Genomic DNA, 56,002 nt, shown 5'->3' with positions numbered 1-56,002 from the left:
ACGAGGGCGAGCCGCCGCAGCGTGTGCCGCGGGTAGCGGCGCTGGTTGCCCGCGGTCCGGGTCGCGTGGACGAGCCCCTTGGTCTCGTAGAAGCGCAGCGTCGGGACGCTCACCCCGGCCCGGGCAGCCACCTCTCCGATGGTGAGCAGATCCCGCGTGTCCATGCCCTGACCCTACCGACTTGACCTCATGTCAACTTGAGGTTGGAGGGTGGCCGCATGACGACGACCACGCCGTGCCAGACCATGTCTCCCGAGCTGTGGTTCGCCGAGACGCCCGAGGGTCTGGAGTACGCGAAGTCGCTGTGCGCCGACTGCCCGCTGCGCCGCATGTGCCTCGAGGGCGCGCTCGAGCGCGGCGAGCCGTGGGGCGTCTGGGGCGGCGAGATCCTCCACCAGGGCGCGGTCATCCCCCGCAAGGTCAAGCGCGGGCGCCCCCGCAAGGACGTCGCCGCCTGATCAGGCGCGGATCTCCCCGCGGGAGGCGCGCAGCGCGATGTCGGTGCGGTGGTGGCCGCCGTCGAGGCCCACCTCGGCCACCGCGGCGTAGGCCCGCTCGCGTGCCTGCGCGAGGTCGTCGCCGAGGGCGACGACCGACAGCACCCGCCCGCCCGAGGAGACCAGTCGGCCGTCCTGCGTCGCGGTGCCCGCGTGGAGCACGTGGACGTGCTCGGCGAGGTCGCCGTCGGCGATGGCGTCGAGACCGTCGATCGGGACCCCGGTGATCGGCTTCGCCGGGTAGCCCTCGGCCGCGACGACGACGGTCACCGCCGACTCGGGACGCCAGCGCAGCGGGTCGTGCTCGGCCAGGCGACCCTCGGACGCCGCGGTGAGCAGCACCGCCAGCGGCGACTCGAGCCGGGCGAGCACGGACTGGGTCTCGGGGTCGCCGAAGCGCACGTTGAACTCGATGACCCGCGGACCGCGCGAGGTGAGCGCCAGACCGACGTAGAGCACCCCGACGAAGGGAGTGCCTCGCCGCGCCATCTCGTCGACGACCGGCTGCGCGACCCGGGCGACGACGTCGTCGACGAGGCCCTCCGGCGCCCAGTCCAGCGGGCTGTAGGCGCCCATGCCGCCGGTGTTGGGGCCCTCGTCGCCGTCGAAGACCCGCTTGAAGTCCTGGGCGAGGTCGAGGGGCACGACGGTCGAGCCGTCGCAGATGCAGAAGAGGCTCGCCTCGGGGCCGTCGAGGAACTCCTCGATGACGACGCGACCGTCGTCCCCCTTCGCCAGGCAGGCCAGGCCGTGCGCCATCGCGACCTCGCGGTCCTCGGTCACCACGACCCCCTTGCCGGCGGCCAGTCCGTCGTCCTTGACGACGAAGGGAGCACCGAAGGCATCGAGGGCCTCGGCCAGCTGCTCCTCGGTCGTGCAGACGTGCGCGAGGGCGGTGGGCACCTCCGCCGCGGCCATGACCTCCTTGGCGTAGGCCTTGCTGCCCTCGAGGCGCGCGGCCTCGGCGCCGGGGCCGAAGCAGCGGATGCCGGCCTCGCGCACCGCGTCGGCGACGCCCGCGACGAGCGGGGCCTCCGGGCCGACGACGACGAGGTCGATCTCGTGGCCACGGGCCAGGTCGACGACCGCCTGCGGGTCCTCCGCGGCGACCGGCAGGTTGCGGGCCAGCGTGTCGGTGCCGGGGTTGCCGGGGGCAGCGATGACGGCCGAGACCGTGGGGTCGAGGGTGAGGGCGCGGACGAGGGCGTGCTCGCGGGCGCCGGAGCCGATGACGAGAACCTTCACGGGGGCGAGCCTACGAGACGGTGAGGCGGTGGGGCCGGGCGGTTTCGAGGCTCGGCCGCGAACGGCCTCGCACCTCAACCAGCGTGAGGTCGGGCAGGGCTCAGAACGCAAAAAGGGGGGCGCAGCTCTCGGCAGGCAGGGGGTTTCTGCCGTGAGCTGCGCCCCAAGGTCGCGGGTCCAGACATCAGGGGGGACACCGACCGCGCGACCGTCGACCGAAGCCGACGCTCCGATACTGGCACTTCGTTGAGGGTGAAATCAAGATGGAACGGACCAGTTCCTCCACAAGTCCTCTCGACAGGCCCGGCAACCCGTGTCGTCGGGTGCGTGCACGGAGCAACTAGACTCAGTCCTTCCGCCCAGCCGAAGGGGAGCACGAGGCCCTGTGACCGACACCCACGTCGACGCCGTCGCTGCCGAGATCGCCATCGAGCAGCAGCATCTGGACCGTGTCCACGCCGAGCTCGCCAAGGCCGGCAGGCGCGCCGATCTCGTGGCCGTGGACGGCATGTCGCGCGGCCGCACCGACCGCACCGGCGATGTGCGCGACGAGGAGATGTCCGGGCTCTTCGAGCGCGACGCGCTCGTCTTCAACGCCGCCCGACGCATGGCCACGCTCGAGCACCAGTACGAGGGTCTCGTCTTCGGTCGCCTCGACCTCGACCACGCGCCGGAGGGAGCAGACCAGTCGGACCGGGAGGTCCGCTACATCGGCCGCCTCGGAGTGCGTGACGACGACTACGAGCCGCTCGTCATCGACTGGCGGGCGCCGGCCGCCTCCCCCTTCTACCGCGCGACGCCGGGCGACAATCAGGGCGTCATCCGCCGCCGCGTGCTGCGCAGCCGCGGTGAGCGGGTCATCGGCGTCGAGGACGACCTCATGGTCCCCGAGGCGCCCGACGACATGGTCGTCGTCGGCGACGGCGCCCTTCTGGCCGCGCTGACCCGCAGCCGCGGGCAGCAGATGCGCGACATCGTCGCGACGATCCAGGCCCACCAGGACGAGGCGATCCGGGCCACCGACCGCGGCATCACCGAGATCAGCGGCGGGCCGGGCACCGGCAAGACGGTCGTGGCCCTGCACCGCGCGGCCTACCTGCTCTACGCCAACCGGCGCCGCTACGAGTCCGGCGGCATCCTCGTCATCGGGCCCTCCGCGGCCTACACCGCCTACATCGAGCGGGTCCTCCCTTCGCTCGGCGAGGAGTCGGTGACCCTGCGCTCCCTCGGCGACGTCGTCGACGTCATCACCGCCGTACGCCACGAGTCCCCCGAGGTCGCCGCGATCAAGGGGTCGCTGCAGATGCGCACCGTGCTCAAGCGACTCGCCGCGCGGGCCGTGCCGGGCGCACCCACGAGCATGCGGGTCATGGTCGGCGGCCTGCCCGTCCACCTCGACGAGGGCCAGCTGGCCGACATCCGACGCCGCGCGCTGCGCGACCGCACGCGCAACCAGGCGACCAAGCACGTGCGCGAGCTGCTCGCCGAGGCCGCGTGGCGGCAGGTGCGCGAGGGCGACCGCGACGAGTTCCTCGACGCCTTCGACGAGTCCCTGGCCGTCGACGACTTCGTCGCCGCGTGGTGGCCGCAGGTCGATCCGCGCGAGGCCCTGCTGTGGCTCGCGGACACCGAGCTCGCCTACGAGGTGTGCCGCTCGGTCCTCAGCCAAGGCGATGCCGCCGCCCTGGCCCACGCCGCCCGCGAGACCCTCGAGCTCGGCTCGTGGACCGTCTCCGACGTCGCGCTCGTCGACGAGCTGTCGGTGCGGGTCGGGCAGGTCGAGGCGCCCGAGGTCGAGGAGCGCTCCTTCTACGAGATCGAGGAGCTCGACGGCGTCGAGGAGCTGCAGGCCATGGGCTCGGCGATCCGCGCCCCCGAGGTCGACCACTCGCTCACGCCGACGTCCGCCCGCGAGCGCCTGCTGCACGGCACCGTCGGCCGCTCCACCGACTACGCCCACGTCCTCGTCGACGAGGCCCAGGACCTCTCCCCCATGCAGTGGCGGATGATCGGCCGCCGTGGCCGCCGCGCCTCGTGGACGGTCGTCGGCGACGTCGCCCAGGCCTCCTGGCCCGACATCGCCGAGGCCGAGCAGGCTCGCGACGAGGCCTACGGCACGCAGCCGCGACAGGCCTTCCACATGACCACCAACTACCGCAACGCGCAGGAGATCTTCGACTACGCGCGCGAGGTGATCCTGCCCGTCGTCCCCGACGCCGACATCCCCGACGCGGTGCGGCAGACCGGGGTGCGGCCCGAGGACGTCACCTTCGGCGACCCGCTCGACGACTCCCGCCCCGACGTCAGCACCGTTGCGGCACAGGCGCTCACGCGCCTCGCCGACGAGGTCGACGGGTCCATCGCGGTCATCACCCCGCAGCGTCACGCCGAGGCGATGCTCGCCCTCGACGGCAGCCACGACGGGCGCGTCGTCGTCATCGACCCGCTGTCGACCAAGGGTCTGGAGTGGGACGCGACGCTCGTCGTCGACCCCGACGCGATCGTGCGCGAGGCCCCCGGTGGCGCCCGCGTCCTCTACGTCGTGCTCACCCGTGCGGCGCACCGGATGACGGTGCTGCGGCCCCTGGACTGAGGCACCTCCCGTCCGGACGGATCGGACGGCGGGACATGCGGAACGGCCCCGGGGCAGGTGCCCCGAGGCCGTCCGTGTGGAGCGAGCGGTCAGCCGCTCTTGCGGCGGAACATCTGCTGGGTCGCACTGGTCTCGGCGCGGTGCGCGTCCTCGACCTTGCCGTGCGAGCCATCGGGCGAGACATTGGCCCCGCCGTGCGACTGCTTCTTCTCCAGCGCTTCCCGGAACTTCGCCTTCACGTCCTCAGGAGCGCTCTCGTGCTTGCTCATGGGACCTCCCTTCGTCGGCGGCCGGGACCGCGGCTGCGACCCCGTGTCACTCCACCCTCCAGCACGAAGGGGGTGAAGGCAACGGCTTTTCGCCGGCGACGGGGCCGCTCAGGCGTCGAGGAGCGGGTGCCGCTGGATGATCTCGTCGCGGCCGGGGCCGACGCCGATCGCCGAGACCCGGGCACCGATGAGCTCCTCGGCCCGCAGGACGTAGGCCTGGGCATTGGCCGGCAGCTCCTCGAAGGTGCGGCAGTGGGTGATGTCCTCCCACCAGCCGTCGAGGTACTCGTAGATCGGCGTCGCGTGGTGCACGTCCGACTGGTTGACCGGCATCTCCTCCACCCGCTCGCCGTCGATCTCGTAGGCGACGCAGATCGGGACCCGCTCCAGGCCGGTGAGGACGTCGAGCTTGGTGATGACGAAGTCGGTGACGCCGTTGATCCGGGTCGCGTAGCGGCCGACGACGGCGTCGAGCCAACCGGTGCGGCGCGGGCGACCGGTCGTCGTGCCGTACTCGTGGCCGGTCTTGCGCAGGAACTCTCCGTCGTCGTCGAAGAGCTCGGTCGGGAAGGGGCCCTCGCCGACACGCGTGGAGTAGGCCTTGAGGATCGCGATGACCCGGCTGACCCGGGTCGGCGGGATGCCCGAGCCGGTGCAGGCGCCACCAGCAGTCGCCGAGGACGAGGTGACGAAGGGGTAGGTGCCGTGGTCGACGTCGAGCAGGGTGGCCTGGCCGGCCTCGAGCAGGACGTTCTTGCCGGCGTCGAGCGCCCGCTCCAGCTCGAGACTGGTGTCGACGACCATCGGGCGCAGCCGGTCGGCGTAGGAGAGCAGCTCGGCGACGACGGCGTCGGCGTCGGCCGCCCGGGTGTTGTAGATCTTGGCCATGACCTGGTTCTTGAAGTCCAGGGCCGCCTCGACCTTCTGGCGCAGGATCCCCTCGTCGAAGATGTCCTGCACGCGGATGCCGATGCGGTTCATCTTGTCGGCGTAGGTCGGTCCGATGCCACGGCCGGTCGTGCCGATCTTGCGCTTGCCGAGGAAGCGCTCGGTGACCTTGTCGAGTGTGCGGTTGTAGGGCGCGATGAGGTGCGCGTTGGCGCTGATGAGCAGCTTGGAGGTGTCGACGCCACGCGCCTCGAGCCCGTCGAGCTCCTGGAAGAGGACCTCGAGGTCGATGACGACGCCGTTGCCGATGACGGGGACGACGCTCGGGGTGAGGATGCCCGACGGCAGCAGGTGGAGTGCGTACTTCTCCCCCTCGATGACGACGGTGTGACCGGCGTTGTTGCCCCCGTTGAACTTCACGACGTAGTCGACGTCGTTGCCCATCAGGTCGGTCGCCTTGCCCTTGCCCTCGTCGCCCCACTGGGCCCCGATCAGCACGATCGCCGGCATCGGTCCTCCTCGCCCACCCCGGTGACGGCAGCGGGTCTCGACAACACATCAGCCGCGGGCGGCCCCGCGGCTGCTGACCCCCACACCCTACCGGCGCGCCACCCCGAGCCGACCGTCGCGCTCGAGGGCGACCCCGAGCTGGAAGCGGGTGCCGACGCCGTACTGGTCCATCAGGGCGGCGACGCGCCGGCGCACGGTACGCAGCCCGACGTGCAGGGTGCGCGCGATCATCTCGTCCTTGGCCCCGAGGGCGAGCATGCGGATCAGCGCGTCGTCGGCACCGGTCTCGGGCACCTCGACCTCCGGGGAGACCGACCACATGAGCTCGAACCACGCGGCGAAGCACTGCACCAGCGCGGGGTTGCGGATGAAGACGTAGGGCGAGTGCGGGTCGCCCCACTCGGCGAGGGTCACGACCGCCTCGTCGCCGAGCACGAGGAATTCGGTGGCCACGAGGTCGGACAGCCGCTGCTGCTGCCCGGAGCGCCGCTTGGCCGCGAGCTCCGCTCGCGACAGGTCGCCCTGCAGGACCTCCGGGTGGATCAGGGCCCGCTGGAGCTGGCCCTCGACGGCCCGGTCCCGCTCGTGCCGCGAGTTGGCCTCCTGCTGCCCCGCACCGGTGTCGGTGGTGAGGATGACGTTGTCCGTGCGATCGACGTGGCCGGCGACCCGGTCGATCATCGGCGCCGCCATCTCCTGGGTGAGGACCTGCACACCGGGGTCGTCACCGAGGTCGATGTTGTGCATGCGGGCCCGCAGCGTCATCAGGGCATCGCCGATGTCGACGAGCTTGTCGCGGGCCTCCTCGACCCGGATCGTGTCGGCGGCCAGGTACTGCTCGAGTCGACGAAGCGGGTCGTCGTCGCTGTCATCGCTTCGTGCCATGATTGGCATGTTAGTGCCACTGGCCGTCCGATGCCGTTCTTTGGGGTGTTCATGGGGCACACTGGGCCCTGCGGGGGCGCCGCGCTTGGGAATCAGGGGACTTCTAAGCGGCGCCCCCCGCCTTGCTTTCCGGGCACGGGACACCGGACCGACGACGAAGGGCGTCACGACCAGTGGTCGTGACGCCCTTCAGGTGTTCCCTTCGAGACGGTCGCTGCGCGACCTCCTCAGGGACCGAAGCTCAGCCCAGCAGTGCGCGGGCCGCCTCGAGCGAGGAGTCGGCGAGGAAGGTGCGGCAGCGCTGCTCCTCCTCGGTCTCGCCGATCTCGCCGGCGGCCTGGGAGAGCGCGGCGAGCGCCCGCAGGAAACCGCGGTTGGGCACGTGCGCCCACGGCACCGGACCCTGACCCTTCCACCCGGAGCGCCGCAGCGCGTCGAGACCGCGGTGGTAGCCGGTGCGGGCGTAGGCATAGCCCTCGATGGAGCGGCCACCGTCGAGGGCGGTCTCGGCGAGCACCGCCCACGGCAGGGAGGACGAAGGGAGGTCCGCCGCCACCGCGGCCGCGTCCTCACCGGCCTCGATGCGCGCGGTCGCCGGGTCCTCGGGCAGCTTCGTCTCGGGGATGCCGAGCAGGTTGTCCACCATCAGGCCTTCACCGACGTCCCGGCCGAGCGGAGGTTCTCGCAGGCCTCGACGATGCGGGCGGCCATCGACGCCTCCGCCTCCTTGCCCCACGCGCGGGGGTCGTACTTCTTCTTGTTGCCGACCTCGCCGTCGATCTTCAGCACGCCCGAGTAGTTCTCGAACATGAAGCCGGCGACCGGGCGGGTGAAGGCGTACTGGGTGTCGGTGTCGACGTTCATCTTCACGACGCCGAAGTCGACGGCGTCGCTGATCTCCTGGGCGGTCGAGCCCGAGCCGCCGTGGAAGACGAGGTCGAGGGGGCGCTCGCCGGCGTCGGTGCCGTACTTCGCGACGATCGCGTCCTGGCACTGCTTGAGGATCTCGGGGCGCAGCTTGACGTTGCCCGGCTTGTAGACGCCGTGGACGTTGCCGAAGGTCAGGGCCGTCATGTAGCGGCCCTTCTCACCGAGGCCGAGCGCCTCGACGGTCGCGAGCGCGTCCTCGGGGGTCGTGTAGAGCTGGTCGTTGATCTCGTTGGCGACGCCGTCCTCCTCGCCGCCGACGACACCGATCTCGACCTCGAGGATGATGTCGGCCGCGGCGGAGAGCTCGAGCAGCTCCTGCGCGATCTGCAGGTTCTCCTCCAGCGGCACGGCCGAGCCGTCCCACATGTGCGACTGGAAGATCGGCAGGCCAGTGGCGTCCCGACGCTCCTTGCTCGCGGCGAGCAGCGGGCGGACGAAGCCGTCGAGCTTGTCCTTGGGGCAGTGGTCGGTGTGCAGGGCGATGTTGACGTCGTAGTTCTTCGCCACCTCCTGCGCGTAGGCGGCGAGCGCGAGCGAGCCGGTCACCATGTCCTTGATCGTCGGGCCGGAGAGGTACTCGGCGCCGCCGGTGGAGACCTGGACGATGCCGTCGCTGCCGGCCTCGGCGAACCCGCGGATCGCGGCATTGAGCGTCTGGCTGGAGGTGACGTTGATCGCGGGGTAGGCGAAGGACCCTGCCTTCGCACGGTCAAGCATGTCGCGATAGACGTCGGGAGTGGCGATGGGCATGGCGTGGAGCCTCCTGGCGCGGTGATCGGTGGTCTTGCCGCCGATCCTCGCAGATCACCCCTCACCCGACCATGCGCCCTTTGCTAGGTTCGGTCGCGCGACCGGGGGGACGCGCCCCTCGCCACGTCACGACGAAGGGGAACCACGTGCACTTCCGTAGCCGACGCCACCTCGCGGCCGCTGCCGCCACCGCCGCCGTCCTCCTGACCGCCGCCTGCGGCTCCGACTCGTCCGGGCAGGAGTCGCCCTCGAGCAGCGAGGCTGCGCCCTCGAGCAGCGGGGCTGCGTCCTCGTCCTCGTCCTCGTCCTCGAGCAGCGCGACCGGCTCCAACACGATCGTCGTGGACGGCACGACGATCGAGGCCCCCTGGAAGCCCGCCTGCCAGCGCAGCGAGGACGGCACCAAGGGCGCGATCGACCTGCTCGACCTGCCGAGCCTGGACGAGATCGAGGAGTCGGGCGAGATCGACGGCACCATCGTGGGCGCCGACTTCGACCTCGACGGCGACGAGGCGACACTCACCGGCTTCCGGGTGAACAACGGCTCCCAGGAGGACCTCATCGGCGACCGCTTCGGGGACCTCGTCGGCAACCAGGACGACATGACGATCACCTACTCGCAGGAGGCCGTCCGCGTCGAGGGCACCGCCCAGGGCGAGGTCGACGGCACGGAGCGCAAGGACATCCCCTTCGTCATGGACGTCGGGTGCACCACCTGGATGGGGCTGACCAATGAGGGCGACGTCGCCCCGCCGAGCTGATCGCGGACGGGTCCTCAGGGCGCGAGCAGGCTCATCCGCGGGCGCCCGTGGAGCGTCGGGAGTCCTGCCAGGCGATGATCCGCTCGAGCGCCTCGGCGATGGCCTCGGGACCAGCCGCGAGCGACAGGCGCACGCAGTGCGACCCCTCGACTGGGTCGAAGTCCCCGCCGGGCGTCACCGCGACCCCGGTCGCCTCGAGCAGCGCCGACGCGTACTCGCGCGCATCGGCGAAGCCGGCCAGCTGCTCCCCCAGGTCGGCCCAGTAGTAGAAGGCACCGTCGGCGGGCGCCGCTGCGCCCCAACCGAGCTCAGGTACCCGCTCGAGCAGCACCTCGCGTGCCCGGCCGAAGTCGATGAGCGCCGCCTCGCACTGCCGGTAGGACTCCTCGGAGAAGGCCCCCACGGCCGCCTCCTGCGCCGCCGCCGGCGGGCAGAGCGCGATGTTGCCCGCGAGCGCGTCGACCGCGGCCCGCAGGTCCTGCGGCACGAGGAGCCAGCCAAGACGCCACCCGGTCATGCCCCAGTACTTGCTGAAGGAGGAGACGACGATCGCGTGCTCGTCGACCTCCCGGGCGCAGACCCCCCTTCGCATCGGGGCCGGTGCCGTAGGTGACGCCGTGGTAGATCTCGTCGCTCACGAGCCGCACGCCGTGCGCGCTGCACCAGGCGGCGATCGCGGTGAGCTCACCACGGTCGACCATCGTGCCCGTGGGGTTGGCCGGCGAGGCGAGGACGAGCCCGGCCAGCGGGGCGTGCGCGTGCGCCGCCTCGAGCTGGGTGACGGTCGGCTGGTAGCGCTCCGCCGGACCGGTCTCGATGTCGACGACCTCGCAGCCCAGCCCGGCAAGGATGTTGCGGTAGGCCGGGTAGCCGGGCCGCGCCAGCGCGACCCGGTCACCGTGGTCGAAGGCCGCGAGGAAAGCCAGGACGAAGCCGCCGGAGCTGCCCGTCGTCACCGCCACCTCGGTCGGGTCGACGTCGAAGCCGTACCACCGCCGGTAGTGGCCGGCGATGGCCGCGCGCAGTGCCGCAGTGCCGAGCGCGGGCGTGTAGCCCAGGGCCCTCCCTTCGGCATGGATCGCCGCCGCGGCCTCGTGGACCCGACCGGGCGCACCCTGGCTGGGCTCGCCGGCACAGAGCGAGATGACCTCACGGCCCTCCGCACGCATCCGGGCGACGGTGGCCAGGACGTCCATGACCTCGAAGGGGGCGACCGCGGACCGGGAGGAGGGGGCGAAGGAAGACGTCATGTGGTCATGGTCGCACTGTGATACAGGCCACGTGCGGGTGTACTGTCGCCCGGCCACACCTTCCAGAGAGGACTCCCGTGTCGGAGACGACCTACCAGCTCATCGCCATCGGCGTGTACTTCGCGGCGATGCTCGCGATCGGCTACTACGCCTACACGCGCACCCGCAACATCGACGGTTACATGCTCGCCGAGCGCGGGCTGCACCCGGCCGTCGCGGCCCTGTCCGCCAATGCCGCCGACATGTCCGGCTGGCTGCTCATGGGCCTGCCCGGCGCCATCTACGCCTCCGGACTCATCGAGTCCTGGATCGCCATCGGCCTGACGGTCGGCGCCTGGCTCAACTGGAAGTTCGTCGCCCCGCGGCTGCGGGCCTACACCGAGATCGCAGGTGACTCGATCACCATCCCGAGCTTCTTCGGGCGCCGGCTGCGTGACCGGACCAACCTGCTGCGCATCGTCGCCGCGCTGGTGATCCTCGCCTTCTTCACCTTCTACGTCTCCTCCGGCATGGTCGCCGCCGGCAAGTTCTTCGAGAGCTCCTTCGGCTGGGAGTACCTGCACGGCGTGCTGCTCGTCGCGGCGATCACCCTCGTCTACACGCTCTTCGGCGGCTTCCTCGGGGCGACGCTCACCGACGTCGCCCAGGGCCTGCTGATGTTCGCCGCGCTCGTCGCGGTGCCGATCGTCGCCGTCTTCACGATGGGCTCCCCCGGCGAGATCGTCGACGGCGCACAGGCGGTCAACCCCGACGTCTTCAACCTCTTCGCCGGCAGCGACGGAGCCGCCCTGCTCGCCCTGAGCATCTTCTCCACGGCCGCGTGGGGTCTGGGCTACTTCGGCCAGCCGCACATCATCGTGCGCTTCATGGCGCTGCGCTCCTCCGCCGACGCGCACTACGGCCGCATCGTCAGCACGACGTGGATGATCATCACCGCGCTCGGCGCGATCACGACCGCCCTCATCGGCATCGCGTACTTCAACGGCCCCGACCCGGCCAAGCAGATCGACGACCCCGAGACGGTCTTCCTGCTCCTGTCGCAGATCTTCTTCCACCCGCTCGTCGCGGGCTTCGTCCTCGCGGCCGTGCTCGCGGCGATCATGTCGACGATGTCGAGCCAGCTCGTCGTGTGCTCCTCCGCGCTCGTCGAGGACCTCGTCAACCTCACCGGCCGCAAGGCCTCGGACAAGGCGCTGCTCGTCTACGGCCGCGTCGGCGTCCTCGTCGTCGCGCTCGTCGGGCTCGTCCTCGCGCTCGACCCCGACTCGGCGATCCTCGAGCTCGTCGCCTTCGCCTGGGCCGGCTTCGGTGCCGCCTTCGGCCCGATCGTCCTGCTGTCGCTCTACTGGCGTCGCCTCACCGCGAGCGGCGCGATCGCCGGCATGGTCGTCGGCGCCGTCACCGTCTTCGTCTGGGGCAACATCGACAGCCTGAGCGACCGGATGTACGAGATCGTCCCGGGCTTCGCGCTCAACCTGCTCGTGGCCGTCGTCGTCTCTCTCCTCCGGCCGACCACCGACCCGGAGATCGCGGCCGAGTTCGACCGGATGGAGCAGGAGCTCGCCGACGGGCGCGGCGACATCGACCTCGCCCGTCAGGGCTGAGCCGACAGCGGTTCCACCCGGATCCCACCTTCGTGCGTCATGAGATGCACGGAGGTGGGATCTTTGCTGTTCGGGACGAAGGGGGTGGGTGGTGGCCGTGGACGGGGACTTCGAGGACTTCGTGCGCGAGCGCGGCACCGCGCTGCTGCGCATCGCATGGCTGCTCACGGGTCACCACGCCGACGCCGAGGACCTGCTGCAGGAGGCTCTCGCCGGCCTCGCCCGGCACTGGGATCGGGTGTCCGGCGAGGGCAGCCCGGAGGCCTACGTGCGCCGAGCACTCCACCACGGGGCGATCGACGGGTGGCGCCGACGAGCCGTGCGACCGCGGGTCGTCGGTGAGCCCACGGGCCACGAGGCCGCGGTCGGGGACGCCTTCGAGGACACCGATCGTCGCGTCGTGCTCCGCGACGCGCTGATGCGCCTCACCCCCCGCCAACGCGCGGTGCTCGTGCTGCGCTTCTACGAGCAGCACACCGAGGTGGAGACGGCCGCGGTCCTCGGCTGCTCCCCCAACACGGTGAAGTCGCAGACCCGCCATGCGCTGAAGCGCCTGCGCGAGCTCGCCCCCGAGCTGGCGGCGACCTTCGAGCGAGAGGAGGCCACGTCATGAGCTCCCTGCACGACGCCCTGCGCGAGCTGGCCGAGGAGGTCGACGGTGTCCCGGAGGGGCTCGCGGAGCGCACCTGGGCCGCCGGTCGTGCTGATGTCACCCGCCAGCGTCGCACCCGACTCCTCGCGTCCCTCACCGCGGTTGCGGCCGCCGCCGCTCTCGTGTGGATCGCCGTCGTCAGCGGGCTGGGGAGGACCGACTCCGCCCCCGCCGAGCCCTCCCCCGACGAGCTGCCCGTCGCGGTCACCGGTTATCCGCAGCGCGTGGTCGACCCCGGTCACGTCGACCCCCTTCCGACGAAGGGAGTACCCCTCACCGCGGTCATGCACTCGCGGACCCGAGGCGACGGGGGCGGCTGGCTCGCCCTTCGCCCCGACGGGTCGCTGTGGTCGCTGCCCGACCTGTTGCCGGCGAAGCCTCCGGCGACGATCGACGCACCCGTCGAGCAAAGCGGCTACGCGGACGACCAGCGCGTGCCTCTCCCTTCGCTGGACCCGACGGGACGGTGGATCGCCGCCTTCGAACGACCCGCGGACCAGACGCAACCGCGGCTGGTCATCATCGACGTCACCACCGGAGAGCGCGCACACCAGCGCAATGTCCTCGGTGGCGCCGAGCCCAGTGCGCGGGACCTCGTCGGCGGGACCTGCTTCGCCGGGCCGGGTGCGCAGCTGCACTGGCGGCCGGGCGGCGGCTCGCCACGCGTGGCGCTCGCGTGCGACAGTGACACGGGACGACAGGTCACGGTCGTCGACACCCGTGGCCGGGTGGTGACGACGGTGGTCGTCGAGAGCACACCCGGCGCTCTCCTTCGGACGCAGTCCTGCACCCGCGGGCTCGCCGGCTGGCTCGACGAGCGCCGGTTGCTCGACCTCTGCCTCGTCCAGCCGCACGGTGGCGAGCGGCTCATCACCGTCGAGGTCGATGTCGACGAGGGCCGGGCCACGGAGCTCGGTGCGCAGCGCCGCTCGGCGGGTGTCCCGATGCTGGGCGGGGTCATCTGGGACGAGCGCAACCTGCACCTCCGCCAGACCGGGACCACGACCGGGCTGGACATCGCCTGGGGCGGAGGCCTCGACGGGGTCATGGCCGCGCGGGCAGCGGACGTCGCCGGCTCGTCGTCCTTGGTGAGGGCCCCGACCCAGCTCGCCTCGGCCCCGACCGGAGCGGACGTCGTCGGCTCTCGGGTCCGCGTGGCGGACCACGTGATCTTCTATGCCAATGCCGAGGTCGGGGTCATGACGCTCAACACGCCTGTCGACCCTGCGGTGTCCTTGATGGTCGTCGACCCCGGGCTGCAGGTCGACGCGGTGAGCGTCGCGCAGACTGCGCTCCACGGCGAGGTGACCCGGCACCACCTCGGGGTGCGCACGTCGTGGTGGTCGTGGCACCCCTGGCTCACCGCCCTGGCGCTGGCCGGAGTGCTGACCCTGCTCTCCGGCATGGTCGTCTCCTTCGTCAGGTCCAACGTGCGCCCTGGGGCCGTGACGTCGACGTCGATCGCCGTGGTCGTCGGCATCCTGCTGGCGGTGCTCGTCGTGACGATCGCGATCAGGACCACGGAGGAGCCGGCCCCGCTCCCTTCGCCCGGGGTGACGGTGCAATAGGTCTACGGCACCTGACCGAAGGTGTGCCGCCGCACCCAGGCGTGCATCGCGATCGCCGCAGCCGCGCCGGCGTTGATCGAGCGGGTCGAGCCGAACTGGCTGATCTCGAGCACGACCTCGCACGCCGCGAGCATCTCCGGCGAGATCCCCGGGCCCTCCTGGCCGAGGACGAGGACGCAGTCGCGGGGCAGGTCGTGGGTCTCGATCGGGACCGAGCCCGGCACGTTGTCGATGCCGATGATGCGAAGGGGGGTCCCCCCTTCGCCCGCCGTCGCCGCCCACTGCGTGAAGTCCTCGACGGACGGATGGTGGTGCTCCACCTGGTAGCGGTCGGTGACCATCGCGCCACGCCGGTTCCACCGCCGCCGGCCGACGATGTGGAAGGCGGCGGCCCCCATGGCGTTGGCCGTGCGCACGACGGAGCCGATGTTGAAGTCGTGCTCCCAGTTCTCGATGGCGACGTGGAAGGCGTGCCGCCGGGTCGCCAGGTCCGCGGTGATCGCCTCGTGGGACCAGTAGCGGTAGCGGTCCTCGACATTGCGCCGGTCGCCGTCGCGGAGCAGCTCGGGATCGAGACGCGAGTCGTCGGGCCACTCGCCCACCCACGGGCCGACGCCGTGGCTCACAGGCGACGCGGAGGGTCCGCCCATAGCCTTGGCATGATCATCCGGGGTGCTCACGGGCCCCCACCGTAGACGTCACCGCCGCGGAAGGGCCGCATGAACACCATCGTCGAGTGGGTCCTCGACCTCATGGACCGGATCGGGGGGCCCGGCATCGCGCTGGGCATCTTCCTCGAGAACGTCTTCCCACCGATCCCTAGCGAGGTGATCCTGCCGCTCGCCGGCTTCACCGCCGCACAGGGCCGCTACTCGATCGTCGAGGCGGTGCTCTGGGCGACGTTCGGATCGGTCGCCGGTGCGCTGCTGCTCTACGGCATCGGCGCGGCGCTCGGGATCGACCGGCTCAAGGTCATCGCGCACCGGATGCCGCTCGTCGACGTCGCCGACATCGACAAGGCCGACGCGTGGTTCACCAGGCACGGGCCCAAGGCCGTCTTCCTCGGTCGCTTCGTCCCCGGGATCCGCAGCATCATCTCGATCCCCGCCGGCATCGACCGCATGCCGCTGGCGAAGTTCCTCGGCTACACGACCGCCGGCTCGCTCATCTGGAACTCCCTCTTCGTCTGGATCGGCTTCCAGCTCGGCGACCGCTACCACCTCGTCGAGCAGTACATGGACCCGATCAGCAAGGTCGTCTACGTCCTCATCGTCCTCGCCGCCCTCGGGGTCGTCGCGTGGATGTGGCGGCGCTCGGTGCGCCGCAGCCACGACCCCGACGACCACATCGACGTCGAGACCCTGGAGTAGCCACCCCCGGTCCCTGAGGTGCGAGGCCGTCCGCGGCCGAGCCTCGAAGGGAAATCCGGTGCGCGTTGTCGGTGCCGCCCCCTAGCGTGGACCGACATGACCGCACCCGTGATCGAGGCCTCCGGCCTGGTGAAGACCTTCGGTGACTTCGTGGCCGTCGACGACGTGAGCTTCGAGGTCCCCCAGGGCACCGTCTTCGGCCTCCTGGGGCCCAACGGCGCCGGCAAGACGACGACCGTGCGCATGATGACCACGCTCGCCACCCCGACGCGGGGCACCGCGCGGGTCGCCGGGCACGACGTCGTCGCCGAGCCCGAGGCGGTGCGCGCGAGCATGGGCTTGACGGCGCAGTCCGCCACCGTCGACGACCTGCTGACGGGGAAAGAAAATCTGCGCCTCATCGGCGACCTCTACGGCCTGCCGCGTCGCGAGGTGCGGCGTCGGGCCGACGACCTGCTCGAGCGGTTCTCGCTCGCCGAGGCGGGCAACAAGGTGGTCAAGGACTACTCCGGCGGCATGCGCCGACGGATCGACCTGGCCGTGAGCCTCATCGCCCACCCCTCCGTGCTCTTCCTCGACGAACCGACGACCGGCCTCGACCCGCGCAGCCGCGTCGAGCTGTGGGAGGTGCTGCGTGACCTCGTGCGTGACGGCACCACGCTGCTGCTCACGACCCAGTACCTCGACGAGGCCGACCAGCTCGCTGACCGCATCTGCGTCATCGACCACGGGCGGATCATCGCCCAGGGCACCCCGCTCGAGCTCAAGGACCAGTCCGGTGCCACGAGCCTCGTCGTCACCGTCTCCCGCCACGACGAGGTGGCCCGCGCCGCCGAGCTCGTCCGTGAGGCCGTCGGCGAGGTCCACGTCGACGCCGACGCCCGTCGGCTGACCGCCCCCGGTGCCGGGGTCGCCGACCTCACCCGCATCGCCGGCGCCCTCGACGGCGCCGACATCGACGTCGACGACCTGGGCATGCAGCGCCCGAGCCTCGACGACGTCTTCCTCTCCCTCACCGGCCATGCCGCCGAGGAGTCCACCAACCAGGAGGCACTGGCATGACCGCCCAGGGCGACACCGGCTCCATCGCCGTCCCGCACGCGAGCCCGACACCGGTCGGCGCCGGTCGGGTCCGGCAGATCACCACCCTCGTGCGCCGCAACCTCACCCACATCAAGCGCCAGCCCGAGATGCTCACCGACGTGACGATCCAGCCGGTGATGTTCGTGCTGCTCTTCGCCTATGTCTTCGGTGGCTCGATCCAGATCCCCGGGGTCGACTACAAGCCGTGGCTGCTGCCCGGGATCATGGCGCAGACCATCGCCTTCAGCGCCTTCATCGTCGCCATCGGGCTCAACACCGACATCGGCAAGGGCATGGTCGACCGGCTGCGGTCGCTGCCCATCCGTCGTTCGTCGATCCTCATCTCGCGCAGCATCGCCGCGCTCATCCACTCGAGCATCGGCGTCGCCGTCATGTCGGTCACCGGGCTCTTCATCGGGTGGCGCCTGCACGACGGCGTGGTCAACGCCCTCGTCGGCTACGGGCTGCTGCTGCTCTTCGGCTTCGCGATGATCTGGATCGGGATCCTCGTCGGGTCGGCGATGCGCTCGGTCGAGGCGGTCAACGGCCTGATGTTCACGACGATCTTCCCGATCACCTTCCTGTCCAATGCCTTCGCGCGGACCGACGTCATGCCGAGCTGGCTGCGCACCGTCGCCGAGTGGAACCCCATCTCAGCCCTCAGTCAGGCGATGCGTGACAACTGGGGCGTCGCGGGACAGCCGCTGCGCGCCGACGCCCCGTGGCCGCTGCAGCATCCCGAGCTGGCGACAATCATCTGGTCGGTGGGCATCACGCTCGTCATCGCGCCACTGGCCCTGCGGGCCTTCAACGCCCGCACGACCGACTGAGGGAGCCGAGCGACCAGATAGACGGTCGCGGATACCTCGACCCGCTCGCCCGGACGTGTGGGGGGTCAGCGAGGGCCGTGGCCGAGGACGAGCGCGGCGAGCTGGGTGCGCGAGCGCAGGCCCGACTTGCGGTAGACCCGCGTCAGGGTGCCCTCGACCGTCTTGACGCTCAGGTGCAGCCGCTGGGCGATCTCGCGGTTGCTCGCGCCGTCGGCGACGAGCCCGGCCACCTGCTGCTCGGTGAGGGTGAGCGAGGCCAGGAGGGCCTGGGGGTCGCCGGCATCGGGCTCCTCGGGCTCGAGCGTGTGCAGCGCGGCTCCCTCGGGGAAGCGCGCCAGCACCCACGCGGTCCACGGCTCGGCGTGCAGCGGGCGCAGCACCTCGCGCGCCCGGCCGGCGGCCTCGCGGCTGCGCCCGCTCCGGCGGGCGCGGCGCTCGACGTGGGCGAGTGTCACCAGCGAGCGCGCCTGCTCGATCGGCAGCCGACGCTCCCCCGCGACCGTCGCCGAGCGGGTGACGAGCTCACGCGCTCGGTCGAGGTCACCCCGAGCGGCGGCAATCTCCGCCTCGGCCCGGTCGGCAGCGACGACGACTCCCGGCGCCCCGCGGCCGGCGGCGATCTCGGCGCGCACGCCGGCGAGCAGGTCCGCTGCCTCGTCGACCTCGCCGACGAGGGCCAGGGCGGTGACGGCATCGGTGTGCCAGCGCAGGGAGGTCACGTCCCTGATCCCGCTCGCCGCGTCGATGGCCCGCAGCTCGCGGAAGGCCTCGACCGCCTCGTCGAGCTCGTCGAGGTGCAGTCGGGCCAGACCGAGATGGGCCAGGTGCCGACGCAGGTAGCGCTCGTCCTCCTGCTCGCGCGCGAGCGCCACCCCGCGGGAGCTGACGACGGCGGCCCGCTCGAAGGATCCCCCGGCGCACTCCGCGATCGCCTCGATGTACCAGGTCGTCGCGACGGGGGTGTCGAAGTGCGTGGCCGCCCGGGTAGCCCGCCCGGCGAGCTCGAGCGCCTCCCGCCCACGCCCCTGCCTGGAGACGATCTCGACGAGGCTGCGCAGGACGTGGACGGTGTCATAGCCGGCGTCCTGCCCGACGGAGGCGAGCATGTCGACGAACTCCGCCCGAGCCCGACGCAGGTCGTCGTCGTGCAGCGCGAAGCGCCCGGCGATGTAGCGGGCGGACGTGTGGACGTGACCCGGTCGCGGCGTCCCGGCCAGCGCGGCGGCCGAGTCGATGAGCTCACGCGACCCGCCCTCGCCGAGGGTGCGAGTCACCGACGCGGCGACGGTGAGGGCGTCGACCTCGATGTCGGGCCGCCCGGCCCGCTCGGCGAGCTCGACGGACCGGCGGGCCAGCTCGAGCGCCGTGCGCAGCTCGTGCGTCCCCAGGAGCAGGCGGGCGCGCTGCAGCAGGACCCGCGCCTGGAGGTCGGGGTGCTCCCGGGCCGCCTGCAGCGCGGTGACGAGCACCTCGTCGGGCGAGACGTCGCCGAGCTCGACGAGCGCGAGATCGGCCCGGACCCGGTGCCCCGGGTCGGTGAGCCGCGCCGCGCCCTGGACGGCTCGGTGCAGCACCCGGCTCTCCTTGCCGATGACGGCATTCTCGAGGCAGCAGGTGATCCACTCGGCCCATTCGTCGGTGCGCGCGTCGGCCGCGAGGAGGTAGAGCTGGGCAGCGAGGTCGTGCTCGCCCCGTGCCGCGGTCTCCGCGGCCGAGGCGGCCAGGTCGGCCGGCGTGGTCGACGGGTCTCCGGCGAGGGCGCGGTGGTAGCGGGCCAGGGCCTCGGTGTCGGCTGCGGCAGCGAGCTCGGTGTGCAGCTGCACGAGCTCGTCGCTGTCGATCGACTCGAGCAGCACGTCGCCGAGCGCTGTCGGGGTGAGCCGGACGTAGTCGTCCTCGCTCACCAGGAGCGCGAGGGCCCGTGCCGTGCGGATGCTGTCGACGGCGTCGGCGCCGCCGAGACGGGTGAGGACCGCGGTCGTCGGCTGGTGCATCGCCGCGACCCGGCGCAGCGTGGCGCGCACGGGCGGCGAGAGCGCCAGGGCGCGTTGCCGCACGAGCGAGCGGACCGCCCGGGTCGCGTCGGCGGGCGACATGGCATCGACGGCCGCGGCGACGTCATGGGCCAGGCCGGGGTTGCCGCCGGACTCGCGGTGCGCCCACAGCGCGGTGTCGGTCGGCACGCCAGCCGTGGTGAGCATCTCGACGGTGTCGGCCCCCGCCAGCGGCTGGAGGTCGAGGTGGAGCAGCTGCAGCTCGCGCGCGGCGACCAGCCCCGGGACGAAGCCGGTCTCCGAGGAGACCTCCGGCGGCCCGACCCCCAAGAGGATGCCCAGCGCGCCGGGGCCGAGCGAGCGCGACGCCGCAGTGCGCAGGGCGGCGAGCGTCAGCGGGTCGAGGTGCTGGGCGTCATCGACCACAAGGACGAAGGGGGCCCGCCCCGCCTCGGTCGTCAGCAGCTCCGTCAGGGCGTCCCCGAGGAAGACCGCCGGGTCACCGACGGTCACGGACTGCGGGTCGAGCAGTCCGGCGCGCATCCGCTCGGGCAGCTCGTCGAGCGTCTCGGCCGGGAAGGCGGACGCGATGAGCGCGGCCCCGTGCCCGGGGGTGCCCAGACGCTGCACCCGGACGCTGATCGCGTGCGGGAGCCCTGCGGCGACGAGGTCGAGGACGGTGGTGCGGCCCATGCCGCGCGGGCCGTGGAGCGCGACAGCCTGACCGTCGAGCACCCGGGCGGTGATCGACGCGGCGAGCCGGGCGCGGCCCACCGGGGCCGCAGCGCCCGCGGCCTCGTGCCGAGCAGGCTGGATCACTCGTGCTCCTCCGTCGTCGGGGGGACGAGTCCAACGTAGCCCGCCGACCTGAACGCCGTGGGTCGGGCCCCCTTCGTCGGGGAGAACGCGGTGGTCACGGTCAGCGCGGTCGGATGACCTCTACACCGAGGAAGGGCTGCAGCGCCGCGGGGACGCGGACCGAGCCGTCGGCCTGCTGGTGGTTCTCGAGGATGGCCACGATGGGGCGGGTGCTCGTGATGGCGGTGCCGTTGAGCGTGGCGACCGTGCGGGTGCCGCCGCCCTCGGCGTTGCGCTCACGGATGTTCAGGCGCCGCGCCTGGAAGGTCGTGCAGTTGCTCGTCGACGTCAGCTCGCGGTACTTGCCCTGCGTGGGCACCCACGCCTCGCAGTCGTACTTGCGGCTCGCCGGCCCGCCGAGGTCACCGGCGGCGACGTCGATGACCCGGTAGGGCAGCTCGAGGGCCTCGAGGATCCGCCGCTCGATCCGCAGCAGCTCCTCGTGCTGGGCCTGGGCGTCCTCGGGGCGGCAGAAGACGAACATCTCGGTCTTCTGGAACTGGTGGACGCGGAAGATGCCTCGGGTGTCCTTGCCGTAGCTGCCCGCCTCGCGCCGGTAGCAGGTCGACGTCGACACGTAGCGGATCGGACCCTGCGAGAGGTCGAGGATCTCGTCGGCGTGGTAGCCGGCGAGCGCGACCTCGGACGTGCCCGTGAGGTACAGCTCGTCGGCGGGCAGGTGGTAGACGTCGTCGTGGGCGTCGAGGTAGCCGGTGCCGGCCATCGTCTCAGGGCGCACGAGCGTCGGGACGACGAGCGGGGTGAAGCCCTCCTCGGCGGCGACCTGCTGGGCGAGGGCCATGAGGGCGATCTCGAGCCGGGCGCCGGCGCCGCGCAGGTAGTAGAAGCGGCTGCCGCTCACCTTGGCCCCGCGCTCCATGTCGATGGCGCCGAGCAGCTCGCCGAGCTCGAGGTGGTCCTTGGGCTCGAAGCCCTCGGCGGCGAAGTCGCGCGGGGTCCCGACCTCCTCGATCAGGTCGAAGTCGTCCTCGCCGCCGGCCGGGACACCCTCCTGGATGACATTGCCGATCCGACGGATCGAGGCGTCGAGCTCTCCCTTCGCCTCGTCGGCGGCGGCCTCGAGCTCCTTGACGCGGGCCGACATCGCGGCACCCTTGTCGCGCAGCGCGGCGGCCTCGACCTCGAGCTCGGCCACGAGCGCGGCGTCCTCACCTTGCTTCTTCGCCTTGTTGAGCCGACCCATGACCGGACCGAGCTCCTTGCTCGCCGCCTTCTGCTCGGCCCGGGCGGACTCGAAGGCGCCGATGGTCTCGCGACGGCGCGCGTCGGCCGCGAGGACCGCGTCGACGAGGGACTCGTCCTCACCCCGGGCACGCTGGCTGGCTCGGACGGCTTCGGGCTGGTCGCGCAGGAACTTGAGGTCGATCACGACACGCAGGATATCCGCGATGACCGGTCACCCCTGCCGCCCGGGCCCGGGGAAGGGGGCCGGCGGGCCACCGCTGGGGTAGCGTCACGGCCGTGCCTGACTGGACCATGCTGGCGATCGCGATCGCCCTCTGCCTCGTGCTCGTCGCCGTCGTCGTCGCCCTCGTCCTGCGTGGACCGGCTGCCGCGGGGGCTCGGCACGCCGCGTCCCGGCCGGAGCGTCACCGCTTCCGCAAGGACGAAGGGAGCAAGCCCGCACCTCGTCGTGCGGCCATCATCATCAACCCGACGAAGTTCGACAGCGTCCCGGCGACCCGCGCCGAGCTGACCGCGGCCAGCCGCGAGCTGGGCTGGGACGAGCCGCTCTTCATCGAGACGACGATCGACGACCCCGGCACCGGTCAGGCCCGTGAGGCGGTCGAGGCGGGCGTCGACGTCGTCTGCCCGCTCGGCGGCGACGGCACCATCCGCGCGGTCGCGGTCGCCCTCGCCGGCACCCGCACGCCGATGGGCCTGCTCCCCCGCGGCACCGGCAACCTGCTCGCGCGCAACCTGGACATCCCCTTCGGCGCCGACCTCACCGAGGCGCTGCGAGTGGCCTACAGCGGCCGCAACAAGGCGATCGACGTCGCCTGGCTCGAGCTCGACCCGGCCGAGGAGGTCGCGACCGACGACTCCGGCCAGGCCGAGGACCCCGTCGAGGGCCCGCCCGTCGAGCGCCACCCCTTCCTCGTCATGGCGGGCATGGGCTTCGACGCGGCGATCATGGGCAACACGAGCGAGGAGCTCAAGGCACGCGTCGGCTGGACGGCCTACTTCGTCACCGGCTTCCGCAGCATCTTCATCAAGCGCTTCCGCGTGCGGTGGACCATCGACGGGCAGGCGCAGGAGCCGGTCCGGGCGCGCACGATCCTCTTCGGCAACTGCGGCACCCTCACCGGCGGGATCCTGCTGATCCCGAGCGCCCGCATCGACGACGGGCGACTCGACGGCGTCGTCGTCGCCCCCAAGACGATCATCGGCTGGGGCTCGGTCGCCGTGCGCGTGCTCGGCCGCTCCGAGAAGGACGGCACCGAGCTGATCCGCACCTCCGGCTCGACCTACACCGCCAGCGTCGACGAGCCGCACCCCGTGCAGGTCGACGGTGACGTCATCGGCGAGGCCTCCCGCCTGCGGGTGACCGTCGACCAGCAGGCGCTCATCGTGCGGGTCGCGAGCACCTGAGCGGGGACTCGACCGGGGCCCGCCCCACCCGTACCTCGATTTCCGGGTGACCCGAGAAACACCCCCTTCGCAAGGGTTTGAAACCCTTGCGAAGGGGGTGTTTCTCTTGTCGAGCGGCGACGAAGGGGGGTCAGCGCCCCGGCGCCACGCTCGCCATGACCTGGTCGACGAGCACCTCGGGTGCTGCGGTGAGGTCGAGCACGACCCCGTCCTCGTCGGGCTCGAGGTCCTCGAGGGTGTCGATCTGGGACTGCAGGAGCGAGGCGGGCATGAAGTGGCCCTGCCGCCCTTCGAGCCGCTCAGCGATGACCTCGGCCGACCCGTCGAGATGGGCGAAGACCACCCGGTGCCCCGCCCCGAGGGCAGCGACGTCGGCGCGCAGCACGTCGCGGTAGGTCCGCTTGAGCGCCGAGCAGGTGATGACCGTGTCCTCGCCGCGTGCGGCGTGCTCGGCCATCCACGCCGCGAGGTCGTGCAGCCAGGGCCACCGGTCCTCGTCGGTCAGCGGGATGCCCTGCGACATCTTGTCGATGTTGGCCTGCGGGTGGAAGGCGTCGGCCTCGGCGAAGACCCATCCGGTGCGATCGACGACGCCCTCCGCGACGGTGCTCTTGCCGCTGCCGGAGACGCCCATCGCGACGACGTGGACACTCATGTCACAGCACCAGGCTCAGCGCGAAGGCGAAGAGGAAGCCGATGCCTCCGATGAGCGTCTCCATGACCGTCCACGTCTTGAGCGTGGTCTTCTCGTCCATGCCGAGGAAGCGCCCGACGAGCCAGAAGCCGGAGTCGTTGACGTGCGACAGGACGGTGGCGCCACCGGCGATGGCGATGACGACGAGCACGAGGTCGATCGAGCTCAGGCCCGACGACGCCTCGATCGTCGGCGCCATGAGGCCGGCGGCCGTGGTCAGGGCGACGGTGGCGCTGCCCTGGGCGACGCGCAGCGCCGCAGAGACGACGAAGGCGGCCACGATGACCGGCAGCCCGGTCGACTCGAGGGTGTTGGCGAGCGCCTGACCGATGCCGCTGGCGCGCAGCACCCCACCGAACATGCCACCGGCACCGGTGATGAGGATGATCGCGCAGACCGGGGCGAGCGCGTCGTTCATGAGCGTCTCGACGTCGGCCTTGGTCCGGCGGCGCCAGCCGAGCGCGACCATGGCGAAGAGCGTGGTGATGAGCAGCGCGATCGGGGTCTTGCCGATGATCCGCAGGGCGTTGACCCACACCGCGTCACCGTCGACGGTGCCCTGCGTGGCCAGCGTGTTGAGGCCGGTGTCGACGAAGATCAGCACCATCGGCAGGAGGAGCACCGCGAGGACCAGGCCGAAGGACGGCAGGCGATGCTCGTCCCCCTTCGTCTCCGGGACGGGGCCACCGGACAGCAGGTCGGGCACGTCGACCATGTAGCGGCTGCCGGCCCACAGGCCGTAGAGGTAGGACGCGAGGTACCAGGTCGGCAGCCCGATGAGCAGGCCGAAGATCAGCAGCAGGCCGATGTCGGCGCTCACGAGGTCGGCCGCGGCGACCGGGCCGGGGTGCGGCGGGACGAAGGCGTGCATGACGGCGAAGGCACCGGCCGCCGGGAAGGCGTAGCGCAGGACCGAGCCGCCGAAGCGGCGGGCGACGCTGAAGATGATCGGCAGCATGACGACCAGGCCGGCGTCGAAGAAGATCGGGAAGCCGAAGAGCAACGAGGCGATGCCGAGGGCGAAGGGAGCCCGGTCCTCGCCGAAGCGCGCGATGAGGGTGTCCGCGAGGACCTGGGCGCCACCGGTCACCTCGAGCAGACGGCCGATCATGGCTCCGAGACCGACGAGCAGCGCCACCGAGGCGAGCGTCGCGCCGAAGCCGTCGGTCATGACCGTGACGACGTCGGCGGGGGCGATCTTCGTCGCGAGGGCGGTGAGGAAGCTGACGAGCACGAGGGCCACGAAGGCGTGGACCTTGAAGCGGATGATCAGCAGGAGCAGCAGCGCGACGGCGGCCGCGGCGATGGCGAGCAGGGGCCCGGAGCCGAAGGCGGGCTCGGGCACGGCGTCCTCGACGAGAAACATCATTGTCCTCCGGTGGGTGGTGTCGGGCGGTTGCCCGCCGGATACGGTCCCAAAAGTATGCTTATTGTGCAAGCAATCGTCATCCTTTTCTTTGGAGGTGCGCCATGGGGTCTGAGACAATCCGGCGCATGACGAGTGCGCAGGGCGGGGGCCTGCACCACAGCGTCCTCACGCGCATCGGGGCCGACCTGACGACCGGGCGCCTGGCCGCGGGTGACGTGTTCTCCATGGAGCAGATCGAGGCGCGATACGGCGTCTCGCGGACCGTGGTCCGCGAAGTGGTCAAGGTCCTCGAGTCGATCGGCGTCGCCAGCTCACGCCGCCGCGTGGGCGTGACGATCCAGCCGGAGTCCTCGTGGGAGGCGCTCAGCCCGGTGATCATCCACTGGCGCCTCGAGGGCCCCCAGCGCCTGGCCCAGCTGCGCGAGGTGAGCGAGCTGCGCCGCGGCGTCGAGCCGCAGGCCGCACGGCTCGCGGCCGAGCGCGCCACGCCCGAGCAGTCGCGTCGGCTCCAGGAGGCGGCGGTCGGCATGGCCGAGTCCGGGCCGAAGGGCGCCCTGCTCACCTACCTGCAGCACGACATCGACTTCCACCGCGCTCTCCTCGAGGCCTCGGGCAATGCGCTGCTGGCGGGCTTCGCCCCCTTCGTCGCCGAGGCCCTCACCGGCCGCACCGAGCACGACCTCATGCCGGAGATCCCCGAGCAGGGGGCCATCGACTGGCACGTCGAGGTGGCCGCCGCCATCGCCGAGGGCTACCCCGACCGCGCCGAGGAGGCGATGCGCCGCATCGTCACCGAGGCGCAGGCGGCGATGGACGAGATCGGGGCGGCCGGCGGCTGAGCCGGCGTCAGACCTGCTCGTCCCCGTCGACCGCGAACCAGCGGTCCTCCGCCGGCACGACGCCGTCGGGATAGGTCAGGGCCAGCTCGGCGAGGGTCGGCCGGGCCGGCTCACGGACCTCGTCGGGCAGCATCTCGGTGATCGCGTCGAAGATCCGCTCCATGTCGCGCGGCACCGACCGGTACTTCAGGTCCACCGGCTCGCCGAAGGTCACCGTGACCTCGGGCCGGCCCAGGAGGTTGGTCACCCGCGGGATCTTCGCGCTGCGGGGCCAGACCTTCTCCGTCCCGGTGATGGCGAAGGGGATGACCGGCACCTTGGTGAGGTGGGCCAGGCGGGCGGCCCCCGGGAAGCCGCGCATGCCCGGCTCGAAGAAGTGGATGCCGCGCGGGATCGTGCCCTCCGGCATCATCGCGACGAGCTCGCCGCCGTGGATGGCCCGCACCGCCGCCGCGAAGGCGTCCGGGCTGTCGGGGTCCTCGGCCCGACGGTCGACGCTGATGCCGCCACCGGCGCGGAAGATCGACCCCAGGCCCGGCACGTCGAAGAGCTCCTTCTTGCCGAGGAAACGCGCCGAGCGCGGGGTGCGGCGGAAGGCGACGGCCATGGCGACGAGGTCGAAGTAGGACCGGTGGTTGCCGACGAGGATCGCCGGCCCGTCGGTCGGGATGTTGTCGACGCCCCCCACGGTGAACTTCGCGTAGGGGAAGACCTCGGGCCGGGCGAGCAGGGCGATCGCCCGCTGCAGCTCCATGCCGATGACCGGCAGCTTCAGCACACCGGGCGAGGTGTCGAAGTGGAGCACCGGCCAGCGGGCCGCGACGGCGAGCGCCTGCAGCCGCGGGTCGGGGTTGACCGCACCGGGGTTGCCGACGGCCCGCAGGAGCGGGGCGTCGTAGATCGAGTCCGAGTAGGCGAAGGACGCGTCGAGGTCGACGCCCTCGGCCTCGGCCCACTCGCGCACGGCCGCGACCTTGCCCATCGACCACACGAAGTGCCCGTCGTTGCGCCCGGTGAAGCACCCGTCGTCGCCGACCTCGTAGCGGGTGGCGATGACGTGGTCGATGCCCAGCCGCGCGGCGAGGGGCCGCACGAGGTGCTCGGGCGTCGTCGTCGCGAGCACGACCGGGCGGCCGGCGGCGTGGTGCTCGTCGATGAGCATCCGGGCGAAGGGGCCGACCATCGGCTCGAGGACGTCGGCGGCGAGCTCGGCGGCCGCGTCGAAGGCGTCGCGGGTCTTGCCCCGCGCCACGAGCACCGCCTGGCGGGCCAGCGCGATCGAGCCGAGCGACTCGCCGAGGAGGTTGAAGTAGCCGAAGAGCAGGGCCTCCCCCGGCACGCGCGCCGAGACCACCCCCGTCTCGCGCATGGCAGCGGACAGCGCCGGACCCGAGGCCTTGGGCAGCAGGGTGCGGTCGAGATCGAAGAAGGCGGCGCCGGTCATGCTCGCGAGGCTATCGACGCGCGGGCCCGCGGTGAACACCTCGAAGGCCTAACGTGGGTCACATGAGCGACGACGCCCAGCAGACCCTGACCAGCGAGCAGGTCGCCGACCAGATCCCCCAGGGGTGGCGAGAGGTCGACGGCATGCTGCGCACCCGCCTGCGCACGCAGGGCTTCGAGGAGTCGCTCGCGCTGGTCAATGCGATCGCCAAGGCGGCCGAGGAGGCCGACCACCACCCCGACATCGACCTGCGGTGGGGCTGGGTCGGGCTGCGTCTGGTCAGCCATGACGTGGGCGGCCTCTCGCCCCGTGACATCGCGCTGGCCGGCGAGATCAGCCGGATCGCCGACGACCTGGGCGCGAGCGCCCAGCCCGAGGTGGGCGCCTCGATGACCATCGGGATCGACACCGCCGACGCCGACCGGATCCGCCCCTTCTGGATGGCCCTCACCGGTCACGAGCCGGCGAAGGGGGACCCCGACAGCCTCCCTTCGCCCGACGGTCAGCTGCCCGAGATCTGGTTCCAGGACAGCGAGGAGCGGTCGGGCCGCGGCCGGGTGCACCTCGACGTCTACGTCCCGCACGACGAAGCGCAGGCGCGGGTCGACGCCTGCGTCGCCGCCGGCGGCGAGCTGGTCACCGACGAGTTCGCCCCCGCGTGGTGGGTGCTGTCGGACGCCGACGGCAACCTCGCCTGCGTGTGCACCTGGCAGGCGCGCGCCTGACCCTCGGGGTCAGTGCTTGCCCTTGCCCTCGTAGGCCTTCGCGGCGGTCAGCGCACCCTTGACCCGGGCGGACTGGATGCCCGGGCCCAGCTTCTTCAGCTGGGCCGCGGTCAGCTGGGTGCCGGCGCGCATGGCGGCATCGGCCGCCGCCTTGGCCGAGCCGGTGTAGCTGCCCTCGGCCTTGCTGCCCCACATGACGAGCTGCTCGCCGCAGGCCTGCTGCGACTTGGGGTAGAAGGGCAGGGCGTCGAAGTTGCTCACCGACGGGGCCAGGCCCTGCCAGGTCTTGCCGTCCCAGCCGAGGACGAACCCGATCCGGGCGGTGTCCGGCAGCGCCGTGTCGAGCGCCCCCCACCACTTCGGGGCACCGGCGACGAGGGCCTTGCGGATCTTCTTCTCCTGGGTGAGGTCGCGCACGATGTCGGCATTGGCCTGACCGGCGAGCAGCGCCTTGCCGTCCTTGAAGCGCACGAGCATCGCCCAGGGGCCGAGCTCGTGCTGGAAGATCCAGTCGCCGTCCTCGGCGCGGGAGGACTCGGAGTTGTCGCTCGCCGCGAGCACCACGGCCGTGTAGGCCGCCCAGCGGCCGCGCATCGCGTCGGGAGAGTCGAGCTGCACCTGCCGCATGCCACCCTCCGACGACGCATCGCCCGAGCCCTCGGAGCCTGTGGACGACGAACCGCTCGCGGACGAGCCGGACCCGCCGTCGCCCTCGACGACGTGCGTCGACGACGGGTCGAGCTGGCTGGGCTCGTCGTCGGCGCAGCCGGCGACGGTCATGGTGCCGAGCGCGCCCATCGCGGTGAGCACGGTGCGTCGGGAGATCTGCTTCACTGGTTCCCCTCCTGAGGTCTCGCCACGACGATACGGGCCCGGGTCGCCGCCGGGCACGTTTGGCGGCGGCCGTGGGATGCTTGGCGACGATGGATGCGACGACCCGCCGATGCCTGGCCGCCCTCAGTCTGACGACCCTGCTCGCGGTCTCCGCCTGCGGCGACCAGGGCTCGACCCCTCCCGACGAGGCGAGCGACCCGGGCACCATCACCGTCACCAAGGACGCCGAGGCCGAGGCCCTTGACCGGCCCGAGCAGCAGCAGATCGACAAGGCCACCGCCCGCAAGGCGCTGCCGACCCGGGCCGACATGCCCAGCAAGGACTGGCTCGTCGACATCTCGCCGGCCAGCACCTACGAGCCGACCTACGACCCGGCGGAGTGCGCCGACGTCGAGCTCGCCGGGTCGGATGCGGAGAAGTTTCGCGACGAGCACCGCAAGGTCAACGAGAAGGCGCGCTTCAGCCGCGAGAAGGTCAACGGTGGCGGCATCATCGCGACCTACGTCGAGTCCTACGACGAGCCCTACCCCCACAGCATCTTCGACGACGCCGGCGCGGCGATCGCCTCGTGCGACGACTACACCGAGAGCAACAACGCCGGCCCCGACAACAGCTACTCGGCCAAGGCGATCTCCACGCCCCAGATCGGGGACCAGACCCTCGCCGTGCGCATCACCAGCCGCGACCACGACTTCTACGTCGACCGCATGTACGTGCGCAGCGGCCACAACCTCATCACCGTGATGACCCTGGGCTACGACAAGGACTACGACGGCAAGCTCATGCAGGACTACGCCCAGGGCATCCTCGACGACCTCGAGAAGGCCACGTCGTGATCACCCGGGCGGCCCCCTTCGGCATGCTCGCCGTGGCGGCCGCCGTGGCACTGGGCGCCTGCGGGGGGCCGGACCCCGCGCCCACCGACAGCTCCACCTCGTCCTCGCCGACCAGCGAGTCCTCCCCGACGTCGACCGTGACGGTGACGAGCACGCCCGAGCCCGAGACCCTCGACGCCCCTGAGCAGCAGGAGCTGACCCGCGCGCAGATCATCGCGGCCCTGCCCGCCGACGGCGAGGGCCCCGAGGGCTTCGAGCTGACCCGCAAGGACGTGGACGTCGCGGCCGACGGCACGAGCGACACGGATCCGCCGGCCTGCCTCGCGGCCATCTTCGGCACCCCGGAGGTCCGCTCCTGGACCACCAAGCACCGCACCGAGGGCTCGGGGGTGCGGCACGAGCACGGCGGCGGTGGCAACCCGACACCGAGCCTCGTCGTGTCGGTGTGGACGCACGACCGGCCCTACCCGACCCGCTTCCTCGACGACGCCGGCGCCGCGATGGCCCGGTGCGCCAGCTACGAGGACAACGGCACCGAGTGGCGCACCCACCACATCGCCAACCCCGTGATCGGCGACCGCTCCTTCGCCGTGCGACGCAGCAGCACCGCCATCAACCTGACCATCGACGACCTGTGGGTCCGCAGCGGTCACAACCTGATCAACGTACGACTGGTGTCCGGCCCCGGGCCGGACAGCTCCGACACCCTCGAGGAGCACGCGCAGGGCGTGCTCGACGACCTCACGAAGGCCACTTCATGACCCGACGCCTCGCCCCCTTCGCCACGCTGGCCGTCACGGCTGCCCTCGCCCTCTCCGCCTGCGGTGACGACGCACCGGTGGAGCCGACCGAGCCCACGACCGTGACCGTGACCAACACGCCGGAGGCCGAGGTCGCCGACGCCCCCGAGCAGCAGGAGCTCACCGCCAAGAAGCTCAAGGCGGCGCTGCCGACCCTCGAGGAGGCGCCCGCAGGCTTCGTCAAGCACCCCGACGGCTTCGACGCGGCGCTCAAGAGCAAGCGCACCACCGACCCCGAGACCTGCCTCGCCGCCTACTTCGACACCCCGGAGATCCGCGAGTGGCGCGACAAGCACGTCAGCGAGGGCGAGGGCGTGCGCTACGCGCAGAAGAACGGCGGCACGCCCACGCCGCAGCTGTCGGTGGCCATCTGGACCTTCGACGAGCCCTACCCCCAGCGCTTCTTCGACGAGGCCGGGGCATCGCTGGCCGAGTGCACGAAGTTCACCTCCCGCACCGCCCCCGACGCCAACGACATCGAGCAGACCGCGCAGCACATCGGCAGCCCGGTCATCGGTGACCAGACCTTCGCCGTGCGGATCGGCAACGAGGAGACCGACATCGCCGTCGACTACATCTGGGTGCGCAGCGGCCACAACCTCATCAGCGCCCGGATGATCACCGGCTTCCGCGCCAACAACGAGGAGCGCCTGGGCAAGTTCGTCACCGAGGCGCTCGAGGACCTGAAGTGAGGCCGTGGGCGGTGGCCCGGACGACCGCACGCGCGGCCGTCGGCACCGCCGCGCTGGCCCTCGTCGCCGGGTGCATCCCCTCGATCGGCGGCTCCGACGACCCGTCGACGAGCCAGCAGGTCGGGCGGACCCAGCTGGGCGAGGAGCAGCTGCGCTCGGCGCTGCCGACCGACGAGCAGACCCCCGAGGGGTTCACCGTCGACACCGCCACCGAGTCCGAGCCGCCGGACCCGGAGTCGACGACCTACCCGGCCGTGTGCGAGGACGTGCGGCTGAGCGGCAAGGTCGCCGACGAGCTCAAGGAGCACTCCACCGGCTCCGCCAAGAAGGACTACGTGGGCCCCGGCGGCCTCGGGGTGCTCAGCGTCGAGATCACCACCTACGACGAGGAGGTGCCCTCGACGCTCTTCGACAAGGCGGGCGAGGCGCTGGGTCAGTGCGACACCTTCCAGATCATCGACAAGTACGGCCCGAGCGACTGGAAGCTCAGCCCCGTCTCGCTCCAGCCGGTCGGTGACCGCACCTACGGCGTGCGGGTGGAGAACACCACCGAGGGCGACACCTTCCAGGGCGGCGTCGTGCAGGTCGCGACCGCGTCGTTGGGTCACAACCGCGTCCACGTCGTGCACAGCGCCGGTCCGGCGTCGAAGTACCACTCGGCTGCGGTCGAGACCCTGCTGAAGACGACGGTCGACAACCTCGAGTCGCTGTGAGGTCGCTGCGGGCGGCCGTGGTCGGCGGCGGGTGCGCCGTCGCCCTCGCCGCCTGCTCCCTGATCCCGGGCTCCGGGGGTGACGACACCGGATCGCCGACGGGCAGCGGCACGACGGCGACGTCCTCCGCCGACCCCTCGAGCGGGTCCGGCGACGACGTCGGCACGGTCACCGGCCCCGGCCGACCCATGGACGAAGGGGGTCTGCGCGCCGCCCTCCCTTCGGCCGGTGACGTCGGTGCGGGGTGGGTCGACGACGAGCGGCCGACCGTCAGCGAGGCCCAGGCGGGCGACGTCACCCCGAGCTCTTGCGCGCCGCTGCTGCAGAAGGGCCCCGGGTGGGACAAGGTGCAGCGCACCGAGCGCGCCCGCGTGCAGGCCAACTTCGCCCGCGCCGACAACCCGCCGCCTCCGGGCAGCGAGCGCCATCACCTCGGCATGTGGGTCTACTCCTTCGACGACCCCTACCCCTCGCGGCTCTTCGACGAGGCGGGCGAGCTCGTCGCCGAATGCCCGAGCTTCGACTTCCGGCAGGCCGACACCGGCAACACGAGCAGCTACGAGGTGGAGCCGCTCACCTTCCCGGCGCTCGGCGACCGCACCGTCGCCTTCCGGCTGAAGATCCAGCAGACCCTCGAGACGATGACGATGGACTTCGTCGTCGTCAAGGTCGGACACAACACCGTGAGCGTCGCCAACGGCGCCTACAACGGCACCCCCGACACCGGGGTGACCGAGCGGGCCGCGCGGTCGGTGCTGTCGGGCCTGGAGGAGTAGCCAGCCGGTCCGGGGCGAGCTGGCCCGGTCATCCCCGGGTCACGGCAGGCGCTGGGTGCCTAGAGTGGTCGCGTGACCATCCGAGTGGCCCTCGAGCACCGCACGTCCTACGAGTTCGCCGAACCCGTGCACGTCTACCCGCACACGATCCGCCTGCGGCCGGCGCCTCACTCCCGCACGCCGATCCCGAGCTACGCGCTGCGCATCGATCCGCCCGAGCACTTCCTCAACTGGCAGCAGGACCCCTTCGGCAACTGGCTGGCGCGGGTGGTCTTCCCCGACAAGGTCTCCCGGCTCGAGATCACCGTCGACCTGACGGCGGACATGACGGTCATCAACCCCTTCGACTTCTTCGTCGAGGACTGGGCGGCGACCTTCCCCTTCGCCTACCCGGAGCAGCTGCGCGAGGATCTCGCGCCCTATCTGCGGCCCGTCGACGACGGTGCGGAGGGCAGCGGCCCGGCCCCCGAGGTCAGCGCCTGGCTCGAGCAGGTGCTGCCCGGCCTGCTCACCGGGCCACGTGACGCGGAGGTCGGCGCCGGCACGCGGATCGTCGACTTCATCGTCGGGCTCAACCGCGCCGTGCGCGAGAGCGTCGACTACACGGTGCGTCTCGAGGCAGGCGTGCAGACCCCGCAGCACACCCTCGAGCGGGGCATCGGCTCCTGCCGCGACTCCGCCTGGCTGCTCGTCTCGGCGCTGCGGCAGCTCGGGCTGGCCGCGCGCTTCGTCTCCGGCTACCTCGTGCAGCTGACCTCCGACCTGAGCGCCGTCGGCGACGACAGCCTCAACGGACCGGCCGAGGACTTCACCGACCTGCACGCCTGGGCCGAGGTCTACGTCCCCGGCGCCGGGTGGATCGGGCTCGACGCCACCTCCGGCCTGCTCTGCGGCGAGGGGCACATCCCCCTGTCGTGCACCCCGCACCCCGCGTCGGCCGCGCCGATCAGCGGCGCGACCGCCCCGACGCAGGTGACCTTCGACTTCAGCAACACGGTGACCCGGTTTGCCGAGGACCCGCGCGTCACCCGCCCGGTCACCGACGAGCAGTGGGCGCGGATCACCGAGCTCGGCACTGCCGTCGACGACCTGCTGACCCGGGGCGACGTTCGCCTGACGATGGGTGGCGAGCCGACCTTCGTCGCGGCCGGCGGCACGAAGGACCCCCAGTGGCACACCGCGGCCGACGGGGAGGAGAAGCGCGAGCTCGCCATGTCGCTCGCCCGGCGCCTCTCGGGCCCCGGTACCCTGCGCCACCACGGCCAAGGCAAGTGGTACCCGGGCGAGCCGCTCCCCCGCTGGCAGATCGGCTTGAGCGAGCGCACCGACGGCGAACCGCTGTGGCGCGCCCAGGAGCTGCTCGACGACCCCTGGGGAGAGCCATGCGCGGACTCCGGCTCGCCGGAGGCGGCGAGCGCGGCCCGCGACCTCGCGCTCGGCATCGCCCGACGCCTGGGCATCCCGCCCGAGCAGCTCGTCGCCGCCGTCGAGGACCCCTTGCAGCAGGTCGTCACCGAGGCCCGACTGCCCCACGGCGACGGCCCCTCCGCGGGCGACGTCGCCCCCGACAGCGAGGACGCCTCCGACGCCGAGCACCGAGCGGCCGTCGTCGCGCGGGTCGACGAGCAGGTCGACCTCGACACCCCGGCCGCCTGGGTGCTGCCGGTCTTCCCCGCCCCCGACGGCGAGGGCTGGGCGACGACGACGTGGCGCACCCGCCGCGGCTTCCTCGCCCTCGTGCCCGGCGACTCGCCCGCCGGTCTGCGGCTGCCGTTGTCCTCGATCGCCTGGACGGAAGGCCCCGACCAGCCCGAGCGATCCCCCTTCGACCCGCGTGGAGCGCTGCCCGCCCTCGACCCGGCGACGCTGCCGGCCGGCGATGTCGCACCCGCCCGGGTGCTGCCGATCGACGAGTCGCCGCGCACTGCCCTGGCTGTGCAGCACCGCGACGGGCACCTCTTCGTCTTCCTGCCGCCGATGTCGCACCTCGAGGACGCCCTCGAGCTCGTCGGCGCCGTCGAGGGCGCCGCCGCCGAGACCGGCCACGCGGTCGTCCTCGAGGGCTACCCCCTTCCCGGCGACGACCGGGTCCGCACGATGTCGGTGACGCCCGACCCCGGCGTCATCGAGGTCAACGTCGCGCCGACGGCCTCGTGGGGCGAGCTCGTCGAGCAGACGGAGTCGCTCCACGAGCACGCCCGACAGATCCACCTCGCGACGGAAAAGTTCGACCTCGACGGCTCGCACACCGGCACCGGCGGCGGCAACCACCTCACCCTCGGCGGGCCCACCGCCGCCGACAGCCCGATGCTGCGTCGCCCCGACCTGCTGCGCTCGCTCGTCACCTACTGGCAGCACCACCCGGCGCTGAGCTACCTCTTCTCCGGGCGCTTCATCGGTCCGACGTCGCAGGCGCCGCGCGTCGACGAAGGGCGCGCCGACACGCTCTACGAGCTCGAGATCGCCTTCGCCCAGCTCGAGCACGTGATCGCGATGGAACACGACGCCTCCGCGATCACCGACCCGCTCGACGACGACCACCGGCCCAAGCGGGACACCCGCCCGTGGCTCGCGGACCGGCTGCTGCGCCACCTGCTCACCGACATCACGGGCAACACGCACCGGTCGGAGTTCTGCATCGACAAGCTCTTCGCGCCCGGCTCCGAGCGCGGGCGGCTCGGACTGCTCGAGATGCGCGGCTTCGAGATGCCGCCGCACCCGCGCATGGCGCTGCTGCAGGCGCTGCTCGTCCGGGCCCTCGTCGCCCGCTTCTGGGACGAGCCCTACACCGGTCCGCTCGTGCAGTGGGGCACCCGGCTGCACGACCGCTACCTGCTGCCCGCCTTCGTCGCCACCGACCTGCGCGACGTCATCGACGACGTCAACCGCTACCTGCAGCGGGTCGGCGCCGGCCGCATCGACCCGGCGTGGTTCGACGCCTTCCTCGAGTTCCGCTTCCCGCGGCTCGGCGACACGACGATCGGCGGTGTCGAGGTCGAGCTGCGGACCGCCATCGAGCCGTGGAACGTCCTGGGCGAGGAGGTCAGCCAGTTCGGCACCGCCCGCTACGTCGACAGCTCGGTGGAAAAGGTCCAGGTCCGCGCCGTCGGCCTCGTCGAGGGACGGCACGTCGTCACGTGCAACGGCGTGCCCGTGCCCATGGTCCCCGTCGCCGAGCAGGGCTGGGGCGGTCCCGTCGGGGCGAAGGGGAGCTCCGGCGCCTTCGTCGGTGGCGTCCGCTACCGGGCGTGGGCTCCCCCGTCGGCCCTGCACCCGACGATCGGGGTCCACGGTCCGCTCGTCTTCGACCTCGTCGACCGGTGGACCGGCCGCTCCCTCGGCGGGTTCACCTACCACGTGACCCACCCGGGCGGCGTCGCCTACGACACCTTTCCGGTCAACGCCGCGTCCGCCGAGTCGCGGCGGGCCGCGCGCTTCGTCACCGACGGCCACACCCCCGGGCCGGTCGACCTGTCGGCCCTGCCCGACCCGATGTCGGGCTTCGGTCCGGCCGTCACCGACTTCCCGGTGACGCTCGACCTCCGCCGCTTCCCCGGCACGGACCGTCAGCCGGGCACCGAGGACGAGTTCGCCACCCCGCCGACCGAGGCGGTCGACCCGGGCATGCCACCGGTCGACGGCGAGCCGGTCGTCGAGATCACGGCGGAGGGCCCGGTGCAGGAGACCGTGGGCGCTCCCGACGACCAGGCCTGAGCCCCGGGGAGCCCGCCGGCAGCCGGCGCCGATCTCCCCTTCGAACTCTGCAAAACCCTAGGGTCCTGCGGAGTGGGCCGGGGGGAACTTCGCAAGACCCTAGGGTTTTGCGAAGTTCGGGGGCCGGACGGCGTGGGGAGCGCTCCCCCTGCCGTCAGCGCGACGGATTCCCTAGGCTCCGACCATGAGTCCGGTGACGGCGAGGTCGAGGCGATGACCCAGGAGGCCTACTACTACCAGGCGGCCGACGGCGAGAGCTCGTTGTCGACCGACGAGCAGCACATCACCAACTACCTCGTGGCCCACGACGAGGCCGTCGCCGCCGGCGCGACCCCCGAGGAGGCCGACGCCGCCGGGCGCGCCGCGATCCGCGAGCTCTTCGAGAGCGGCTACTACTCCCCGTCGACGGGCGACGGCGACGAGACCTACATGGACTACTACGGCGAGCAGTGGGACGAGGACAACTCATGACCGACATCGCGACCATCTCGACGACGACGGACGAGCCGATGCTGGCGTCGGTCGTCACCGACGCCAGGACCCGTCTGCGTCCCGTGCCCGTGGCGGCGCTGCGCGGGTGGCGCCTGCTCGACGTCGTCTGGCGCGGCGCATCGCACCCGGCCCGGTGGTTCGTCGCCGTCGCCGACGACGGCCGCGTCGTCGTGCTGAGCGGCCATCCCGAGCGCTGGGCGCAGATCGACGGCACCCGGGTGGGCTCCGCCGACGAGGCGCTCGAGCTGGCGACCGCGCGGGCCGATGCCACCCGTGACATGGCGAAGGGGTGGCGGCTCCTGACCTCTGCCGATGACCTGCGCCTCCGCCCCGCCACCGGGGCGGACGCCCGGCGGCGGGTCGACGAGGCGAAGGAGCAGGTGCGCGCGCTCGTCGAGCCGCCTCGGGTCAGTGGTGAGGGGCCGTGGCAGGTGCGGCTGTGGTCGGTCACCGACGGCGACCTCGTGCTCCACGAGGTGGCCGTGGCGCCGGACGGCGCGGTGACCGAGCGGACCGGCGTCGAGCTCGCCGGCCTGCCGGTGCCGATCGCGCGCTGAACACCTCGATCCGCACGAATAGATTGCGCACAAATCAATTGCGTGCGATGCTTCAGAGGTGCAGACGGACCACCAGCTCGACCAGCAGATCTGCTTCGCCCTCTACTCGGCGTCGCGCTCGGCGACCGCGGCCTACCGCGAAGGCCTCGCCGAGATCGGGCTGACGTACACCCAATACGTCACCCTCCTCGCCCTGTGGGAGCGCGACGGCCGCACCGTCACCGAGCTCGGCGAGGCGCTGCACCTCGACAGCGGGACGCTCTCCCCCCTTCTCAAGCGCATGTCGGCGAGCGGGCTCGTCGAGCGCCGCCGCGAAGGGGAGGACGCCCGCCGCGTGACGATCCACCTGACCGACGCCGGCCGGGAGCTCGAGTCGCAGGTCGCGGCGATCCAGCGCCGCCTGTACGACGCCGTCGACATGGAGCCCGAGGATCTGGCGACCCTGCGTCGCCTGGCCCAGAGGTTCTGCGCATCCGTCGGCACCCCCACCCCCACCCCCACCCAAGGAGCATGACGATGAAGACTCTCTACACCGCAGAGGCCCTCGCCACCGGCGCCGGCCGCGACGGGCACGGCCGGACCAGTGACGGCCGCCTCGACCTCGACCTCGCGATCCCCCAGGAGATGGGCGGGTCGGGTGAGGGGACCAACCCCGAGCAGCTCTTCGCCGTCGGCTACGCCGCGTGCTTCCACTCGGCGCTGCAGGCCGTGGCCCGCGCCGGCAAGGTCGACGTCGCCGACTCCGCCGTCGGCTCGCGCGTACACATCGGCCCCAAGGAGGGCGGCGGCTACCAGCTGGCCGTCGAGCTCGAGGTCACCCTGCCGCACCTCGACACCGAGGCCGCCCAGCAGCTCGCCGACCAGGCCCACGAGGTCTGCCCCTACTCCAACGCGACCCGCGGCAACATCGACGTGACCGTCACGGTCGTCCAGGACTGAGGCCCATGACCCAGCTGCCCGCCTCCACCCGTCAGATCGTCCTGGCCTCGCGCCCGCAGGGCGCGCCGAGCGCCGACAACTTCCGCCTCGAGAGCGCCGACCTGCCGCCGCTCGGCGACGGGGAGGTCCTCGTGCGCAATGTCGTCATGTCGGTCGACCCCTACATGCGCGGTCGGATGAACGACGTGAAGTCCTACGTCGCCCCCTTCGAGATCGACGCCCCGCTCGACGGCGGCGCGGTCGGCGAGGTCATCGCCTCCCGCTCCGACGACGTCGCCGTGGGCCAGCACGTGCTGCACGGCCTCGGCTGGCGCGAGCACGCTGTGCTCCCGGCGAAGGCGGTCCGGGTCGTCGACACCGATGCCGCGCCCGCCTCGACCTATCTCGGCGTCCTCGGCCTCACCGGCCTGACGGCCTACGTCGGGCTGACCGCCGTGGCCGGCATGCGCGACGGAGACACCGTCTTCGTCTCCGGCGCCGCAGGTGCCGTCGGCCAGGCCGCCGGTCAGATCGCCAAGGCGCTCGGCGCCGGCCGGGTCGTCGGCTCGGCGGGCTCCGCCGACAAGGTCGCCCGCGTGGTCGAGCTGGGTTACGACGCGGCCTTCAGCTACCGCGACGGTCCCGTCGCCGAGGGGCTGGCCTCGGTCGCGCCCGACGGCATCGACGTCTACTTCGACAACGTCGGCGGCGAGCACCTCGAGGCCGCGATCGGCGCGCTGTCGACCTTCGGTCGGGTCGCGATGTGCGGGGCGATCTCGCAGTACAACTCGACCGAGCCGCCCGCCGCACCCCGCAACCTGGCCCTCGCCATCGGCAAGGGGCTGACCCTGCGCGGCTTCATCGTCGGTCAGTACCCCGAGCTCGTCGCCGAGTACCACTCCCGGGCGCCCCAGTGGCTCGCCGAGGGTCGACTGGTCGCCGACGAGACCTTCCGCGACGGTCTCGACGCCGCGCCGCAGGCCTTCATGGACCTGCTCGATGGTGCCAACACGGGCAAGATGCTTCTCCGCCTGTGATGGGCACCGCGATCATGTGGTTTCGCCGGGACCTGCGTCTGCGCGACCACCCCGCCCTGCGGGAGTCCGCCTCGCGGGGAGCTGTGCTCCCACTCTTCGTCATCGACCCGACGATGTGGGGGCCGGCCGGTGCGGCGAAGACCGCGTGGCTGGCCGCCACCCTGCGAGCACTTGACGCCTCCCTCGACGGTCGCCTTGTGATCCGGCTCGGCGACCCCGCCGAGGTCGTGCCGCGCGTCGCCCGCGAGGTCGGGGCCACGTCGGTCCACGTCAGCCGGGAGAACGAGCCCGGGGGCGTCGAGCGCGATCGTCGTGTCGTCGCCGCGCTGCGCGAGATCGGCGTCGAGGGTGTGGCCACCGGCTCGCCCTTTGCCGTCGACCCCGGCACGGTGCGGACGAAGGGAGGCACCCCCTTCAAGGTCTTCACCCCCTTCGCCACCGCGTGGCGCGAGCACGGCTGGGACGAGCCGACGAGTGCGCCGCGTGGGGTCGAGTGGATCGAGGCCGACACCGACGGCCGGGTCGAGGCGATGCTCGACAAGGCGGCCCGCGAGTGCCCGATCGACCTGCCGACCGCGGGCGAGGACGCCGCCCGGCGGCGCTGGGTGCGCTTCCGCGACGAGGCGCTGGCCGACTACGACCACGATCGCGACCTCCCGGCGGTCGAGGGGACCTCGCGCATGTCCGCCGACCTGCACCTCGGGGTCGTCCACCCCCGCCAGCTGCTGCACGACCTGCGCGGGGAGCGCGGCGCGGGTGCCGAGAGCTACCGCACGGAGCTCGCGTGGCGGGAGTTCTACGCCGACGTGCTGTGGGCCAACCCGCACTCCGCGTGGCAGGACCTGCGGGCACTCGCTCTGCGCTACGACGAACCACAGGACGCCATCGACGCGTGGCGAAAGGGCCGCACCGGCTACCCGATCATCGATGCCGGGATGCGCCAGCTGCTGAGCGAGGGCTGGATGCACAACCGGGTGCGCATGGCGACCGCCAGCTTCATCACCAAGGACCTGCACGTGTGGTGGCCGGTCGGCGCACGCCACTTCCTGGACCACCTCATCGACGGGGATCTCGCGTCCAACAATCACGGCTGGCAGTGGGCCGCCGGCACCGGCACGGACGCGTCCCCGTACTTCCGTGTCTTCAACCCCGTCACGCAGGGCAAGCGCTTCGACCCCGACGGTGCGTACGTGCGCCGGTGGGTGCCGGAGCTGGCCCATCTCGAGGGCGCCGCAGCGCACGAGCCGTGGAAGCACGACGACGGGTACGCGCACGACTACCCGGAGCGGATCGTCGACCACGCGGAGGAGCGGCTCGAGGCCCTGGCGCGCTACGACGAGGCGACCTGAGGCGAGCTGCTCGCCTTGTCGGGCATCACGCTGCCCCGACTGCGCTCGTCAGTCCGCGTCGACGCCTCGCTCGACGGTCGTCGTCACCCGCGTCAGGCTGGGTGACGCGGGCGTGGAGCTGAAGCCGAATCGTGGCGGCGGCGTGACCGGGGTGAGGCCGCCGATGGACTGGCCCGACCAGGTGCCGGACAGCGACGTCACCTGCCGCTGGTCGTGCGCCCCGTAGTACTCGCGCCGCCCACCGCCGGCGCTGCCGACGGTGCGCACCCCCGGAAGCAGCCGCCGCGCGATGGGGTCGGCGAGATGCGCGAAGGCGCGGCTGCGCCCCACCCGCTCGGGCACGGTTCGCAGGACCAGGCCGAGGGCCGTGCGCCCTCCCAGACCGATCGTGCACCGCAACGGGCCTGCGTCGAGGCGCCACACGTCATCGTCGACCTGCAGGGCAACCGGGCCGACCCGGACCTCGTCGAAGGAGTACGTGGCGGCGACGTACTGAGCGACCTCGTCGTCCGGCGCCAGCAGGACCCGACGGTCGTCAGGCGTCGCGACCATGACATCGGTGAAGGCCCCGAGGGGCGAGTCCCACCAGTCGCCGACCACCAGCCGCAGCCCGCTGCTGCTGCCCGCCCCGAGGATGCGCCCGTGGAAGCGCTCGAGGAGGGTGCGGGTCACGGCGTGCCGTCGTCACGGCCGGCGACCCGGGCGAGGGTCAGCGAGAAGTCGTCCGCCGCGTCGGTCCAGCTCGTCACCGGCTCGAAGCCGTGCTCGGTCAGCTCGTCACGGAGCAGGCCGAGGTCGAACTTGCGCGAGATCTCGGTCCGCAGGTGCTCCCCCTTCGCCAGGCGCCACGTGCGACCGATCCCGGTGAAGTCGGCCGTGATGTCACGCACCGCACGCAGCCGCATCTCGATGCGCGAGGCGCGGTCGTCCCACGCGGCCTCGTGGACGAGGTCGTCGCGGGACAGACCCGTGACCGGCGTGGTGCGGGTGATGACGTCGACGAGGTTGAGGTTGAAGCGCGCGGTCACGCCTGCCCCGTCGTCGTAGGCCGCGACGAGCCGGTCCGGGTCCTTGACGAGGTCGGCTCCGAGGAGCAGGTGGTCACCGGGGGCGAGGGCCGCGTGCACCATGTCGAGGAACCCGGAGCGCTCGTCCTCCTCGAAGTTGCCGATCGTGCCGCCGAGGAAGACGAGCAGACGTTCACCGGGCTCCCCCGACAGCGGTGGCAGGTGGTGGAAGTCGGCGACCGCCGGCTCGACGTTCAGGGCCGGGTAGTCCGTGCGCAGACGGTCGGCGGCCTCGAGCAGGACCTCCTTGCTGATGTCGAGCGGCGCGTAGAGCGCCGGCCGCCCCTGCGCGGTGAGGGCGTCGAGCAGCTCGCGGGTCTTGGTCGCCGTGCCCGCCCCCAGCTCGTGCAGGCTCCGCGCGGCGCTCAGCGCGATGATCTCGCCGCTGCGGTGGGTGAGGATCTCCTGCTCGGCACGCGTCGGGTAGTACTCGGGCAGGGTGGTGATCTCGTCGAAGAGGCGGGAGCCCCGCTCGTCGTAGAACCAGCGTGGCGGCAGGGTCGCCGGCTGCGACCAGAGGCCGGAGCGGAGGTCGGCCTCGAGCTCGGCGCGGCTCACCGGGCGAGTCGCAGTCCGGAGAAGGCCCACCGGGACGCGGCCGGGAAGAAGTTGCGGTAGGTCGTGCGCGGGTGGTCCGGCGGGGTCACCGCGGAGGCTCCCCGCAGGACGTGCTGGTCGTTCATGAACTTGCCGTTGTACTCGCCCACGGCGCCCGGGGCCGTCTCGAATCCCGGGTACGGCAGGTACGCGCTCGCCGTCCACTCCCAGACGTCGCCGAAGGTGACCTCGGCCGCCGGCCCGGGGTGGCAGCGCTCGGGGTCGAGCAGACCGCCGTGCGTCTGGTGACCGCTCACAGCGCGGGCCTCCCACTCCTGCTCGGTGGGCAGGCGGTGGCCCGCCCACCGGGCGAAGGCATCGGCCTCGAAGAAGGAGATGTGGCACACCGGCTCGGCGGCCACCACCGGACGGCGTCCCGACAGGGTGAAGGTCGTCCAGCCGTGGTCGTCGTCCCGGCGCCAGTAGCCGGGCGCGTCCCACCCCGTGGCCTGCAAGGTCGCCCACCCGTCGGAGAGCCACAGGTCGGGGCGGGCGTAGCCGCCGTCGTCGATGAACCGGACCCACTCGGCGTTGGTCACCTGGCGGGTGCCGACCTCGACGTCGTCGAGCCACACCCGGTGACGCGGGCGCTCGTTGTCGAAGGCGAAGCCGCTGCCGTCGTCTCCGATGTGCGTGACCCCACCGGGCACGTGCGTCCAGCGCTGCGGGAGGGGGTCGGCCGCGGGGTCGGGGTCGGGCGCCCGCTCGACGTAGACCGGCTGGAGGACATTGCCCGAGAGGAGGTGCTTGACGTCCATGAGGAGCAGCTCCTGGTGCTGCTCCTCGTGGTGGCAGCCGAGCTCGACGAGGTCGAGCAGCGCCTCGTCGAGGGTCCCGTCCTCGAGCCGGGCGACGAGCTGCTGCTCGACGTCCTGGCGGTAGGCCGCGACCTCGGCGACGCCCGGGCGGGTCACGTGTCCGCGCGCGGCGCGGGGGTGACGCTCCCCCACGGCCTCGTAGTAGCTGTTGAAGAGATAGCGGAAGGCGGGGTCGCGCGGTCGGTAGGCAGGATCGGCACCGAGGACGAACTCCTCGAAGAACCACGTGGTGTGGGCTCGGTGCCACTTCGTCGGGCTGGCCTCGGTCATCGACTGCGGCGTCTGGTCCTCGGGACCGAGGTCCCGGGTGAGCCGGTCGGTCCGTGCCCTGACGGCGAGGAACCGCTCGGTCAATGCGGCGAGGTCTGATCGGGGAGAGGTCGTGGTCATGCTGTCCTCCATGCGACGGAGGTTGACGACCACCGTCGGGCACCGGGGAAGTGGAGCTTCGGACGGGTTCGACGCTACACGCATCCCCCGACGAGCGCGCGTCGTGGCCCCGCGTGGGGGCGGCGCGACACGCCGGGGACGCGGCGTCGCTCAGAGGCTGACGGTGCCGGTGTCGCCGAGGTCGGGCCGCCCGTCGCTGACGAGTCCCTTGGCCATCTGGACGACCGTCGCCACGGTGCCGGGCGAGGTCCAGTAGCGCGCGGTGTCGGCCGTGACCGTGATCAGGGTGCTGTTCGGGTCATCAGGGCCGCCCTCCATGAAGGCACCGGCCGACGCGTCCCACAGCCGCCCGAGCAACTCCCGGTCGTCGTTGCGACGGGCCGTGCCGCTGACGCTCACCCAGCCGTCGTCCGTGGCATACGCGATGTTGACCTCGGGGTGGGCCGCGATCGCCCGCACCTTGTCGGTGTCGGCCTCAGTGATGAAGTGGATGGTGCCCGGGTCGTCGAGGTCCTGGTGCCCATCGGCACCGACACCAGACGTCCGTCCTCGACGTGGGTGAGGACGGCGATCCTCGTCTCCCGCATGATCGTGGCGACGGTCTCGATCTCGGTCTCGCTCATCGTGCGCTCCTTAGTGCTTTCGGGGCGGTCTTCGTCGGCTGACTACCCGCTCCACTCGTGTCGACACACGGGACCCGCGGATCTGAGGCACCCGACAGCGCACCTGACCGATGTCGGGGCCCACCTCGGGTGCTCCGTGCCGAGCCGGGGCGCCGCGACGCGCGGCGAGGCCGTCTCGCTCGCCCGGGACGCCGGCCTGATCGGCTGAGGCCTTGTCGCCCCCTTCGCCAGTTGGGAGGGTGGAGCCATGAGCGATCTCAAGAGCCTGGCCAGCGACCTCCTCCGCCTGCACCACACCGACGAGACCCTCGTCCTGCCCACGGTCTGGGACGTGTGGTCCGCGCGTGCGGTCGTCGACGCCGGCTTCCCCGCCCTGACCATCGGCAGCCACCCGCTCGCCGACTCGCGGGGGCAGCAGGACGGCGAGGGCATGACCCTCGACGACGCGCTCGACGGCATCCGTCGGATCTGCTCGGCCGTGCGCGTGCCGGTGAGCGCGGACGTCGAGTCCGGCTACGACACCCCGGCCGCCGAGCTCGTCGAGCGGGTCCTCGACGCCGGCGCGGTGGGCATCAACGTCGAGGACACCGTGCACTCGCAGGGCCGGGTGCGCGAGGTCGCCGAGCACGCCGACTACATCGGCGCGCTGCGCCAGGCCGCCGACGAGGCCGAGGTCGAGCTCGTCATCAACGCGCGCACCGACGCTCTGCTCCACGGCACCGACCGCTTCCCCGACCCGCTCGCGGAGGCCATCACCCGCATCCGCGCGTGCGAGGAGGCCGGCGCCCGCTGCGTCTACCCGGTGAAGATCCCCGACGCCGCCACCCTCGCCGCCCTCATGGAGGCGACCTCGCTGCCGCTCAACGTCACCGCCCACCCCGTCGACGGCGCCCCCGCCGGGTCGCTGCAGGAGCTGCGCGACGCGGGGGTGGGCCGGGTGACCTTCGGCCCGCTGCTGCAGAAGGCGCTGACGCAGTCGATCGCCGAGCTCACCGGTCCGTGGCTGGGCCGGGCCGGGCTGGCCGACCAGCCGGCCTGAGGTCCGGCACACTCGGGGCATGCGGCCCCTCCCCCAGCACTGGCAGCGCGCGAGCACCGAGGTCGAGCACGAGGGACGACGCTTCCCCCTGCGCATCTGGGGGTGGTCGGTGGAGTCCGCGGCCGACGCCGCGGTGCGCGCCCGGCACCGGCTCAGCGTCGCCGTCGAGCAGCTGACGCGCGGACGGCAGGGATTCGACTACTACCCCCGCTCGCCGCTGCGCGAGGAGGTGCTGCACGAGGTGCGCGCGGACGACGGCACCCTGCTCGGGGTCGTCACGCGCAACCGGATGGGCGTCGACGTGCTCAACACCGATGAGGTGCTCGTGGCAGACGTCGACCTGCCGGCTCCGCGGCGCAAGCTGTTTCGCACCGTGGAGCCCGACCCCGGGCCCGCGCTCGAGCGCATCGCCCGGTGGGCAGCGGCGCACCCCGACCTCGGGGTGCGCACGTACCGCACCGCCGCGGGCCTGCGGGTGATCATCACGGGCCTCCCGAGCGGGCCGCCCGATCTGGAGGTCCTCGTCGCGCTCGGCTCGGACGACCTCTACGTGCGCCTGTGCGGCCTGCACGAGACCTCCCGCGCGCGGCTGACGCCGAAGCCGTACCGGGTCGGTCTGCCCCGCATCCCCGTGGGGTGGCCCTACGTCGACGGCATGGACCGGGTCGCCGAGAACTGGCTGAGCAGGTACACCCGCGCCTGCTCCGGGCACGCTGTCTGCGAGCTGCTCTCGGTGACGGGCCCTCTCCCGGACCGAGCCCCTGGCGCGCTCGTCGACCTGCACGACCGGGTCACGCTCGCGTCCTCCGGACTGCCGCTCGCCTGAGCCGGCCGGGCACGAGACGCCTCACAACCAACGGCGCACGCTCGCGACGTAGTCGCCGTAGGTCGATCCGAAGCGGTCGCGCAGGGCCTCCTCCTCGAGCGGCACCTGGAAGGTGTCGATGACCCCGACGAAGCCGGCCACCGGCAGGACGGCGAGCAGGTCGCGGCGGTGGATCGCGTAGCCGGCGAGCAGCAGCGCGTCGCCGAGGTAGATCGGGTTGCGGGAGTAGCGGAAGACGCCCTGACGCACGACCTTGCTCGCGTCGGCCGGACGGGTCGGGTCCAAGGTCGTGCCCGCCGCGCGGATCTCCCGGATCCCGGCGGCGGCGACCCCCAGGCCGGCCGCCGCGACCGCCGCGCCGAGGAGCGACGTGACCGGTGAGGTGCTCGACCCGCGACTCAGCAGGCGTTGCGCTGCGAGCGAGGCCAGCCCGACGACGGGCGGCGAGCGCAGGATCGGGAGGGGCTCCATGCACCAACGGTAGTCGCGTCGCTCGCTCGAGGACAGGGGCACGCGGCAAGCGGCGCCCGTCGCGTGGTCGGTGGGTCAGCCGGAGTGACCCGCACCTGTCCCGGCGGCCCCGACGCGGTACCCAGTCGGGGTGAAGCCGAGCATCCTGCCGAACTCGCGTGTGAGGTGGGCGTGGTCGGCGTAACCGAGGTCCGCGGCGATCGTCGACAGGTCGGCTCCCGGCTCCTCACGGACGCGCTCGGCCGCCTCCTGCAGCCGACGGCGACGGATGATCTCCCCGGGGCCCATGCCAACGTGGGTGTTCGCCAGGCGCTGCACAGTGCGCACCGAGGTACCCAGACGAGCCGCGAGGTCGTCGACCCGCAGCAGCGCCGGGTCGCTGTCGGCCAGGTCGACGAGGCGCCCGGCCGGGACCGCGTCGGGGTCCGCGGCCACCGCCGCCCCCACCTGCGTGGCGAGCCAGACCTCGAGCAGCCGCGCTGCGGCGGTGTGCCGTTCGTCCGCGTCGCCCGGGCCGTCCATGACCCGGGTGACGTCCGCGTGGAGGCGGGTCGCCCCCTTCGTCTCGGTGTCGCGGTCCCGCAGCGTGCCCACGTCGCCGACGAGCGCATGGGCCGCCCCCGGACGCAGCAGGGCGCCCACGGCCCAGCCGCGCCCGGTGAGGTCGCGCCGCCAGGCCCGGGAGACCGGGCCGTACACCCGCACCGCATCGGCCTCGACGACGAGCTGGCACGCAGGGAAGGGCAGCGTCAGCGCCTCGTGCACCGCCCCCTCCGGCAGGTCCCACTCCGGCACCCAGAACCACCGCGCGAGGGGCTCTCCCTCCGCCGTCGGGAGGATCCGGGAGACCGGCGCCCGGGCGTCCGGACGCAGCTGGCCCTTGCGCGGGATCGCCTCGCTCACGGGCCGAGCGTAGGGGCACCCACGAGGTTGGCGCAGATCTTCAAGCGTCCCGCCCTCGGGCTGCCTAGCGTCGTGCCCATGGACACCACCACCGCAGCGACCGGCCAGCACACCGACCACGGCGTGCCGCACGGGTTCACCAGCCTGACCCCCTTCCACACCGTGCAGGACGCGCAGGGCGCGATCGCGTGGTACGAGCGGGTCTTCGGCGCGCGCACGGTCGACGTGACGCACATGCCGGACGGGAAGGGAGGGACGCTCGTCGCGCACGCGACGCTCGACTTCGGGCGGGGCCGGCTGCAGATCTCCGACCCGATGCCGGACTTCGGTCTCGTCGCACCCCACGAGGACGACGTCGTCTGCTCGTCGATCGCGCTCTACGTGCCCGACGTCGACGCCGTGGTCGCCGAGGCGCAGGCCGCGGGCGCGACGATCCGGGAGCCACTCGCCGACTTCGTCTCCGGCGACCGCTTCGCCTCGATCCGCGACCCGCACGGGCTGCGCTGGGCCGTCATGACCCGCGTCGAGGACCTGTCCGACGAGGAGTCGGCGGCGCGGGTGCGGGAGTGGGCGGCCGGGCAGGGGTGAGCCCGGCCGCCCCCGCGGTCAGCTCGGGCGACGCTTGGGCGCGTTGGCCTCGGTCAGGCCGGCGTCGCGCTCGACGTGCTCGCCGAGCACGGCGTCGATCTGGGACAGGACCTGCGGCTCGAGCGTCACGCCGGACGCGGCGACGTTTTCCTCCACCTGCTCCGGGCGGGACGCACCGATGATGGCCGCGGCGACGTTGGGGTTCTGCAGCACCCAGGCGACGGCGAGCTGGGCCATCGACAGGCCGACCTCGTCGGCGATCGGGCGCAGGCCCTGCACCGCGGTGAGCAGCGCGTCGTCCTGGACCCGGCCGGCGATCGACCCGCCGACCTCCTCGTGGCCGGCGCGGCTCCCTTCGGGCAGGGGCTGACCGGGCTGGTACTTGCCGGTGAGGACGCCCTGGGCGATCGGGCTCCACACGATCTGGGAGAGCCCGAGCTCCTCGCAGGTCGGGACGACCTCGCCCTCGATGACCCGCCAGATCATCGAGTACTGCGGCTGGCTGGAGATCAGGCGGATGCCGAGGTCGCTCGCCAGCCGGTGGCCCTCGCGGATCTGCTCGGCGGTCCACTCGCTGACGCCGATGTAGAGCGCCTTGCCCTGCCGGACGACGTCGGCGAAGGCCTGCATCGTCTCCTCGAGCGGCGTCTCGGTGTCGAAGCGGTGCGCCTGGTAGAGGTCGACGTAGTCGGTCTGCAGCCGGCGCAGCGACCCGTCGATGGACTCGCGGATGTGCTTGGCGGACAGGCCGGAGTCGTTGTGCCCGCCGGGGCCGGTCGGCCAGTAGACCTTGGTGAGGATCTCGAGCGACTCGCGCCGCTCGCCCTTGAGCGCCTCGCCGAGGACCGTCTCCGCTGCGGTGTTGGCGTAGACGTCGGCGGTGTCGAAGGTCGAGATGCCGTGGTCGAGCGCCGCCTGCACGCAGGCGGTCGCGGCGTCGGCCTCGACCTGCGAGCCGTGGGTGAGCCAGTTGCCGTAGGCGATCTCACTGATCTTCAGACCGCTCTTGCCGAGGTATCGGTACTCCATGCGGCTCACGCTACGCCCGGGTCAGGGCGTGACGTTGAGCCGCCCGAGCACGACGGCCGCCGTCCCCTCGTCGCCGGTGACCGTGACGTCGGCGTCCGCCGGGTCGACCCGACCGCCGGTGAGCCGCAGCCACGTGACGTCGTCCATCTCGAGGGTGACGTCACTCCCTTCGCTCGGGTCGAAGGGGGCAGCCCTCCCGTCGTCGCCCACCCGGGCTGCGAGCACCCGGCCCTGCGGCCCGGAGATGTCGGCCACGACCGCAGTGCCGGCCGGCAGCCGGCGCAGGAACATCGGGAAGATCTTCGTCATGAGGTCGGCGACGTGCGCGGCCCCGACACCGGTGGTCGTCAGGGGGCGACCGGTGGCGGAGCGGATGTCCTGCTCGTGGACCCACAGGTCGATGGGGCGGTTGCGCAGCAGGGTCGCCAGGTCCCAGCCGAGCGCACCGACGATGCCGGGAGCCGGCTGCGACGGATCGGTGAGGTCGAGCCCCGCGAAGACCTCACGGCGGCGAGCGCACGCCGTCTCGAACTCGTCGAGCAGCTCTGCGGCAGAACGCCCCCGGCGCGCCTCGACCCCGATGTGCGTGAGGTCGGTCGGCATCGGCTGGTTGGCCCTGGACTCGACGTCGATCGCACCCCCGACGGGCTGGGGCAGACCGGCCGCCTCGGACTCGAGGTGCGCCAGGTGGGCGAGGACGTCCTGGACGGTCCAGCCCGGCAGCGCCGGGCGGCCCCAGTCGTCGTCGCCGAGGTCCCGCAGGACGGCGAGGAGGTCCTGGGAGGCCTGCTCCCCACAGGTCGAGCGGCTCGAGTCGCGTCATGGGCTCACCCTAGGGGTGGGAGGATCGTGCCGTGACCACGAACCGACCGGACAGCTCCCCCCTTCGCGCCGTGCTGCTGGGGTGCGGTGACCTCGGCACCCGGGTCGGCACCGCCCTCCACGCGAAGGGGGTGGACGTCACCGGGGTGCGTCGCACGGTCACGGCCCTGCCGCCGCACATCCGGGGGGTGTCCGCGGACCTGGCGGCCGGGCCCGTGCCCGACCTGCCCGCCGACCTGCTCGTCATCACGATGACCCCGGACCGGCGCGACCCCGGCGGCTACCGCACGACCTATGTCGACGCGGTGCGGCACGGGCTCGAGGCGGTGCTGCGCGCGGGCACTCCCCGGCGGGCGGTGCTCGTGTCGTCGACGAGCGTCTACGAGGGGCTCGAGGGCGATCTCGACGAGACCACCGACGTTGCGCCGCAGTCGGATCGGCCGCGGATCCTGCTGGAGTCGGAGGCGCTCTTCCACGAGGCACTGCCTCACGGCACGGTGCTGCGGCTCAGTGGGCTCTACGGCCGGCCGGGCGGGCGACTCGTCCAGCGGGTGCGCGACGGGGAAAACCACGACCCCGGGCGCTGGACCAACCGAATCCACCGCGAGGACGCCGCCACCGCGATCACCCACCTGCTGACGATGCCCGAGATGCCGGCCGAGCTCTACGTGGGCACCGATGACGAGCCGGCGTCTGCGGGCGACGTGCGGGGCTTCGTCGCCGACGAGCTGGGCATCGCGCGACCGGCGCCGACCGGCGTGCAGACGCCGACCGGGCGGCGGATGCGCAACGCGCGCCTGCGGGCGGCGGGGGTCGAGCTGCGCTACCCGACCTATCGCGAGGGATACCGGGAGATGCTGCGCGCCGAGGGGTGACCGCGGCCCTCTCCGGGCCGAAATATGCTGACGGCATGGTTCTGCAGGAGATGCTCGACCAGGCCGCGACCGGTGACGTCCACGTCGAAGCGGGGTGGGGGCAGGGCCGGGCCACCTTCGGCGGTCTCGTCGGCGGGCTGCTCGTCTCGGCGATGCTGCCGCACGTGCCCGAGGCGGCGTCGCTGCGGAGCCTGACGGTCAACTTCGTCGCGCCGGTGGTGCCCGGTGCCGCGCAGGCTGAGGTCGAGGTGCTGCGCTCGGGCAAGAGCGCCACCCAGGTGCTCGGGACCCTGCGGCAGGAGGGCGCGCCGGTGGCGGTCGCGCTCGGGGCCTTCGGTGCGCCGCGCGAGTCGGCGATCAGCGTGGCTGCGACCGCCGAGGCGCCGCAGATGGCGGCCCCGGAGACGATCGAGCCCTTCCCCTACATCGCCGGGATGACGCCCGACTTCTTCCAGCACCTCGAGATGCGGCTGGCCGACGGCGGCTTCCCCTACTCCGGGGCGTCGACGTCGCACATGGACGGGTGGATGCGCTTCCGGCAGGCGCCGCCGACCTTCGACATCCGGCACTTCGTCACGCTCGTCGACTGCTGGCCGCCGGCGGTGGTGCAGATGCTCTCCGAGCTCAAGCCGGGCAGCAGCATGACGTGGACGCTCGAGATCGTCGACGACGTCACCGCCGAGCCCGACGCGCACTGGCCCTACTCGGTGCGCACCGATGTCGCCGGTGGTGGCTACGGGCACACCGACGCCCGCGTGTGGCACCCGGACGGGCGCCTCGTCGCGATCAGCCGGCAGACGGTCGCGGTCTTCGGCTAGGCCGGGGTGGTTCGGCGAGCAGCCCGGCGACGAGCTGCCCCCTCTGTCCTCAGCGGATGAAATACGACCCGCGCGTCCAGACGCGCGGGTCGTATTTCATTCAGTGGGGGGTGGATCAGCGGCGGCCGCTGCGACCGGTGCTGCTCGAGGAGAAGGCGACGACGCTGCCGCCGCGCGAGGCGCCCTGGCGGTTGCCGCCCTGACCGCCCCGACGCTGACCGCCGCCGCTGCCCTGGCTGCCGCCTCGGGACTGACCGCCCTGGCCGCCGCCGTTGCGACCGCGGCCGGAGCCGCCGCCCTGGCCGCTACCGTTGCGGTTGCGACCGGCGCCGCCACGCTCACCGCGCCCGGAGCCCTGACCGCCCGAGCCGCCGCGGCCCTGGGAGCTGCGGCCGCCCTGACCGCCCTGACCCTGGCCACCTCGACCACCGCCGCGGTTGCCTCCCTTCGCCCGGCCGTTGCCCTGCTGGGCAGGGGCCTCGACGACGAAGGGACCGGGGAAGGTGCGCTCGCCCGGGGCGAGCTCGGTGAGCAGCTCGTGGCCGACGCCCACGCGGGTTGTCGTCGGCTTGATGCCGGCCTTGCGGGTGAGGTCGCGGACGTCGCGGACCTGCTCGTCGGTCATGAGCGTGACGACCGTGCCCTCGGCGCCGGCGCGCGCGGTGCGACCGGAGCGGTGGAGGTAGGCCTTGTGCTCGACCGGCGGGTCCGCGTGGATGACGAGCGAGACGTCGTCGACGTGGATGCCGCGGGCGGCGATGTCCGTGGCGACGAGGGTCTGCGCGGTGCCGGAGTGGAAGGCCTCCATGGTCCGGGTGCGCGCGTTCTGGCTGAGGTTGCCGTGCAGCTCGACCGCGGGGACGCCGGCGGCGTTGAGCTGGCGGGCCATCTTCTTGGCGCGGTGCTTGGTGCGGGTGAAGACGACCTTGCGGCCCGGCGCGGCGACGAGGTCGGTGAGGACCGGCAGGTGGTCCGTGCTCTTGATGTGCAGGACGTGGTGGGTCATCTTCGCGACCGGCGACTGGGCCGAGTCGGCCTCGTGGGTCACCGGCTGCTCGAGGTAACGCTTGACGATCTGGTTGATCGCGCCGTCGAGGGTCGCGGAGAAGAGCATCCGTTGGCTGCCACGCGGGGTCTTGTCGAGGATCCGCTTGACGCCGGGCAGGAAGCCGAGGTCGGCCATGTGGTCCGCCTCGTCGAGGATCGTCACCTCGATGGCCGACAGGTCGACGTGCCCCTGGCCCATGAGGTCCTCGAGGCGGCCCGGGCAGGCGACGACGACGTCGACGCCGGCGGCGATGGCCTTGACCTGGGGGTTCTGGCCGACGCCGCCGAAGACGGTGCGGCTGCGCAGGCCCACGGCCTGCGCGAGCGGGGTGAGGGAGTCCTCGATCTGGATCGCGAGCTCGCGGGTCGGGGCGAGGATCAGCGCGCGGGGGCGCTTGGCCTGGCGGCGCGTGCCCGACTCGACGAGGCGGGCCACGAGCGGCAGGAGGAAGGCGTAGGTCTTGCCCGAGCCCGTGCGCCCGCGGCCGAGCACGTCACGGCCGGCGAGGGAGTCCGGCAGCGTCGCCGCCTGGATCGGGGTCGGGGTGGTGATGCCCTGCTGCTCCAGGACGGAGGTCAGGGAGGTGGGCACGCCGAGGTCGGCGAAGGTCGTGGTCGTCACGAAAAAGGGTGCTCCAGACGGAGTCATGATGCTTCGGTTCTGCCCGGCGCGGGTCATGCCTGCTGCTGTGCAGGGGACGCTCGCGGCGCGATGGCATCGTTGCAAAAGGAGAAGCAGCTCGCTGCAGAACTGAACGGCTGCTGCGTCGAGTGTAGCGGCGAAGGGGGTGGCGCCTGACCGCGGGTGTCGGCTATGGGCAAGCGAAGGGGGCGGCCCTCCACGCTGGTCGAGGAGCGAAGGCCCCCGGGCCTGAGCCTCGAGACCCGGCGGCGATGATCTCGGACTCAGACGAGCTCCCAGCCGCCGGACCTCTTGCCGTCCTTGGCCTTGAGCTCACCCTCGTTACGGAGGGCCTGTGCCGCCCAGCGCAGGTCGTACTGCCAGCTGAAGAAGAGGTCCCCCGCATCGCGCAGCTCCTGCTCGTGGTGCTCCCACACGAATTTCGCGACCTCGAGAATGGACTTCTCCCGGCCCCCGGACTGCAAAGCCTCGACGATCCACGGCTTCAGAACTTCGGTGTTGTTCGCCATGCCGGGCAGCTTGGCAGGCTGCGCCGACAGGGAACAGGTCAGCTGCGGTTGAGCTACGACCCGACGAAGGGAGCTGACACCCCCTTCGTCGCAGCTCAGGGTGGCGACATGACCCACCGCACCGAGCGCCCCGACCACACCGCCGAGCTGACGAAGCTGCGCGCCCGTCTCTACTCACCCGAGCTCAGCCCGCTCGAGGCGAGCGCCATGCTCGCCGCGACCGAGTTGCTGCGTCTGCACGAGGCCGGGGACTTCGAGATCTGCACGAGCCCGCACAGCGCCGCGATGGTCCGGCTCTGCCTCGGGACCCCCTTCGAGCTGGTGCATCTCGAGGACCACGAGTGCTGCGACTGCTGCGGGTGCTCGTGAGGACCGAGAACGACAACGTGACCACGCGACGACGACCCTTCGAGACGGCCGCGGTCGGCCTCCTCAGGCACCGGGCGAGGCAGCGCGCCGGCCCTCTCACCGGGAGCGGTCTCGAGGTAGGTCACCGGGTCTCGAGGCTCGTCGCAGAGCTCCTCACACCTCGACCAACGAGGTGGGCGCGGTCTCGAGGCTCGTCGCAGAGCTCCTCACACCTCGACCAACGAGGTGGGAGCGGTCTCGAGGCTCGTCGCAGAGCTCCTCACACCTCGACCAACGAGGTGGGAGCGGTCTCGAGGCTCGTCGCAGAGCTCCTCACACCTCGACCAACGAGGTGGGCGCGGTCTCGAGGCTCGTCGCAGAGCTCCTCACACCTCGACCAACGTTGGGATCAGATGACGCCCTGAGCCACCATCGCGTCGGCGACCTTGATGTAGCCGGCGAGGTTGGCGCCGGCCACGTAGTCACCCGGGACGTCGAACTCCTCGGCGGTCTCGAGGCAGTTGGCGTGGATGTCGCGCATGATCTCCTCGAGGCGCAGCTCGGTCTCCTCGAAGCCCCACGAGTCGCGGCTGGCGTTCTGCTGCATCTCGAGCGCGGAGGTGGCGACGCCACCGGCGTTGGAGGCCTTGCCGGGCGCGTAGAGGGTGCCGGCCTCGCGGAAGACCTCGATCGCCTCCGGCACGCACGGCATGTTGGCGCCCTCGGCGACGAGCCGGACACCGTTCTTCACGAGGGTGCGGGCGTGCTGTTCCTCGAGCTCGTTCTGCGTCGCGCACGGCAGGGCGACGTCGCACGGCACGTCCCAGATGGAGCCGTCGGCGACGTGGCGGGCGGACCCTCCCTTCGCCTCGGCATAGTCGGTGAGGCGGCCGCGCTGGACCTCCTTGACCTCCTGCAGCAGGGCCAGGTCGATGCCGGACTCGTCCACGACGTAGCCGCCGGAGTCGGAGACCGCGACGACGGTGCCGCCGAGCTGGTGGACCTTTTCGACGGCGTAGATCGCGACATTGCCGGAGCCGGAGACGACGACCCGCTTGCCGTCGAAGGACTCGCCCTTCGCCTTGAGCATCTCCTGGGCGAAGAAGACCGTGCCGTAGCCGGTCGCCTCGGTGCGCACCTGCGAGCCGCCCCACGACAGGCCCTTGCCGGTGAGGACGCCGGCCTCCCAGCTGTTGGTGATCCGCTTGTACTGGCCGAAGAGGTAGCCCAGCTCGCGGCCTCCGACGCCGATGTCACCGGCCGGGACGTCGGTGTACTCGCCGATGTGCCGGTAGAGCTCGGTCATGAAGGACTGGCAGAAGCGCATGATCTCGGCGTCCGACCGACCCTTGGGGTCGAAGTCGGAGCCACCCTTGCCGCCACCGATCGGCATGCCGGTCAGCGAGTTCTTGAAGACCTGCTCGAAGCCGAGGAACTTGATGATCGACAGGTTGACGCTCGGGTGGAAGCGCAGGCCGCCCTTGTAGGGGCCGAGCGCGGAGTTGAACTCCACGCGGAAGCCGCGGTTGATCTCGACGTCCCCGGAGTCCGTGGTCCACGGCACGCGGAAGATGATCTGCCGCTCCGGCTCGCACATGCGCTTGAGGATCGACCACTGCGCGTAGTCGTCGACGCGGCCGGCGATCGGCG

54 protein-coding genes and 2 pseudogenes (2 of these 56 running past the window's edge) are annotated in these 56,002 nt (G+C 72.2%); 30 read left to right on the top strand and 26 right to left on the bottom strand.

Features of this window, described 5'->3' with window-relative positions:
- On the bottom strand, window positions 1-164 hold the 5' end (the start) of the coding sequence (gene soxR / locus H7A72_RS01135; protein ID WP_185221367.1) for a redox-sensitive transcriptional activator SoxR. The gene continues 292 nt to the left of window position 1, outside the view; the window shows 164 of its 456 coding nt (coding positions 1-164); the start codon lies at window positions 162-164; its stop codon lies beyond the left edge, outside the window.
- A 54-nt stretch (window positions 165-218) separates the two neighbouring features.
- Between soxR and H7A72_RS01130 the strand changes: the two genes are divergently transcribed.
- A complete protein-coding gene (locus tag H7A72_RS01130; protein ID WP_185221366.1) occupies window positions 219-458 on the top strand; it encodes a WhiB family transcriptional regulator in 240 nt (79 codons plus the stop codon).
- On the opposite strand, the gene purD is transcribed toward H7A72_RS01130, so the two are convergent.
- Window positions 459-1,742 (bottom strand): phosphoribosylamine--glycine ligase, encoded by a 1,284-nt coding sequence (gene purD, locus H7A72_RS01125; protein ID WP_185221365.1) that lies wholly within the window; start codon window positions 1,740-1,742, stop codon window positions 459-461. It lies immediately after the preceding gene.
- A gap of 385 nt (window positions 1,743-2,127) precedes the next feature.
- Here purD and H7A72_RS01120 point away from each other — a divergent pair, with 385 nt between their 5' ends.
- Window positions 2,128-4,335 (top strand): AAA family ATPase, encoded by a 2,208-nt coding sequence (locus tag H7A72_RS01120; RefSeq protein WP_185221364.1) that lies wholly within the window; start codon window positions 2,128-2,130, stop codon window positions 4,333-4,335.
- Between the two features lie 89 nt (window positions 4,336-4,424).
- Here H7A72_RS01120 and H7A72_RS01115 read toward each other — a convergent pair whose 3' ends face one another.
- The 5 genes from H7A72_RS01115 to fbaA form a co-directional block, all read right to left on the bottom strand.
- Entirely contained in the window at window positions 4,425-4,604 is a 180-nt protein-coding gene (locus H7A72_RS01115) for a DUF5302 domain-containing protein (protein ID WP_072623472.1), read from the bottom strand.
- Between the two features lie 108 nt (window positions 4,605-4,712).
- Complete coding sequence (locus H7A72_RS01110; RefSeq protein ID WP_185221363.1) at window positions 4,713-6,002, bottom strand: adenylosuccinate synthase; 1,290 nt, start codon at window positions 6,000-6,002, stop codon at window positions 4,713-4,715.
- Between the two features lie 87 nt (window positions 6,003-6,089).
- Window positions 6,090-6,887 (bottom strand): hypothetical protein, encoded by a 798-nt coding sequence (locus H7A72_RS01105; protein WP_185221362.1) that lies wholly within the window; start codon window positions 6,885-6,887, stop codon window positions 6,090-6,092.
- A 241-nt stretch (window positions 6,888-7,128) separates the two neighbouring features.
- Window positions 7,129-7,533: a DUF3151 domain-containing protein gene (locus tag H7A72_RS01100; protein WP_084452875.1), complete on the bottom strand. Its 405-nt coding sequence runs from the start codon at window positions 7,531-7,533 to the stop codon at window positions 7,129-7,131.
- A complete protein-coding gene (gene fbaA, locus H7A72_RS01095) occupies window positions 7,533-8,567 on the bottom strand; it encodes a class II fructose-bisphosphate aldolase (RefSeq protein WP_072623468.1) in 1,035 nt (344 codons plus the stop codon). The genes H7A72_RS01100 and fbaA overlap by 1 nt, the downstream gene beginning before the upstream one ends.
- A 146-nt stretch (window positions 8,568-8,713) precedes the next feature.
- Here fbaA and H7A72_RS01090 point away from each other — a divergent pair, with 146 nt between their 5' ends.
- Complete coding sequence (locus tag H7A72_RS01090; RefSeq protein ID WP_185221361.1) at window positions 8,714-9,328, top strand: hypothetical protein; 615 nt, start codon at window positions 8,714-8,716, stop codon at window positions 9,326-9,328.
- Window positions 9,329-9,359: 31 nt separating this feature from the next.
- On the opposite strand, the pseudogene H7A72_RS01085 reads toward H7A72_RS01090, so the two are convergent.
- Window positions 9,360-10,578 (bottom strand): annotated as a pseudogene (locus H7A72_RS01085) (pyridoxal phosphate-dependent aminotransferase).
- Window positions 10,579-10,655: 77 nt separating this feature from the next.
- Between H7A72_RS01085 and putP the strand changes: the two are divergent.
- The 3 genes from putP (at window position 10,656) to H7A72_RS01070 (ending at window position 14,402) form a co-directional block, all read left to right on the top strand.
- Window positions 10,656-12,182 carry a sodium/proline symporter PutP gene (gene putP / locus H7A72_RS01080; protein ID WP_185221360.1) on the top strand — a complete coding sequence of 509 codons (1,527 nt, stop codon included), beginning with the start codon at window positions 10,656-10,658 and terminating at the stop codon, window positions 12,180-12,182.
- Between the two features lie 97 nt (window positions 12,183-12,279).
- Window positions 12,280-12,795: a SigE family RNA polymerase sigma factor gene (locus tag H7A72_RS01075; RefSeq protein ID WP_223277722.1), complete on the top strand. Its 516-nt coding sequence runs from the start codon at window positions 12,280-12,282 to the stop codon at window positions 12,793-12,795.
- Window positions 12,792-14,402: a hypothetical protein gene (locus H7A72_RS01070; RefSeq protein ID WP_185221358.1), complete on the top strand. Its 1,611-nt coding sequence runs from the start codon at window positions 12,792-12,794 to the stop codon at window positions 14,400-14,402. The genes H7A72_RS01075 and H7A72_RS01070 overlap by 4 nt, the downstream gene beginning before the upstream one ends.
- Before the next feature lie 2 nt (window positions 14,403-14,404).
- Here the strand turns inward: H7A72_RS01070 and H7A72_RS01065 are convergent, their stop codons facing one another.
- Window positions 14,405-15,052: a TrmH family RNA methyltransferase gene (locus H7A72_RS01065; protein WP_185221357.1), complete on the bottom strand. Its 648-nt coding sequence runs from the start codon at window positions 15,050-15,052 to the stop codon at window positions 14,405-14,407.
- A gap of 69 nt (window positions 15,053-15,121) precedes the next feature.
- On the opposite strand from H7A72_RS01065, the gene H7A72_RS01060 reads away from it, so the two are divergent.
- From H7A72_RS01060 to H7A72_RS01050, 3 genes are all read left to right on the top strand, one after another.
- Window positions 15,122-15,772 carry a DedA family protein gene (locus tag H7A72_RS01060; RefSeq protein WP_185221356.1) on the top strand — a complete coding sequence of 217 codons (651 nt, stop codon included), beginning with the start codon at window positions 15,122-15,124 and terminating at the stop codon, window positions 15,770-15,772.
- A 96-nt stretch (window positions 15,773-15,868) separates the two neighbouring features.
- Window positions 15,869-16,834 carry an ATP-binding cassette domain-containing protein gene (locus tag H7A72_RS01055; protein WP_185221355.1) on the top strand — a complete coding sequence of 322 codons (966 nt, stop codon included), beginning with the start codon at window positions 15,869-15,871 and terminating at the stop codon, window positions 16,832-16,834.
- Window positions 16,831-17,685, top strand: a complete 855-nt coding sequence (locus tag H7A72_RS01050; protein WP_185221354.1) for an ABC transporter permease — start codon at window positions 16,831-16,833, stop codon at window positions 17,683-17,685. The genes H7A72_RS01055 and H7A72_RS01050 overlap by 4 nt, the downstream gene beginning before the upstream one ends.
- A 65-nt stretch (window positions 17,686-17,750) precedes the next feature.
- Here the strand turns inward: H7A72_RS01050 and H7A72_RS01045 are convergent, their stop codons facing one another.
- Window positions 17,751-20,498 carry a LuxR C-terminal-related transcriptional regulator gene (locus H7A72_RS01045; RefSeq protein ID WP_185221353.1) on the bottom strand — a complete coding sequence of 916 codons (2,748 nt, stop codon included), beginning with the start codon at window positions 20,496-20,498 and terminating at the stop codon, window positions 17,751-17,753.
- Window positions 20,499-20,598: 100 nt separating this feature from the next.
- On the bottom strand, window positions 20,599-21,927 hold the full coding sequence (gene serS, locus H7A72_RS01040; RefSeq protein ID WP_185221352.1) for a serine--tRNA ligase: 1,329 nt from the start codon (window positions 21,925-21,927) through the stop codon (window positions 20,599-20,601).
- 92 nt (window positions 21,928-22,019) lie between these two features.
- Between serS and H7A72_RS01035 the strand changes: the two genes are divergently transcribed.
- On the top strand, window positions 22,020-23,150 hold the full coding sequence (locus H7A72_RS01035; RefSeq protein ID WP_223277721.1) for a diacylglycerol kinase family protein: 1,131 nt from the start codon (window positions 22,020-22,022) through the stop codon (window positions 23,148-23,150).
- 130 nt (window positions 23,151-23,280) lie between these two features.
- On the opposite strand, the gene H7A72_RS01030 is transcribed toward H7A72_RS01035, so the two are convergent.
- The gene (locus tag H7A72_RS01030; RefSeq protein WP_185221351.1) at window positions 23,281-23,805 is read right to left on the bottom strand and encodes a gluconokinase; all 525 of its coding nucleotides are present in this window, start codon (window positions 23,803-23,805) and stop codon (window positions 23,281-23,283) included.
- Between the two features lies 1 nt (window position 23,806).
- A complete protein-coding gene (locus H7A72_RS01025) occupies window positions 23,807-25,210 on the bottom strand; it encodes a GntP family permease (protein ID WP_185222245.1) in 1,404 nt (467 codons plus the stop codon).
- A 128-nt stretch (window positions 25,211-25,338) separates the two neighbouring features.
- Here H7A72_RS01025 and H7A72_RS01020 point away from each other — a divergent pair, with 128 nt between their 5' ends.
- The gene (locus H7A72_RS01020) at window positions 25,339-26,052 is read left to right on the top strand and encodes a FadR/GntR family transcriptional regulator (RefSeq protein WP_185221350.1); all 714 of its coding nucleotides are present in this window, start codon (window positions 25,339-25,341) and stop codon (window positions 26,050-26,052) included.
- A 7-nt stretch (window positions 26,053-26,059) separates the two neighbouring features.
- Here the strand turns inward: H7A72_RS01020 and H7A72_RS01015 are convergent, their stop codons facing one another.
- Window positions 26,060-27,496 carry an HAD-IB family hydrolase gene (locus tag H7A72_RS01015; protein ID WP_185221349.1) on the bottom strand — a complete coding sequence of 479 codons (1,437 nt, stop codon included), beginning with the start codon at window positions 27,494-27,496 and terminating at the stop codon, window positions 26,060-26,062.
- Window positions 27,497-27,558: 62 nt separating this feature from the next.
- Between H7A72_RS01015 and H7A72_RS01010 the strand changes: the two genes are divergently transcribed.
- The gene (locus H7A72_RS01010) at window positions 27,559-28,221 is read left to right on the top strand and encodes a 4a-hydroxytetrahydrobiopterin dehydratase (protein WP_185221348.1); all 663 of its coding nucleotides are present in this window, start codon (window positions 27,559-27,561) and stop codon (window positions 28,219-28,221) included.
- A gap of 9 nt (window positions 28,222-28,230) precedes the next feature.
- On the opposite strand, the gene H7A72_RS01005 is transcribed toward H7A72_RS01010, so the two are convergent.
- Complete coding sequence (locus tag H7A72_RS01005) at window positions 28,231-29,055, bottom strand: hypothetical protein (protein WP_185221347.1); 825 nt, start codon at window positions 29,053-29,055, stop codon at window positions 28,231-28,233.
- Window positions 29,056-29,144: 89 nt separating this feature from the next.
- On the opposite strand from H7A72_RS01005, the gene H7A72_RS01000 reads away from it, so the two are divergent.
- The 12 genes from H7A72_RS01000 to H7A72_RS00945 all read left to right on the top strand — a co-directional run bounded on the left by H7A72_RS01000 (window position 29,145) and on the right by H7A72_RS00945 (window position 40,939).
- On the top strand, window positions 29,145-29,891 hold the full coding sequence (locus H7A72_RS01000) for a hypothetical protein (protein ID WP_185221346.1): 747 nt from the start codon (window positions 29,145-29,147) through the stop codon (window positions 29,889-29,891).
- Window positions 29,888-30,652: a hypothetical protein gene (locus tag H7A72_RS00995; protein WP_185221345.1), complete on the top strand. Its 765-nt coding sequence runs from the start codon at window positions 29,888-29,890 to the stop codon at window positions 30,650-30,652. The genes H7A72_RS01000 and H7A72_RS00995 overlap by 4 nt, the downstream gene beginning before the upstream one ends.
- On the top strand, window positions 30,649-31,383 hold the full coding sequence (locus H7A72_RS00990; protein ID WP_185221344.1) for a hypothetical protein: 735 nt from the start codon (window positions 30,649-30,651) through the stop codon (window positions 31,381-31,383). The genes H7A72_RS00995 and H7A72_RS00990 overlap by 4 nt, the downstream gene beginning before the upstream one ends.
- A gap of 11 nt (window positions 31,384-31,394) precedes the next feature.
- Window positions 31,395-32,096 (top strand): hypothetical protein, encoded by a 702-nt coding sequence (locus H7A72_RS00985; protein ID WP_185221343.1) that lies wholly within the window; start codon window positions 31,395-31,397, stop codon window positions 32,094-32,096.
- The gene (locus H7A72_RS00980; protein ID WP_185221342.1) at window positions 32,093-32,872 is read left to right on the top strand and encodes a hypothetical protein; all 780 of its coding nucleotides are present in this window, start codon (window positions 32,093-32,095) and stop codon (window positions 32,870-32,872) included. The genes H7A72_RS00985 and H7A72_RS00980 overlap by 4 nt, the downstream gene beginning before the upstream one ends.
- A gap of 72 nt (window positions 32,873-32,944) precedes the next feature.
- On the top strand, window positions 32,945-36,586 hold the full coding sequence (locus tag H7A72_RS00975) for a DUF2126 domain-containing protein (protein WP_185221341.1): 3,642 nt from the start codon (window positions 32,945-32,947) through the stop codon (window positions 36,584-36,586).
- 213 nt (window positions 36,587-36,799) lie between these two features.
- Entirely contained in the window at window positions 36,800-37,057 is a 258-nt protein-coding gene (locus H7A72_RS00970; protein ID WP_185221340.1) for a hypothetical protein, read from the top strand.
- Window positions 37,054-37,635, top strand: a complete 582-nt coding sequence (locus H7A72_RS00965; RefSeq protein ID WP_185221339.1) for a hypothetical protein — start codon at window positions 37,054-37,056, stop codon at window positions 37,633-37,635. Before H7A72_RS00970 ends, H7A72_RS00965 begins: the two co-directional genes overlap by 4 nt.
- A gap of 58 nt (window positions 37,636-37,693) precedes the next feature.
- Entirely contained in the window at window positions 37,694-38,149 is a 456-nt protein-coding gene (locus H7A72_RS00960; protein WP_185221338.1) for a MarR family winged helix-turn-helix transcriptional regulator, read from the top strand.
- Window positions 38,150-38,151: 2 nt separating this feature from the next.
- The gene (locus H7A72_RS00955) at window positions 38,152-38,574 is read left to right on the top strand and encodes an organic hydroperoxide resistance protein (RefSeq protein WP_185221337.1); all 423 of its coding nucleotides are present in this window, start codon (window positions 38,152-38,154) and stop codon (window positions 38,572-38,574) included.
- A gap of 5 nt (window positions 38,575-38,579) precedes the next feature.
- On the top strand, window positions 38,580-39,590 hold the full coding sequence (locus H7A72_RS00950) for an NADP-dependent oxidoreductase (RefSeq protein ID WP_185221336.1): 1,011 nt from the start codon (window positions 38,580-38,582) through the stop codon (window positions 39,588-39,590).
- A complete protein-coding gene (locus tag H7A72_RS00945) occupies window positions 39,590-40,939 on the top strand; it encodes a deoxyribodipyrimidine photo-lyase (protein ID WP_185221335.1) in 1,350 nt (449 codons plus the stop codon). The genes H7A72_RS00950 and H7A72_RS00945 overlap by 1 nt, the downstream gene beginning before the upstream one ends.
- 48 nt (window positions 40,940-40,987) lie before the next feature.
- Here the strand turns inward: H7A72_RS00945 and H7A72_RS00940 are convergent, their stop codons facing one another.
- From H7A72_RS00940 to H7A72_RS00925, 4 genes are all read right to left on the bottom strand, one after another.
- Window positions 40,988-41,611 carry a hypothetical protein gene (locus H7A72_RS00940; RefSeq protein ID WP_185221334.1) on the bottom strand — a complete coding sequence of 208 codons (624 nt, stop codon included), beginning with the start codon at window positions 41,609-41,611 and terminating at the stop codon, window positions 40,988-40,990.
- Window positions 41,608-42,564, bottom strand: a complete 957-nt coding sequence (egtD, locus tag H7A72_RS00935) for an L-histidine N(alpha)-methyltransferase (RefSeq protein ID WP_185221333.1) — start codon at window positions 42,562-42,564, stop codon at window positions 41,608-41,610. The genes H7A72_RS00940 and egtD overlap by 4 nt, the downstream gene beginning before the upstream one ends.
- Window positions 42,561-43,811: an ergothioneine biosynthesis protein EgtB gene (gene egtB / locus H7A72_RS00930; protein WP_223277720.1), complete on the bottom strand. Its 1,251-nt coding sequence runs from the start codon at window positions 43,809-43,811 to the stop codon at window positions 42,561-42,563. Before egtB ends, egtD begins: the two co-directional genes overlap by 4 nt.
- Window positions 43,812-43,961: 150 nt before the next feature.
- Window positions 43,962-44,270: a pyridoxamine 5'-phosphate oxidase family protein gene (locus H7A72_RS00925; protein WP_255494270.1), complete on the bottom strand. Its 309-nt coding sequence runs from the start codon at window positions 44,268-44,270 to the stop codon at window positions 43,962-43,964.
- A gap of 411 nt (window positions 44,271-44,681) precedes the next feature.
- Here H7A72_RS00925 and H7A72_RS00920 point away from each other — a divergent pair, with 411 nt between their 5' ends.
- Entirely contained in the window at window positions 44,682-45,473 is a 792-nt protein-coding gene (locus tag H7A72_RS00920) for an isocitrate lyase/phosphoenolpyruvate mutase family protein (RefSeq protein ID WP_185221331.1), read from the top strand.
- 19 nt (window positions 45,474-45,492) lie between these two features.
- The gene (locus H7A72_RS00915; RefSeq protein ID WP_185221330.1) at window positions 45,493-46,299 is read left to right on the top strand and encodes a hypothetical protein; all 807 of its coding nucleotides are present in this window, start codon (window positions 45,493-45,495) and stop codon (window positions 46,297-46,299) included.
- A gap of 21 nt (window positions 46,300-46,320) precedes the next feature.
- Here the strand turns inward: H7A72_RS00915 and H7A72_RS00910 are convergent, their stop codons facing one another.
- Window positions 46,321-46,770 carry an isoprenylcysteine carboxylmethyltransferase family protein gene (locus H7A72_RS00910; protein ID WP_185221329.1) on the bottom strand — a complete coding sequence of 150 codons (450 nt, stop codon included), beginning with the start codon at window positions 46,768-46,770 and terminating at the stop codon, window positions 46,321-46,323.
- A gap of 75 nt (window positions 46,771-46,845) precedes the next feature.
- Window positions 46,846-47,673 carry an AraC family transcriptional regulator gene (locus H7A72_RS00905; RefSeq protein WP_223277719.1) on the bottom strand — a complete coding sequence of 276 codons (828 nt, stop codon included), beginning with the start codon at window positions 47,671-47,673 and terminating at the stop codon, window positions 46,846-46,848.
- A gap of 78 nt (window positions 47,674-47,751) precedes the next feature.
- On the opposite strand from H7A72_RS00905, the gene H7A72_RS00900 reads away from it, so the two are divergent.
- Window positions 47,752-48,261, top strand: coding sequence for a glyoxalase/bleomycin resistance/extradiol dioxygenase family protein (locus tag H7A72_RS00900; protein ID WP_114204390.1), 510 nt, complete (start codon window positions 47,752-47,754; stop codon window positions 48,259-48,261).
- Between the two features lie 18 nt (window positions 48,262-48,279).
- On the opposite strand, the gene H7A72_RS00895 is transcribed toward H7A72_RS00900, so the two are convergent.
- A complete protein-coding gene (locus H7A72_RS00895; RefSeq protein WP_185221328.1) occupies window positions 48,280-49,290 on the bottom strand; it encodes an aldo/keto reductase family protein in 1,011 nt (336 codons plus the stop codon).
- A gap of 21 nt (window positions 49,291-49,311) precedes the next feature.
- Window positions 49,312-50,070 (bottom strand): annotated as a pseudogene (locus tag H7A72_RS00890) (maleylpyruvate isomerase family mycothiol-dependent enzyme); the annotation flags it as partial.
- A gap of 74 nt (window positions 50,071-50,144) precedes the next feature.
- Here H7A72_RS00890 and H7A72_RS00885 point away from each other — a divergent pair.
- Both H7A72_RS00885 and H7A72_RS00880 read left to right on the top strand, forming a co-directional pair.
- On the top strand, window positions 50,145-50,987 hold the full coding sequence (locus tag H7A72_RS00885) for an SDR family NAD(P)-dependent oxidoreductase (RefSeq protein ID WP_185221327.1): 843 nt from the start codon (window positions 50,145-50,147) through the stop codon (window positions 50,985-50,987).
- A 35-nt stretch (window positions 50,988-51,022) separates the two neighbouring features.
- A complete protein-coding gene (locus tag H7A72_RS00880) occupies window positions 51,023-51,805 on the top strand; it encodes an acyl-CoA thioesterase II (protein WP_185221326.1) in 783 nt (260 codons plus the stop codon).
- Between the two features lie 115 nt (window positions 51,806-51,920).
- Here H7A72_RS00880 and H7A72_RS00875 read toward each other — a convergent pair whose 3' ends face one another.
- Window positions 51,921-53,474 carry a DEAD/DEAH box helicase gene (locus H7A72_RS00875; RefSeq protein ID WP_223277718.1) on the bottom strand — a complete coding sequence of 518 codons (1,554 nt, stop codon included), beginning with the start codon at window positions 53,472-53,474 and terminating at the stop codon, window positions 51,921-51,923.
- A 284-nt stretch (window positions 53,475-53,758) separates the two neighbouring features.
- Complete coding sequence (locus H7A72_RS00870) at window positions 53,759-54,004, bottom strand: hypothetical protein (protein WP_185221324.1); 246 nt, start codon at window positions 54,002-54,004, stop codon at window positions 53,759-53,761.
- Window positions 54,005-54,112: 108 nt separating this feature from the next.
- On the opposite strand from H7A72_RS00870, the gene H7A72_RS00865 reads away from it, so the two are divergent.
- Window positions 54,113-54,373 carry a hypothetical protein gene (locus tag H7A72_RS00865; RefSeq protein WP_185221323.1) on the top strand — a complete coding sequence of 87 codons (261 nt, stop codon included), beginning with the start codon at window positions 54,113-54,115 and terminating at the stop codon, window positions 54,371-54,373.
- Window positions 54,374-54,761: 388 nt separating this feature from the next.
- On the opposite strand, the gene gdhA is transcribed toward H7A72_RS00865, so the two are convergent.
- Window positions 54,762-56,002, bottom strand: partial view of an NADP-specific glutamate dehydrogenase gene (gdhA, locus tag H7A72_RS00860; RefSeq protein ID WP_223277717.1) — the 3' portion only. The gene runs 115 nt beyond the window's last position; the window shows 1,241 of its 1,356 coding nt (coding positions 116-1,356); the start codon falls outside the window, past its right edge — the gene reads right to left on this strand; it ends in the stop codon at window positions 54,762-54,764.

The organism is Janibacter sp. YB324, from assembly GCF_014217915.1.
Taxonomy (GTDB): Bacteria; Actinomycetota; Actinomycetes; order Actinomycetales; family Dermatophilaceae; genus Janibacter; species Janibacter indicus.
The sequence above is the reverse complement of the archived record's forward strand: the minus strand, read 5'-3'. Positions and strand labels throughout refer to the sequence as shown.

Bases quoted from the DNA above. Each gene is read 5' to 3' on its own strand.
- H7A72_RS01130 (WP_185221366.1), top strand. From the start codon at position 219: ATGACGACGACCACGCCGTGCCAGACCATGTCTCCCGAGCTGTGGTTC.
- H7A72_RS01115 (WP_072623472.1), bottom strand. From the start codon at position 4,604: ATGAGCAAGCACGAGAGCGCTCCTGAGGACGTGAAGGCGAAGTTCCGG.
- H7A72_RS01110 (WP_185221363.1), bottom strand. From the start codon at position 6,002: ATGCCGGCGATCGTGCTGATCGGGGCCCAGTGGGGCGACGAGGGCAAG.
- H7A72_RS01105 (WP_185221362.1), bottom strand. From the start codon at position 6,887: ATGGCACGAAGCGATGACAGCGACGACGACCCGCTTCGTCGACTCGAG.
- H7A72_RS01100 (WP_084452875.1), bottom strand. From the start codon at position 7,533: ATGGTGGACAACCTGCTCGGCATCCCCGAGACGAAGCTGCCCGAGGAC.
- fbaA (WP_072623468.1), bottom strand. From the start codon at position 8,567: ATGCCCATCGCCACTCCCGACGTCTATCGCGACATGCTTGACCGTGCG.
- H7A72_RS01070 (WP_185221358.1), top strand. From the start codon at position 12,792: ATGAGCTCCCTGCACGACGCCCTGCGCGAGCTGGCCGAGGAGGTCGAC.
- H7A72_RS01065 (WP_185221357.1), bottom strand. From the start codon at position 15,052: ATGGGCGGACCCTCCGCGTCGCCTGTGAGCCACGGCGTCGGCCCGTGG.
- H7A72_RS01060 (WP_185221356.1), top strand. From the start codon at position 15,122: ATGAACACCATCGTCGAGTGGGTCCTCGACCTCATGGACCGGATCGGG.
- H7A72_RS01055 (WP_185221355.1), top strand. From the start codon at position 15,869: ATGACCGCACCCGTGATCGAGGCCTCCGGCCTGGTGAAGACCTTCGGT.
- H7A72_RS01050 (WP_185221354.1), top strand. From the start codon at position 16,831: ATGACCGCCCAGGGCGACACCGGCTCCATCGCCGTCCCGCACGCGAGC.
- H7A72_RS01030 (WP_185221351.1), bottom strand. From the start codon at position 23,805: ATGAGTGTCCACGTCGTCGCGATGGGCGTCTCCGGCAGCGGCAAGAGC.
- H7A72_RS01025 (WP_185222245.1), bottom strand. From the start codon at position 25,210: ATGTTTCTCGTCGAGGACGCCGTGCCCGAGCCCGCCTTCGGCTCCGGG.
- H7A72_RS01020 (WP_185221350.1), top strand. From the start codon at position 25,339: ATGACGAGTGCGCAGGGCGGGGGCCTGCACCACAGCGTCCTCACGCGC.
- H7A72_RS01015 (WP_185221349.1), bottom strand. From the start codon at position 27,496: ATGACCGGCGCCGCCTTCTTCGATCTCGACCGCACCCTGCTGCCCAAG.
- H7A72_RS01010 (WP_185221348.1), top strand. From the start codon at position 27,559: ATGAGCGACGACGCCCAGCAGACCCTGACCAGCGAGCAGGTCGCCGAC.
- H7A72_RS01000 (WP_185221346.1), top strand. From the start codon at position 29,145: ATGGATGCGACGACCCGCCGATGCCTGGCCGCCCTCAGTCTGACGACC.
- H7A72_RS00990 (WP_185221344.1), top strand. From the start codon at position 30,649: ATGACCCGACGCCTCGCCCCCTTCGCCACGCTGGCCGTCACGGCTGCC.
- H7A72_RS00970 (WP_185221340.1), top strand. From the start codon at position 36,800: ATGACCCAGGAGGCCTACTACTACCAGGCGGCCGACGGCGAGAGCTCG.
- H7A72_RS00965 (WP_185221339.1), top strand. From the start codon at position 37,054: ATGACCGACATCGCGACCATCTCGACGACGACGGACGAGCCGATGCTG.
- H7A72_RS00955 (WP_185221337.1), top strand. From the start codon at position 38,152: ATGAAGACTCTCTACACCGCAGAGGCCCTCGCCACCGGCGCCGGCCGC.
- H7A72_RS00950 (WP_185221336.1), top strand. From the start codon at position 38,580: ATGACCCAGCTGCCCGCCTCCACCCGTCAGATCGTCCTGGCCTCGCGC.
- H7A72_RS00945 (WP_185221335.1), top strand. From the start codon at position 39,590: ATGGGCACCGCGATCATGTGGTTTCGCCGGGACCTGCGTCTGCGCGAC.
- egtB (WP_223277720.1), bottom strand. From the start codon at position 43,811: ATGACCACGACCTCTCCCCGATCAGACCTCGCCGCATTGACCGAGCGG.
- H7A72_RS00920 (WP_185221331.1), top strand. From the start codon at position 44,682: ATGAGCGATCTCAAGAGCCTGGCCAGCGACCTCCTCCGCCTGCACCAC.
- H7A72_RS00915 (WP_185221330.1), top strand. From the start codon at position 45,493: ATGCGGCCCCTCCCCCAGCACTGGCAGCGCGCGAGCACCGAGGTCGAG.
- H7A72_RS00910 (WP_185221329.1), bottom strand. From the start codon at position 46,770: ATGGAGCCCCTCCCGATCCTGCGCTCGCCGCCCGTCGTCGGGCTGGCC.
- H7A72_RS00900 (WP_114204390.1), top strand. From the start codon at position 47,752: ATGGACACCACCACCGCAGCGACCGGCCAGCACACCGACCACGGCGTG.
- H7A72_RS00895 (WP_185221328.1), bottom strand. From the start codon at position 49,290: ATGGAGTACCGATACCTCGGCAAGAGCGGTCTGAAGATCAGTGAGATC.
- H7A72_RS00880 (WP_185221326.1), top strand. From the start codon at position 51,023: ATGGTTCTGCAGGAGATGCTCGACCAGGCCGCGACCGGTGACGTCCAC.
- H7A72_RS00870 (WP_185221324.1), bottom strand. From the start codon at position 54,004: ATGGCGAACAACACCGAAGTTCTGAAGCCGTGGATCGTCGAGGCTTTG.
- H7A72_RS00865 (WP_185221323.1), top strand. From the start codon at position 54,113: ATGACCCACCGCACCGAGCGCCCCGACCACACCGCCGAGCTGACGAAG.